The sequence below is a fragment of the Novosphingobium jiangmenense genome (assembly GCF_015694345.1).
Taxonomy (GTDB): domain Bacteria; phylum Pseudomonadota; class Alphaproteobacteria; order Sphingomonadales; family Sphingomonadaceae; genus Novosphingobium; species Novosphingobium jiangmenense.
Genome location: NZ_JADQDC010000005.1, coordinates 239676 through 287575 on the forward strand (window position 1 = coordinate 239676; position 47900 = coordinate 287575).

Sequence of the window (47900 nt, forward strand, 5' to 3'; positions counted from 1 at the left end):
CCGGCACCAGGCACAATCAACCTGTCGCCCCGCCGCGCACCCGCGCGGCAGACCCCGTTCGAAGAATTTTAGTGACACCGATGAGCAGTGATTCCCGCCCCCGGTCCGCATTGTCTATTGGGGTTGGCCCCCCGGACGCAAGCAGGCACACCGCAAAAAAACTGAAATAAATGCCCTTGACTCGCGCTAACCCGCAGACTTGCATCAAACTACTGAAAAATAAGCACTTTTACTTATGCATTCGCCACAGTGATGCGAATCGCGAAGATTCCGTGACTTGCTGCGACTGCACAATGTAACAATGCGGAAGAGCGCGATCAGTAAACGCCACAAATGAAAATGGCCGGCGAAATCATCGCCGACCATGTTCTTTTTTTGTGCCGTTTCGGTGGGATCGTTCGCTGTCTGGCAGCGAATCGATCAGGCCGAATCAGAGCGCGGCGACGCGCTTCGACAGGCGCGACATCTTGCGCGCAACGGTGTTCTTGTGGAGCACGCCACGGGCAACGCCACGAGCCAGTTCAGGCTGGGCTTCCTTCAGCGCCGCAGCAGCAGCCGTCTTGTCGCCACCGGCCAGCGCGGTCTCGACCTTCTTGACGAAGGTGCGGATGCGCGAAAGGCGGTTGCCGTTGATTTCGGCGCGACGTTCATTGCGACGGATACGCTTGCGGGCTTGCGGCGTGTTGGCCATGGTCTTCCTGTTTCTCGTGCCTTGGCGGGCGCCAGGAGCGACCGCGTGAATCTCATCCAGTGACGGAAAGTCCCGTCGGAAAGCGCGCCCCTTAACCGTGGACGCCCGAATCGTCAACAGATTCGGCGCAACTCCACCCTCAAGCCGTCACGCGGCTTCGGGATCGGCCAGGCCTGCCATTGCGGCTCGGCTCCCGGAGCCATCCGCACCTCGAATCGCGTCAGGATGTGGTTGGCCAGCAGCTTGACCTGCATGTAGGCAAAATGGAGTCCCAGGCACATGTGCGCGCCGCCGCCGAACGGCACCCAGGCGTACTTGTGCCGCGCCGCCACCTTGTCAGCCGTGAAGCGCATCGGATCGAACACTTCGGGCTGCTCCCAGTGCGCCGGATCGGCATGGACCGCCGCCGGGCTGATCCCGATCGGCGTGCCGGCCGGAATGTCGTAGCCGCCGAAGCGGAAGTCGCGCAGCGCCCGGCGTGGCATGTTCGGCACCAGAGGCATGAAGCGCAGCGCCTCCTTGAAGGCCATCTCGGTCAGTTCCATCCGCCCGAGATCCTCGTAGGCGAGCGGCAGCCCGTCTCCGCCGGTCACCGCACGCGCCTCGGCCCGCAGCCGATCCTGCCAGCCGGGATTCTTGGCCAGCTGCCAGAACAGCACCGTGGCCGAGGAAGTGATCGTATCGTGCGCCGCCATCATCAGGAAGATCATGTGGTCGACCACCACGTCCTCCGGCAGCAGCGAGCCGTCGTCGCGCGTGGCGAGCGCAAACTGGCTGAACATGTCCTGCCCGGGATTGGCCCGCCGCTCCCGCACCAGCTTGCCGAAGTATTCGACCATCAGCCGCCGCCCGGCCACGCCCTTGCCCATCTTGGTGAACGGGAGCGGCTTGCGCACCACGCCGACCGAGGCCTGCACCATGTCGACAAAGGCCTTGTTCAGCCGGTCCGCCTCGGCCCCCAGCGGCAGGCCCAGAAAGCTCGACGCCGCCGTATCCAGCGTCAGCGCCTTGATCGCGTCATAGAAGCGCATGGAGCCACCCCAGCCGTCCATCGCCGAGGCAATGCCGGTGTTCAGAACCGAGCAGTATGCGCGCATGGGTTCGGGCTTGAACGCGATCGACAGAGCGCGCCGGTCCACCCGGTGCGCCTCGAAATCCATCAGCATCAGCCCGCGCGGGAACAGCAGGTTGAGCACCGGTCCCCAGCCCTGCTCGTTCGAGAACAGCTTGTCGCGATCGAACAGCACGAGTTCATTGGCATCCGCGCCGATCAGGTTGACCCCGCGCCGCCCGAAGCTGCGCGTCCGGAACACCGGACCATAAGTGTCGACCATGCGCTTCTGGAAGCCGAGCGGATCGGCCAGCTGCATCAGCGTCGTGCCGAGCACCGGCCAGCCGTCTTCGCCCGGAATATGGTCGAGCTTGTGATCGCCGCCGAGCCTTACCCAGTGCGGATTGCCCCGCTCGGTATGCAGGTCTGCCCTCGCTTCAGACGCAAGAGTGGCCATGTAATCTCCCGGCTCCATGATTTAACCGGGCAATTAACATGCCTGTCAGCAGTGGCCAAGAGCCTTGTTGCCCCAAGGCTAAATCCAGCCAGCTAGATCCAGCCTGCAAGTTCGCGCCGTGTCATTGCCTCCAGCAAGTCCATCCCCGCCTCCCCGGCATTGAGGCATTCGAGCGCCGCAAAGTGCGTGCCTCCCGCCGCCTCGAAGTCTTCCTTGCCCCGGATCGCCAGTTCCTCGAGCGTCTCGAGGCAGTCGGCCGAAAAGCCCGGCGCCGCGATCACCACGCGCCTGGTACCCTTCTCAGCCTCTACGGTCAGCACCGCGTCGGTCGCAGGCTCGAGCCACTTGGCCCGCCCGAAGCGCGACTGGAACGTCGTCACCAGCCGCAACCCCGGATGGCTCTGCGCAAAGCGCTCAGCCAGCAGGCGCGAGGTCTTCTGGCAGTGGCAGTGGTAGGGATCGCCAAGGTAGAGCGTGCGCTCGGGCATGCCGTGGTAGCTCAGCAGCAACAGCTCGGGATCGAAATCGAGCGCCTCCATCTGTCGCGTCATGTCGGCATGGAGCGCGCCGATATAGGCCGCATCGTCGTGATAGGGCGGCAACGTACGCAAGGCCGGCAGGCGGCGGCGCTGCTTGATCCAGTCCGCCATGGCATCGAGCGCCGAAGCCGTCGTCGCGCCCGAATAGTGCGGATAGAGCGGCGCCACCAGAATGCGCTCGCACCCTGCCGCCACCAGCGCATCGAGCTCCTTGGCCATCGACGGCGACTGGTAGCGCATGGCATGGCGCACGATCGCGGCATCGCCCAGCCGCTCTTGCAAGGCGCGGGCCTGCGCCTTGGTGATCGCGGCCAGCGGCGATCCGTCCTCGCTCCACACTTGGCTATAGGCATGAGCCGATTTCTTGGGCCGGGTGTTGAGGATGATCCCGCGCAGGATCGGCTGCCAGATCAGCCTGGGAATCTCCACCACGCGCGGGTCGGACAGGAACTCCTTCAGGTAGCGCTTGACCGAATCGACATCGGGCGCGTCGGGCGTGCCGAGGTTGACGACAAGCACGCCGACCTTGCCGGTAAGCACATTGGGGTGATCGGCAGGACGTTCCATTGCAATCCTTGGGGTGAGGCTCAAAGGCCTTCGGAAATCAGAGGCAGGCGGCGGAAGCGCACGCCCGTGGCGGAAAACAAGGCATTGGCAATGGCCGGAGCCACCGCGACCATGCCCAGTTCGCCGGGATCGAACGGGTCTTCGTTGCTGTCGGCAAAGGCAATATCAACCTTGGGGCAATCGGCAAGCAGGGGTAGCCCCAATTGCGAGAGTCTTCCTGCCAGCGGACGCCCCTTTGCATAGCCGCTCGCCCCGCCGACGGCATGGGCGAGACCGAACATCAGCCCGCCTTCGATCTGCTGCCGGGCAATATCCATGTTGATGATGCGGCCAATGTCGACATAGGCGCTCAGGCGATCCACCCGCACCACACCGGCCTCGCTGCGCGCCGTGGCGACGACCGCGATCAGGCCCTTGGCGCTTGCGCCGCCGCCACTCGCCAGCTCCATTTGGTGGCAGGCAATCCCTTGCCCGGAAGCCTCGATGCCGCCGCCCCATTGCGCGAGGCGCCCCGCCCCCTGCAGGCAGGCGATCAGCCGCGGCTCCCCCTCGAGCATGCCGACGCGGAACGACAGCGGCTCCTTGCCCGCAGCATGCGCGAGTTCATCGACGAAACTCTCGGTAAAGAACGCGGTGTAACCGTGCGCCTGCCCCCGGAATCGCGCGGTCGGCTGCCGCAGCGCCAGCGGCACCTGCTCCACCGCCTTCTCCGGAATGCGATAGAGCGGCATTGCCCCTTCGCAGGCCATCGGATCAATCTGGTCCTGCAGATCAAGCGCCTGCTTCACCCCCCAGCCATCAAGCACCCTCGCCCCCGACTCGATCGCAGTCGCCGGCACCGCCAGCCGCGCCCGCCAGCCCAGCACCCGCGTCTTGTCCGGGCTCAACGCCCCGTCCAGCTGCGCCGAAACCGGCGTCCTTGGAATGCCCGCCAGCGCTTCCTGCCAGCGCGAGTACGTCAGCTGCACCGGCTTGCCGATCACCTTGCATATCGCCGCCACTTCGCCTGCAATGCGCACGTCCAGCCGCGCATCGAAGCTGCCGCCTGCATGCATCGGATAGACGATAACGTCCCGCCGAGAGAGCCCCGCCGCCCGCGCCGCCGCCCGCCGCGCACGTTCCGGCGCCTGCGTCGCGATCCACAGCTCCAGCAAGCCCTGCCGCATCCGCGCCGTGGCACTGGCGGTTTCCAAGGGCGCGTGGAACGCCGGTTCGACATCGTAGCGTACAGTCAGCGAAGGCTTGGCCAGCAACGCGTCGGGATCTCCTTCGGCCAGCAGCCGCTCCGGCTCGCCCTTGGTCAGTGCCTTGTCGAGTGCGACCAGCACCTTCTCGGCATCGGCAATCGGCCCGTCAGCCTTGAAGCGCGGCTCCATCGCGCGCACTGCCTTGTCGGCACTGAACCAGTCGGTTGCGACCGCCGCCAGCCAGCGCTTGGCATGAACCACGCCGACCAGACCGCGCACCGCAGCAGCCGCCTGCTTGTCATAGCTCGACAGATAGCTCGCCCCTTGCGGCCCATGCGCAATCGCCGCGTAGACCATTCCCGGCAGCCGCACGTCGCCGGCAAAGCTGAAACTCCCATCGACCTTTGCGGGCAGATCGAGCCGGGGATGGTGCGGCGGTGCGCCCTCGGGAAACTGCCCCGGCTTCTCGCGCGGTGGCTCGGCCCGCAGCACCGGCACCGATGGCGGATCATAGTCCACCGCCGCATCGAGCAGTTCGGCAAACGACAGGCGCTTGGCTCCATGCGTGACGAAGCTGTCCTTCGTCTCGCACTCCTCCCAGCCGACGCCCCATTTGTCCGCTGCCGCCTGCGCCATCATCGCCCGCAGCGCCGCGCCCGCCTCGCGCAAGGGCGTCTCGAACGCGGCGAGTGCAGTCCCGTCGGCCGTCACCATCAGCGGTCCGCGCTCGGCATGGAGCCGCGCCAGCATCCCCTCCGCGTCCTCGCCCAGCGAGGCAAACGCCGGCATCCACAGCGGCGCCCACTTTGCCGAAAGCACGGGGTCAGCATAGGCCGGGCTGATCGGCGCGGCCTCCACGGCCACCTTGCGCCAATCCGCCCCCGCCTCGTCCGCCACGATCTGCGCGACCAGCGTGGTCACGCCCTGCCCCATCTCGCACAGCGGCACGGCGACGGTGAGAATGCAGTCTTTCCCGCCCTTGACCCGCCCCACCTTCAGGAAGGCATCGACGACATGCTCGCCTTTGCCCGCCTCGAGCGGGACCGGATAGCGGCGCGGGATCAGCGGGAAGGCGATGAGCAGCGCGCCGCCCACCCCCGCTCCCACCAGCATCCCTCGCCGCGTCAGGCGCATGGGGTTCAGCGCTTCCCGTCGAGCCAGGCGAGGACCGAGCGCGCTATCGACAGGAACGCCTCGGCCTGCGGGCTGTCGCCAGCCGCCGGAGGGTTGCCCGCATCGCTCTCGCGCCGGATCGCCATGTCGAGCGGCACGCGGCCCAGGAACGGCAGGCCCATCGTCTTCGCCGCAGCTTCCGCCCCGCCGACGCCGAACGGATCGCTCTCCTCGCCGCAATGCGGGCAAATGTAGCCCGCCATATTCTCGACCATGCCGATCACCGGCACCTTGCCCTGCTCGAACAGGCCGATGGCGCGGGTCGCGTCCATCAGCGCGAGGTCCTGCGGCGTCGAGACGATCACCGCGCCTGCCGGCTTGTGCTTCGAAAGCATGGTCAGCTGCACGTCACCGGTGCCCGGCGGCAGGTCGACGACAATGATCTCGGTATCGCCCCAGTGCGCATCGATCAGCTGGCCCAGCGCATTGCCGGCCATGGGGCCCCGCCACGCAATCGCCTGCCCCGGCTGCACCAGATGCCCCATCGAGAGCATCGGCACGCCCCAGGGTGACTGGATCGGATGGATCTTGTTGTCCTCGGCCTCGGGCTTGCGGCCTTCGGTCAGGAGCAGGCGCGGCTGCGATGGCCCGTAGATGTCGGCATCGACCAGCCCGACCTTGCGTCCCAGCCGGTGCATCGCCACCGCCAGATTGGCGGAAAGCGTCGACTTGCCGACGCCGCCCTTGCCCGAACCCACCGCGATGATCACGCGTGACTTGCGCTCCGCCGTCATGCCCAGCCGCAGGTCCGCAACCCCTGCCTTGCGCGCAGCATCGCGCACCGCCATCTCCAGCTTGTCGCGATCAAGCCGCTCCAGCCCGCCGACTTCGAGCATGACAGTGGCCGTCTCACCCGCCACCTTCATCGTCTGCAGGCGATCTCCTGCAACTTCCCCGAGCGCATTGCGCAGTCCCTGTTCGTCGATGCTCACGCCATTTCCCGTGTTCCGCTCCATGCCGGAGCCGTTTGTGCGGCCCTAGCAGATGAATTTTCGGGAATGGACACTGTTTTTCACGTTCAGGGTTCCTATAACCAAGGCATGACAGACTTGGGCGGAATGATCGCACGCTTTGGCCGGGAGACGGGCCTTTTCATGACAGGCAAGAAAAGCCCTTGGGGATCGGGCGGCGGGAACGACGCGCCTGCCGCTTCCGGAGACACTCCTGAAACGACACCACCGCCAGCCACTCCGGGCAACGAAGGCCCGCGCAATCCCTGGCTCCCGCCGCAATCGGGCGAAGGCCCGAAGGATGCCGGACGGCGCGGCCCGAACATCGAAGACATCTTCCGCAACCGCAAGGGCGGCGGCAACGGCGGCGGCGGCGGTCGCGGCCCAAACATTCCGCGCTTGCCACAGCGCCCCGACGGCAAGTCGTGGGCACCGGTCGCGGTCGGCCTCGTCGTGCTGGCATGGCTCGGCACCTCGATGGTTCACCTGATCGCCCCGCAAGAAAAGGGCGTGGTCACCACCTTCGGCTCCTATTCGCGCACCTTGGACAGCGGCACCGCTGTCACGCTCCCCTGGCCGATCCAGACGGTCAAGGTCGAGGATGTGACCTCGATCCGCCGCGAATCGATCCCCGAGGGCGATGGCGAGAAGCTGATGCTCACCGCCGACCAGAACCTGGTCGACCTCACCTACCTGGTCCGCTGGAACATCAAGGACCTCAAGCTCTACATGTTCCAGCTCGCCGACCCTGACCAGACCGTGCGAGAAGTGGCCGAGGCTGCGATGCGCCAGTCGATCGCCGAGGTGAACCTCAACGATGCGATGGGTTCGGGTCGCCAGCAGATCGAACAGAACGTGCGCGATCGCATGCAGAAAGTGCTCGATGCCTATCGCTCGGGCGTGCTGATCCAGGGCGTCGATATCAAGAAGACCGATCCACCGGCCAAGGTCGTCGATGCCTTCAAGGAAGTGCTCGCCGCCCAGCAGGACGCGCAGAGCGCGATCAACCGCGCGCAGGCACAGGCCCAGCAGCTCACTGCCGGTGCCCAGGGCGAGGCCGCCGCTTTCGACAAGGTCTACGAACAGTACAAGCTCGCGCCCGAAGTGACACGTCGCCGCATGTACTACGAAACCATGGAACGCGTGCTCAACAAGACCGACAAGGTGATCCTCGAATCGCCCAACACCCAGGCCTACCTGCCGCTGCCCGAAATGAAGCGTACGCAGAAGCCAGTGGAAGGGGGCCAGTAAGATGAGCGCGATCGAAACCTTCTGGCACGAACGCAAGGCCGCCATCATTGCCGCTGGCGTGGCCGTGCTCGCCGCCGCCAGCTGCCTCACCGTCGTCGATGAAACCACGCAGGCGGTGATCATCCGGCTCGGCCAGCCCAACCGCGTCGTCAACCGCTTCGAACCCAAGACCGATTTCGGCCAGACCGGGGCGGGCATCGTCCTGCGCATCCCGTTCATGGAAAAGGTGATCGAAGTCGACAAGCGCATCCTCGATCTCGACATGGAGCGCCAGCAGGTCCTTTCGGCCGACCAGCGCCGCCTTGAGGTTGACGCCTTCGCCCGCTTCCGCATCATCGATCCGGTGCGCATGGTGCAGACCGCGGGCACGACTGAGCGTGTTGCCGAACAGCTCCAGCCGATCCTCAACTCCGCGCTGCGTCAGGAACTGGGCAAGCGCACTTTCGCCTCGCTGCTCACGGCGGACCGGGGCCGCGCGATGGAGCAGATTCGCGAGGGTCTGGACCGCGAAGCGCGCGAATATGGCGCGCAAGTGATCGACGTCCGCATCAAGCGTGCCGATCTTCCTGAAGGCTCGCCACTGGATTCGGCGTTCACCCGCATGGCCACCGCGCGCCAGCAGGAGGCCGCGACGATCCGCGCGCAGGGCCAGAAGCAGGCCCAGATCATCAGCGCCACGGCACAGGCCGAAGCATCGCGCACCTATGCCGACGCCTTCAACAAGGATCCGGATTTCTACGATTTCTACCGGGCCATGCGCAGCTACGATGCCGTGTTCAGCCGGGATGACCCGCAATCGAGCACCTCGATCGTGCTTTCGCCCGACAATGAATACCTCCGCCAGTTCAAGGGAAAGTAAGCGCGTTCCTTAACGCTGCGGAACATCGTCATTCAAAGTCCGTTCATCGCAAGGCGCGTGAATCGGCTTTGGCACAAGTCAGCCGCGCCGCCCCCGGCGCATGATAGACAAAGAGGACCAGGCCACGTGCGATACGCTTATGGTGTGACTTCGGCGCTGCTGCTCGCAGGCAGCGCACTGACCCTGGTGACAGGCTTCCCCGCAGGCGCTCAGGTCGCCCAGAACGACCAGTCCGAGATGCGCAGCGTCGTCCCGCGCGCGGGCGCCCCGTCGAGCTTTGCCGACCTTACGCAGCAGCTTCAGCCGGCGGTGGTCAACATCTCCACCCGCCAGCGCGTGAAGGTGCAGACCAACAACCCGTTCGCCGGAACGCCCTTCGGCGATCTCTTCGGCGGCGGTCAGGGCGGCGGCAGCCCGCAGACGCGCGAGGCGCAGTCGCTGGGCTCGGGCTTCATCATCTCGGCCGATGGCTACGTGGTCACCAACAACCACGTCATCACCGCCGACGGCCAGGGCGAAGTCGAATCGATCACCGTCACCACCCCCGATGGCACCGAATACCCGGCCAAGCTGATCGGCAAGGATGCCGCCTCGGACCTCGCCGTGCTCAAGATCAGCCGCCCCACCGCCTTCCCGTTCGTCAAGTTCGGCGATTCGCGAAAGGCCCGCGTGGGTGACTGGGTCATCGCCATCGGCAACCCCTTCGGCCTCGGCGGCACCGTCACGCAGGGCATCATCTCGGCGGTCTATCGCAACACCGGTTCGGGCTCGGCCTATGACCGCTACCTGCAGACCGACGCTTCGATCAACCGGGGCAACTCGGGCGGCCCGATGTTCGACATGGCCGGCAACGTGATCGGCATCAACAACGCCATCTTCTCGCCCACCGGCGGTTCGGTCGGCATCGGTTTCGCCATCCCTGCCGAAATCGCCGCCCCGATCGTCGACAAGCTGCGCGCTGGCCAGGCGATCGAACGCGGCTACCTCGGCGTGCGCATCCAGCCGCTGTCGGAAGACCTTGCCGCCTCGCTCGGCCTGCCGAAGAATCGCGGCGAATTCATCCAGGCGGTCGAGCCCAATCAGGCCGCAGCCAAGGCCGGGATGCAGGCGGGCGACGTCGTGGTGAAGGTCGATGGCAAGGACGTCACGCCTGACCAGACGCTGTCATTCATCGTCGCCAACACCACGCCGGGCAAGCGCATCCCTATCGAACTGATCCGCAACGGCCAGCGCCTTACCGTGCAGACGGTCGTCGGCAAGCGTCCGAGTGAGGAAGAGCTTGCCCAGCAGAGCTTCGACCCCGAAGCGCAGGACGACAGCCCGTTCGGCGGCAATGGCCAGCAGCAACAGCAGCAGAGCGCCAGCGTCCTGCAGAACTCGCTCGGCATTGCCGCGATCCCGCTCACCCCGCAGATCGCCCGCCAGCTTGGCGCGGGCGAGGATGCCAAGGGCGTGGTCATCACGGCGGTCGATGCCTCCTCCGATGCCGGCGCCAAGGGCCTGCAGCGCGGCGACATCGTGCTTTCGGCGAACTACGTGAACGTCGGCAGCATCGCTGATCTCGAACGCATCGTGCGCCAGGCCAAGACCGAAGGCCGCGAGGCCGTGCTCCTGCGCATCCAGCGCCGTGGCCAGCCCCCTCTCTACGCCCCGGTCCGCATCCGCTGATCAAGGCCAAGTGCTGAAACAGAAAGGGCCGCTCCAGCGATGGAGCGGCCCTTTTGTTAGGCGTTGTGTATGGCTTCATGCCCACCCCCAGCCCCTCCCGCCTGCGGGAGGGGGGCAAAGCGCCGTATTAAGCCCTCCCGCAAGCGGGAGGGCCGCGAGACTTGGCCTTTCGCAGAAAGGCTTAGTCGCAGCGGGGTGGGCTTCCTGCGCCCGCAGCCAAAGCCTCAATAATTTGCCGGCGGATCGCTGGCCGGAAAGCTCTCGTCCGAGGCCTGATCGACCTTGTCCCAACGCTTGGGATCGGACCGCATGCCCTCGGTCCCGGCCGAGCGCACCTGGGCGAAATTGCCGCCCGGCTCCTCGCCATGCGCAAAAGCGGCGGGCGTCTGCTCGCCCTTGTTCTTCTGCGCCACGCGCCAGATCGCGTATCCCGCCGCTCCTGCGACGGCCCATTGCAGCAGGCTCATTGCACGTCTCCTGATCGCGGAGCGGCCCACAGCCGCTCTTCTCGATCAGGCAAACGCCCGAAGCGCTGAAAAGGTTCAGGGATTCGGGAAAGGTCGCGGTGAATTGGTCGGACGCGGACGCGGTCCTGCCGCAGCCGGATCGGCACTGCGCCTTCCCGTGGCCCGATTGAGGAAGTCGTCGTTCGCGGCCTGCGGCACCTCCGGCGGCACGCCTTCGGGCGGCGCGTTGGGATCGACGCCCTGCGCACCATCGCCCTGCTGCTTGCGCGAGGGATCGACCAGATTGCCCTGTTCGTCGACGTAGAAGTAATCGTCCGGATTGCCCTGCATCGCCTCGTCGTCAGGCTCGAGCTGCCACTGCGGCAGCTTCAGTTCGGTATCGAACTGCTCGACCGGGCGCTTGCGCGTGGCGACCTTCATGTAAGCGGCAAAGGCCCGCGCCGGGGCCGAACCGCCCTGCAGGCCGGGAACCGCCCTGGCATCGTCACGGCCCATCCACACGCCGGTGGTGATCCCGCTCGAGAAGCCAAGGAACCAGCCATCCTTGTTGGACGAGGTCGTGCCGGTCTTGCCTGCAACCGGACGTCCGATCTGCGCGGCGCGACCCGTGCCGATGTTGACGGCGGTCTGCATCAGATCGGTCATCGCCGCCGCGACATAGGGCGGCACCAGTTGCTGCGAAGTCTCGGGCCGATGCTTGTAGAGCACCTCGCCGTCAGTCGTCGTCACCTTGCGGATGCCGTAGGGCGTTACCGACATGCCCTTGGCCTGCACCGAGGCAAAAGCGCGAACCATGTCGATCACCCGCGCCTCGGACGATCCCAGCACCATCGAGGGCAGCGTGTTGATCGGCGTGGTGATGCCAAAGCGCCGCGCCATGTTCGCCACGGTGCCAAAGCCCACCTCGTTGCCAAGCTGCGCCGCCACTGTGTTCTTCGAATAGGCAAAGGCCGTGCGCAGGTCGATCTCGCCGGCATAGCGGTTGCCGTCATTGCGCGGCGTCCAGCCATCGATCGTCACCGGCTCGTCAACCACGCGGTCATCCGGCGTGTACCCGGCTTCGAGCGCCGAGAGATAGACGAACAGCTTCCACGCCGAACCGGGCTGGCGCACGGCGTTCACCGCGCGGTTGTAGTTCGAGGTCACGTAGTCCGTGCCGCCGACCATCGCCAGCACTGCGCCATCGCGGTCAAGCGAGACCAGCGCGCCTTGCGCGCCCTTGGGTGCAAAGCCCGCCACCGCGCTGGTCGCGGCCTTCTGCGCGATCGGATCGAGCGTGGTCCACACTTCGATCGGCTTGTCGTTCTCAGGGAGAATCAGGTCGAGCTGCGGCAGCGCCCAATCGGTGAAATAGCGCGCGGAGTTCTGGCCCGAAGCGTCGGTGACCATCTTCACCGCCTTCAGGTCCACCGCCTGCGCTTCCTGCGCGGTCAGCACGCCTGCGTTCTGCATGGTCTGCAGCACCACGCCCGCGCGGCCCACGGCAGCATCGGCATCGGCGGTCGGCGAATAGCGCGAGGGCGCCTTGACCAGTCCTGCAATGATCGCCGCCTCGGGCAGGGTTATCTCCTCGCCCGAATGGCCGAAGAACTTCCGCGCCGCGCTGTCGATGCCATAGGCGCCGCCGCCGAAGTAGACCTTGTTGAGGTACAGTTCGAGGATCTGGTCCTTCGAGAATTTCTGTTCCAGCGCCAGCGCCAGCACCCATTCGCGCGCCTTGCGGCCGAAAGTCTTGGTATTGTTGAGGAAGATGTTGCGGGCGAGCTGCTGGGTGATCGTCGAACCGCCCTGCTTCCACGTTCCGCTTTCCACGCGCACCATCAGCGAACGGACAATGCCGATCGGATCGACGCCCCAGTGGCTGCGATAGCGCCGGTCCTCGACCGAGACCATCGCGTCCTTCATCGGCTGCGGAATGCGCTCGTAGGGAATCCACTTGCCGTAGCTCGGCCCGAGCGTGACGATCTCCGATCCGTCCGCCGCGCGCACCACGATCATCTGCCCGCTCTGGCTCGACTTCAATTCGCCATAGCCGGGCAGCGAACGCGCCGTGACAGCCACCGCCACGATCAGCGCGATGGCCCCAAGCAGGGCAAAGCCCGCGCCCCAGGCAGCAATCCGCCGGACCCAGCGGCCCAGCGTCGATCGTCTCTCGGGTTGCGGCTCGGACCGGCCGCCCTCGGGGCGGCGGGGAATGTCCCGTCTGGCCATCAGTCTTGTACCGCTTCCCTCATTCTTCACCGCTGGCGGGCGGTCGTTCAGCCGACCGGCCTGACAGCGATTGTCGTGGCGCCACACTCACGTGCGCCGTCCATAGGGCAATCGCAACGCCGGGTTAACTGCAAATCGGCGAACGCTGCTTGCAGGCGCATGAACGACGCGCGGGCGAGTGCGGTTCCGCTCAATCCCTGGGCGTGAAATCGAGCGAGGCGCTATTCATGCAGTAGCGCAGGCCGGTGGGGTTCGGACCATCGGGAAAGACGTGGCCGAGATGCCCGTCGCAGCGGGCGCAGCGCACTTCGGTGCGGACCATGCCGTGCGAACGGTCGACGATCTCCTCGACCGCCTCGGCTTCGACCGGAGCGTAAAAGCTCGGCCAGCCCGAGCCGCTGTCGTACTTGGTGTCCGAGGTGAACAGCGGGGCGCCACAGCCCGCGCAGTGGTACTCGCCGCTTGCCTTGTTCTTCTCGTAAGCGCCTGTAAACGCACGCTCCGTGCCGCCCTGGCGGAGGATCTGGTACTGCTCGGGCGAAAGCCGCTCGCGCCACTCGGCGTCGGTCAGGTTCATCTTGTCTGGCATCGGGGGATCTCCTTTGGCGCCAATATGGGGAGGCCCTGCGCCGCGCTCAATAGTGCGATTTTTCCTGCGGTTTGGCGAGTTCGTAGCAGTGGGCGATGTCGTACTTGTCGACCCCGCCCTTGCCGTCCGCCGCCTCCACCGCCATCGCCTCGCGCGCTTCGGAGAGCGTCCTGTCGGCATCGTCGCCGCTGCTGCCTGCGGCGATGAGCGCCTCGCGCTCGCGTGAAGAAAGCACCGATTCCAATGTCTTGAGGTCCTGCGCCGAAGCGCTCATGCCTTCGCGGGCATGGACTTCGGCGTAGGCCAGGCCAAGGATCGCCGCGCATTGCTTGAGTGTCGGCGTGACCAGCGGCGGGACAGTGGCGTCGAGCCGCGCCACGCAGGGTTTCGCAAGCGCTGCCAGAGCCTTGTCGGGATCGGGCGCGGTCTGCAGCGCCTGCACTTCGCGCCCGATCAGGTCGCGCACCTGCTCGCGCGAAAGTGCCCCTTCCTTCATAGCCCGCTCGCCCGAATCGGCAAAGAACGTCCTGCCGCGCACTGCCAACTGTGGCCATCCTTCGAGCGCATCACCGTCGGATTGTTCAAGCGCAACAATGGCAAAGGCCGCGCTACAGCGCAGATCGTCGCGCGTCTGCGCGGTCAGTTTCGGCGCGGACTGGGCCGGGGTCTGGGCCTGTGCCGGCGCAAATCCAACTGTCAGGGGCAGAAGGGCAACTCTGGCGAGCAGAGCGGCAACTCTAAGGGGCAAACGCATGGCAGGAGCATAGCGAAAAAAGGGGCCGCGAACAGACGTGCTGTTCACGGCCCATTTGACCTTCACGGTCAGGGATTGCACGCCCGGCAGGGTATCGTTCCGGGAGCGCGCTGGAGAGTGGTGCTGGACTTATCCGGCCGCTGCCTCGTTGCAGCGGGCAAGGTCCTCGGCCGCGAGATCGCCCTGCGGGGTGGCGAAGCGGGCGACGGGGCCGACCTTCTGGGCAAGGCGGGCGCAGACGATCACCGGGCGCGAGGTATCGCGCGGGGCGGAGCATTCGGCGCCCTCGCACTTCCACAGGACGCCCTTCTGGATGACCTTCTGCGTGCCGTCCATCGGGCGGGTCAGCGTGGCAGAGTAGAAGGAGCCGCCGGTGTTGGCGCGGGCAGTGTTGGCGGTGACCGCGAAGCTGAGCGTCGTGCCGACGAGAGCGAGCACGGCCGGGAGGAGCTGGCGCAGGGCGCCGGTGGAGTTTGCTGAGATCATCGTTCTTCCCCTGAAACAACCTTATCGGGCCACGGAAATTGCGGGGTTCTGGAGAGGATGCTATTTCCGTTGCGAATCGCTACCTATCAGGATAGGTTTCAGGTTGCAACTAGAAACTTAAACAGGTACTGCAGATGGGCTATGCAGAGGACGACATGGAAAAACTGCGCGAACCTTTGGGCGAGATTGCCCAGTGCGGCCTGCCCTGCGCCCTTGAAGCGATGGGCGAGCGCTGGTCCTTCATGATCCTGCGCGCGGCCTTCAACGGCGTGCGCCACTTCGAGGATTTTCTCGAAGCCCTGGGCATCGCGCGCAACATCCTGTCCAACCGCCTGTCCCGGCTGGTCGAGGCCGGCATCCTCAAGCGCGAACATTGCGCCGATGACCGCCGCCGCATCGAATACCGCCTGACGCCCAAGGGCCTGGACCTGCTCCCCGCCATGCTGGCGCTGCGCCAATGGGGCGAAAAGTGGGAGCTGGGCGTGCCGGCAAACCCCGTGCTCTGCGATGCGCGCGACGGGCAACCCATTGCACCGATCGGCATCATTGCGCACGATGGCCGCAGACTGGCTCCGGACGATCTCACCTGGCGCGATCGCGCCGAACTCGAAGCTTCGGACAAGCCCGCCAGTCTTCGCGAAGTCGGCTGAGCGCCCGCCAGGAAAAAGGGACCGCCGACAAGCGACGGTCCCTCGAGTTTGACCCGGTGGGGGACTGGATCCGCCGGGGTTGCAAGCTGCCGGGATCAGCGGACAGCAAGATCGGTCTTGGCCTTCTTCGCAGCGGCGAGGGCTGCCTCCTTGATGCCGGACTTCGCCTTACGGGCATCGGCATAGGACTTGGCAAAGCACTGGCGCGCCGCTTCCCACTCGGCCGTCGGGAGATCGGGCTGGCTCAGGCCGCACACATCCTTGGCGGCCTTGCGCAGGCGGGCGTTGAGCTGGGCGTCACCTTCCTTGGTGGAAAGATCGAGATCGGTGTAGCCAACGATGCGCGTGCCGGCGAAGGCAGGCTGGCTGGCGGAAAGGGCGAGGCCGAGGAGGCCGGCGGAGAACAGGGTCTTGGCGAACATGGCAACTTCCTTCGACACGGGAGCCGGGAGGGACCGGCTTTGTGGGGCTTTTCAGCGGCGTGTCGGGCAAGTCCCGTTCACCGCATGCATTTTCGCTACGCCCCGGGCCCAAGGAAATCTTGCGCGGCTCGACCAGCTTTCCGCTACGTCCGACAAGTGCTTGGCCCGTCCGACGAAATGCAATTGCCGCTCCACGAACTGCAGGTGTGACAATTCGAAGGCGATTCTCTAAGTCTCGCCTGTCCATGGCGATTCTGATCACCTTCCTCCTCGGCATCGGCAACTTCGCGCTGCACCGCGCCGTGATGGATAGCGGACACCCGCTGCTCGGCCGCATGCCGTGGCTGGTCACCAGCTTCGGCGGACGCTTCACGATGCTGGTGGAGTTCCTGCTGCTGGTGGCGGCGCTGATGTTCGCATCCGAAGGCGTCGTCGGCGGACCGATCGCCTATGTCATCTACTCGGTGCTCAACAGCTTCTCGGCCTGGCTGATCCTGACCGACCAGGTGTGAAGGAACCGCCGCGCCCGCCGCAGGTTCTGCGAGGGATGACGCACCTCCCCCTCTGGCTCGTGACGAACGCCGCAAGTGGCAGCAACAGCGATGCAGCAGTCGAGGACCTCGTCGCGTCGCTCTCGGCCAGCGGCTGCGCCCCGGCACGGATCATCCGTTTCCCCGACGAGCAACTGCCCACGCGAGAAGCCCTCGAAGCCGAGGAGGTGGCGACTCTGGCGGTCTTTACCGGCGACGGGACGATCAACGCTGCAGCCTCGGCGCTCGAAGGCTGGGCCGGGGCGCTGCTGGTCCTGCCCGGCGGCACGCAGAACCTGCTGTCGAAATCGCTGCATGGCGATGTGCCGGCCGAGGAGATCATCGGCAAGCTGGCCAGTGCACGGCGCATCCGCCGCAATGCGCTGCGGACCACGCAAGGCGTTGCCCTCGTCGAGCTGCTTGCAGGACCCGGCGCGATGTGGGCGGACGTGCGCGAGAGCGTGCGCGATCTTGACCTTGCGACCATTGCCGAGACATTCACGACGGCGCTGCGCGAAACCCGCGAGGGCCCCGGCGTGCGGCTCGCCGAACCAGCAGCAGGAGGCAAGCCGGAGGGCCATCGCGCGATCCGCATGGCGCCGACCGATGCCGATTGCATGGAAGCCGACGGCTACGACTTTGCCGACTGGGGCGAGTTCGCTGCGCAAGGCTTTGCGATGCTGGTCAAGCGCGATTTCCGGCAGGGTCCGCATGACGAGCTGGGCCGCTTCCCCTCAGCCGTGATCGAGAGCGACAGCGCCATTGCCCTGATGATCGACGGCGAACGGCGGAAGGGCGATCGGCGTGAGACCGTAGTCTGCGAACAGTTCGCGCTCGACTTTCTGTCCACCTGCGTGCCCGCCTCTTGACCGCCGACCGCCCAGCGACGATCACCCCCGCCCAATGACCCGCCTGTTCCACATCAGCGACATCCATTTCGGCCTTGAAGATCGCCGCGCGCTCGACTGGGTGGCGCAGTGCATCGCGCGCGAGAAGCCCGATGCTGTGGCGATTACCGGCGATCTGACCATGCGGGCGCGGCACCGCGAATTCACCGCCGCCTGTCACTGGATCAAGGCGCTGGACGTGCCGGTAACGGTAGAAGTGGGCAATCACGACCTGCCCTATTTCAACCTGATCGAGCGCTTCGTCGATCCCTACCGCCGCTTCCGTTCGATCGAGGGCGTGCTGGAGCGCGAGCTGCCGATCCCCGGTGCGAAAATCGTGCCGCTCAAGACGACTGCGCGTGCGCAGCTTCGCCTCAACTGGTCGAAAGGCACGGTCGGCAAGGCGGCCCTCGCGCAGACTCTGGCTGCGATCGACGCCCTGCCCCAAGGCACGCGCGCCATTGTCGCCTGCCATCATCCGCTGGTGGAAGCCGGCACGCGGGGCAAGGCGCTGACGCGGGGCGGCAACCATGCCCTCGCCGAGCTGGCCAGCCGCAACGTCCTCGCCGTGCTTTCAGGCCATGTCCACGATGCCTTCGACCTGATCCATCCGACGCCCAATGGGCCGGTGCGGATGATCGGCGCGGGCACGCTCAGCCAGCGCGTGCGCTCGACCCCGCCCAGCTTCAACGAACTGACGCTGGACGGCGATCACATTACCGTGCGCGTACGCAACCTCGAACACGTCCCCACGCGCGATATGCTGATCGACGACGTGCCGGAGAACGCGCTGCCGCCGAGGACCGAGGGCGAGCCGGTGGCGCCGGTCGCCGCCGTCCCGGCGGTTGATCCCCCAATTCACTGAACGACTTCACTGGGCGACGGCGACGATCTCCAGCGCGGGCGCACCGGCCGCGATCTCGAGCAGGCGATCGATGTTGGGATGGGCCCCGGGCCGCGCTCTGGCATCGGGGGTGTGTTCGGCGAACACGTCCAGCGCGTGAGCAGCGGCGGCTGCGTCGAGCTTGCCGAAGCAGAGTTCGAGGTAGTTGTAGACCTTGAGCGAGCCTTGCTTGCCGGGTTCGTTGGGGATCGTTGCCACAACCGCGCCCGAAGCATCGCGCAGATCGATGCGGGCAATGCCGTCAATCGCCGGAAGCAGGGCCAGGTTGTCCTTGAACGAGGCGGTCGGCGTGATCGGGGTCATCATTGCCGAAGTCATTTCAAGCCCACTCCCATGTTGTCGATCAATCGCGCCGCGCCGATGCGGGCGGCGACGAGCAGGCGGGCGCTTTGCCCGGTGAAGGTCTCGATGGCTTCAAGCGTCGCGGCATCGCGCAAGTCGGCATAATCGACGCTGGTGAATCCAGCCGAGAGAATGTCCGCATTCAAGGTGGCGAGGGATTGCGCCACGTCGGCACCGCCCTGAATCGCGGCAATCGCCCGGCGCATGGCGGCGGAGAGACCGGCGGCCTGTGCGCGCTCCTCTCCGGTCAGGTACTGGTTGCGGCTGCTCATGGCGAGGCCGCTCGCCTCGCGCACGGTCTCGACGCCGATGATGTTGGCGACCTGCGGCTGGGTCAGATCGAGATCGCGCGCCATGCGGCGGATGATGGCAAGTTGCTGCCAGTCCTTCTCGCCGAACAGGGCGTAATCCGGGCGGACCTGGTTGAACAGCTTGCACACCACGGTGGCGACGCCATCGAAGTGGCCGGGGCGCGCCGCACCGCAGGCAACGTCGCCGAGGCCGGAGACCGAGATGTTGGTGGCGTAGCCTTCAGGATACATCTGGTCGACCGTCGGCGCCCAGAGCACAGCGACGCCTTCCGCATCGAGCAGCGCGGCGTCGGCGGCAAGGCGGCGGGGGTAGGCGTCGAGATCTTCGTTCGGGCCGAACTGGCGCGGATTGACGAAGATCGATGCAACCACATGGTCCGCATGGCGGTGCGCCTGCCGCACCAGGGTAAGGTGGCCTTCGTGCAGCGCGCCCATGGTGGGGACGAACGCGACCGTTTTTCCCCTGATTTTGAGCGCGTCGACCGCCTTGCGCAGGTCTTCCAGCCGGTTGATCGTTTGCACCTTGGCAACCACTCCACTAAGTCTGACCGGACGGGCGATACGGGCGGCGAACGCCTCCCGCAAGCCCGCGCATCAACAGCCAGAGAGTACCCGAACCTTGTCGAATGGCACCCATCGCATTGTATTCGCCAACGAAAAGGGCGGCACCGGCAAGTCCACCACGGCGGTCCACGTGGCCGTGGCGCTGGCCTATCAGGGCGCGCGGGTTGCGACGATCGACCTCGATCACCGCCAGCGCACGATGCACCGCTATTTCGAGAACCGCGCCGAGACGATGAAGCGGCGCGAGATCAGCCTGCCGAGCGCCAGCTTCGGGGTCTATCCGCACGACAGTGCCGAAGGTCTCGACGACCTGACCGCACAGCTTTCGCAGAACCACGATTTCATCGTCTTCGATACGCCGGGCCGCGACGATCCGCTCGCCCGCCATGTCGCCACCCAGGCCGATACGCTGGTCACGCCGCTCAACGACAGCTTCGTCGACTTCGACCTGATCGGGCAGGTGGACGCCGAGACGTTCAAGGTGCGCCGCCTGTCGTTCTATGCCGAACTGATCTGGGAAGCGCGCAAGAAGCGGGCGATGGCGACGATCAAGGATGCGCGCCGCGAGATGGACTGGGTCGTGGTGCGCAACCGCACCGGCTATACCGAAGCGCGCAACCAGCGCCGCATCGACCAGGCGCTGACCGAACTGTCCAAGCGCGTCGGCTTCCGCGTGGCGAGCGGCCTTTCCGAACGCGTGATCTATCGCGAGCTGTTCCCGAGCGGGCTGACCCTGCTCGACAAGGGGCATCTGGGCGAACTGGGCACCAGCCACCTTGTCGCGCGGCAGGAACTGCGCACGCTGGTGGCGGGGCTGAACCTTCCGGTGCCCGCAAAGGCAGAGGCCGAACTGCCGCTGGACAACGTCGCCTGATGGTCAAGCTGCTCACGCTCGCGGTCCTCGCCAGCCTTGCCTGCAAGCTGCTGGCAGGGCGCTGGCCGTGGGAACTGTTGCAGGGGGACCCGCGCGCCGCGAACGAGAGCCGGGCGCGCAACCTCCTCGGTATCGGACCGCAGGCGGGCTATGACGAGGTGATCGAGGCGCATCGGCGGCTGATCCAGAAGGTCCACCCCGACCGGGGCGGCAGCAACGAGGCAGTGCACGAGGCCAATGCCGCGCGCGACCTGCTGCTGGCGCGACTGGCCGACCGGCGCGGGGCCTGATCGGCTCAAACCGTGACGGGGCACCGCTTTCACCCCTCGATCCTGCGCGAATACGACATTCGCGGCGTCTTCGGCGAGACCCTCAGCACGGACGACGCGCGCGCGGTCGGGCGCAGCTTCGGCAGCGTGGTGCGCGCTCGGGGGGGAAGCCGCGTGGCGGTGGGGTGCGACGGGCGTCTCAGTACGCCGGTGCTGGAACACGCGCTGGTCGAGGGGCTGACGGCCAGTGGCGTCGATGTCGTGCGGATCGGTCTGGGGCCGAGTCCGATGCTCTATTTTGCAGCGACGCCGGGTTCGGGCGCCTTAGCCCCAGAGGTGCAGGGCGGCGTTCAGGTAACCGGCAGCCACAATCCCGCCAACCACAATGGCTTCAAGATGGTACTTGAAGGCGCCCCGTTCTTCGGGAGCGACATAGTCGATCTCGGGCGGATCGCCGAGGAAGGCGCGTGGGCTTCCGGCATGGGGCGCATCGAGGACGCCGACGTTGCCACCGCTTACGTCGATTGCCTGATCGGCGCGCTGGAAGGAATCGACCTGTCCGCGCTGGACAGCCTCGCGATCGGCTGGGACGCGGGCAACGGCGCTGCCGGCCCCCTGATCGAGGCTTTGACCGCCCGGCTGCCCGGGCGCCATGTCCTTCTTCATGCGAGCGTGGACGGCCATTTTCCCAACCATCATCCTGATCCGACTGTGGAATCCAATCTCTCCGATCTTCGCCGCGCTGTCGCGGAAGGAAGCCTCGACTTCGGATTGGCATTTGACGGAGATGGAGACAGAATCGGCGCGGTGGACGGCAAGGGCCGGGTGCTGTGGGCCGACCAGCTACTGGCGATCTTTGCCGAGGAGGTGCTCCGCGAATGGCCGAAATCCACGGTTATTGCCGATGTGAAGGCCAGTTCGACGCTGTTCGCGCGGATCGCGGAGCTGGGCGGCAAGCCGCTGATGTGGAAGACGGGGCACTCGCCGATAAAGTCCAAAATGAAAGAGACACATGCCCCGCTCGCCGGAGAAATGAGCGGGCACATATTCTTTGCGGACAGATATTTCGGTTTTGACGATGCGCTTTATGCTGCCGTCCGGCTGATCGGGGCGACCGTGCGGCTGGGCAAGTCGGTCACGCAGCTGCGCGATGAGATGCCCGAGATGGTGGCGACGCCGGAGTTCCGCTTCGCCGTGCCGCGCGAGCGCAAGGTGGCAGCGGTGGAGGAAGTGCTCGCCGCTTTGCGCACAGACGGCAGCACGGTCAACGATACCGACGGCGTGCGCGTGGATACGCCGGACGGCTGGTGGCTGCTGCGCCCGTCGAACACCGAGGACGTGCTGGTGGTGCGGGCCGAGGCCGCTGACGAAGGCGGGCTCGCCCGGCTCATGGCCGAAGTCGACGCCCGCCTTGCCGCCGTGGGAATCAGACGTCCGGACTGATCGACCGGTCGCCGTTGCCCCAGCCGAGGGTGCCGCCCTGCCCTTCGAGGCCCGATCCGGCCTTCACGCGCAGGTTGTTCTGGACATGCTTCACGCCGCTGATGTCCTCGACGAGGTCTTCGGCACGGCGCTTCTCGTCGCGGTTCGTAACCGTACCCGCGAGCGTGACTTCGCCCTCGGTGACCATGACCGAGATCTGGCGGGCATCGATATGGTGATCGTAGGTCAGCCGGTCGTTGGCGTCTTCGCGGATGCGCTCGTCGGAGCGGGTGTAGTCGCCCGGCCCCTTGCCGCGATGGCTTTCGCGTTGGCCTGCGCGCTCACGGTCATCGCGATCGTCACCGAACCAGCCGCGCACTTCGTCAACCGCGCGATCGAAGAAGCCGCGCGGATCGCGGTCGGCATAGGCACCGCGACCGCTGTAGCCGTAGGATGACGGGTAACCGCCGCTGCTGCCGGTGCCATAGGCGCCATAGCCGGTCGGCCCGCTCCAGGCGCGGCGACCTTCGCCATAATCCTCGGCAGTGAAGTAATCGGCGGTGTTGGCGGCATTGCCGCTGGCGGTATCGCGCCAGCGCGGGCGGCCCCCGGAAGCGTTGGGCGTCGCCTGCTGCTGCCCGGTGTAGTAGCGATCGCCGACTTCCCAATCGTGGGTGCGCCGGTCACCGCGCATGTCCCGATCCATCCAGCCGGTCGGCGGATCGCCCAGCGGGGTCGCGGCACCGGTCGAGCCGGAGCGGCCCCACTGGCTGCGGTCACGGCCGCTGCGGCCCCAATCACCGCGATCATACCGGTCGCGATCAAACTCCGGGGCAAACTCGCCCGAATAGTCGTGGGTGTCACGTCGCTCCTGGTCCTGCCAGCGGTCGCGCGCGTTCCAATCCATGCGTTGGCCCATGGCTCTTCTCCATTTCAGTGGTTGTCCTGCGGGAGAAACGGGTGGAACGCGGCGGCGCCCCCTCGGCCCGGCGCGGCGCGCGCCCATCCTGTCGCGCCCGCGCTTTGCGCTTGCCAAGCCAGCAGGCGCTGTCGCATCACGCCCTCTGATACTTGCGGGAAGACGAATGCTCATCGGGATTGATCTGGGGACCACCAACAGCGCGGTGGCCCTGTGGCAGGCGGACGACAACGGCGGCGGCGCGGCGCAACTGGTGCCCAATGCACTGGGCGCGCTGCTGACGCCTTCGGCGGTCTCGGTCCTGCCCGATGGCACGACGCTGGTAGGCGCTGCCGCGCTCGAACGGATGGCGATGAAGGACGGGGCAACCGCGACCAGCTTCAAGCGCTTCATGGGCACCGACCGCAAGGTCAGGCTGGGCAAGAAGGAGTTTTCCGCCGAAGACCTCTCGGCGCTCGTGCTCATGGCCCTGCGCGACGACGTGACCGCCTTTACCGGCACCCGTCCGACCGAGGCTGTGATCACCGTGCCCGCCTATTTCAACGACCGCCAGCGCAAGGCGACACGGCGCGCGGGCGAACTGGCAGGGCTGACGGTGCGCCGCCTGATCAACGAGCCCACCGCCGCGGCGCTCGCTTTCGGCCTGCAGGACAAGGCCGAGCGCGAGCCGTTTCTGGTGTTCGACCTTGGCGGAGGCACCTTCGACGTCTCGATCGTCGAGATGTTCGAAGGCATCGTCGAAGTCCGCGCCTCGGCGGGGGACAACCGGCTGGGGGGTGACGACTTCAACACCGCGCTGGCGACGGCGGTGCGCGGGCGGCTCGATCCTGACGGCCTGCTGAGCAAGCTGGACGAACCGCGCGCGCAGGCGCTGCTGCTGCAGGCTGCGGAACGCGCCAAGCGCGCCTTGAGCGACGGGCAGGAAGCCGAATTCGCGGTGACGGTAGAAGACCGGCGGCTTTCGACCACGATCACTACCAGCGAGTTCGAAGCGCAGGCCGAGGGCCTGATCCGCCGCTTGCGCGATCCGGTGGTGCGCGCGCTGCGGGACAGCCAGATCGATGCGGCGTCCTTGAGCGAAGTGGTGCTCGTCGGCGGGGCGACGCGGATGCCGGTGGTGCGCAAGGCGATCACCCGCCTGTTCGGGCGCTTTCCAAACTCCTCGGTCCATCCCGATCATGCCGTCGCGCTCGGCGCTGCGATTCAGGGCGGGCTGATCGCGCGTGATGGCGGGCTTGAGGAGATCCGCATCACCGATGTCTGCCCGTTCACGCTGGGCATCGAGACCGCCGAACATTCGGCGCGCGGGACGATCCAGCAGGGGCTGTTCTCGCCGATCATCGAGCGCAACACGCCTGTGCCGGTCAGCCGCTCGGGCGTCTACAGCACGATGGGCGACAACCAGAAGCAGATCGAGGTCAAGATCTACCAGGGCGAGGCGCGCGAGGTTTCGGGCAACGTTCATCTGGGGCAGATCAAGGTGCCGGTCCCGGCGCGGCCTGCGGGCGAAGTCTCGATCGACGTGCGCTTCTCGTATGACAGTTCGGGCCTGCTCGAGGTCGATGTGGAAGTGCCGCTGACCGGGGCCAAGCACAACCTTGTCATCATCGACGAGGAAGATCGCAAGGCGGCGAACGATCTCGATGCACGGCGCAAGGCACTGGCAGCATTGAAGCACCACCCGCGCGAGGAAGCGGGCAACCAGGCGCTGCTGGCCCGGGCCGAGCGTTGCTATGAGGAGTTCCTCGGCGACGTGCGCGCGCATGTTGGCGACCGCACCCGCATGTTCGTGGCCGCGCTCGACAGCCAGGACCCCCGCCGCATTGCCGATGCAGGCGCCGAGCTGAACCAGCTGCTCGACATGCTCGAAGCGAACCCGCCGCTTTGACACCGACTCAGGCCTGGAAAGTCCTCGGGATTGCCAAGACGCCCGACGTGACGGCGATCCGGCGCGCCTATGCCGAGCGGCTGAAGGCGATGGACGTCGACAAGGACGTCGATGGCTATGCCCGACTGCGCGAGGCGCGCGATGCGGCCCTGCGCTGGGCAAGGATGCAGGCCGCGCCGCCTGCCGCGGAAGAGTTGGATCCGTTCGCTGGCGTGACGCCGCTCGAGCAAGCGGAAGAGGCCGCTCCTGCCGCCGCCGAACAGTCCAACTGGCTCTACGCCGCGCCTGCCGTGAAGGGGGAAGCCGACCCGAGCCTGACTCGCAAGCTTGGCGAATCCGCACCGAAGCTCGACGTGACGCCGGGTTTCGTTGCGGCGCAAGCGCCAGCGGAGCAGGCCATCGCGGTCAAGCGCGATCCGTTCGAGCGCCCGGTCTTGCTGGGGCTGGAACCGACTTCGGACGCGGTGATGCCGGCCTGGGCGCACGAACAGGCGCTCTATCGCCTGCTGCTCCCCGAAACCGCCGACGACGAAGACACGCTGCCCCCGCTCGAAGGCTGGGAAGAGGCCATGGCGCTGGGCCACCTCAAGGCCGTGCTGCGCAATGCCGAAAGCGTCAGCGTCACCGCGTTCGACGAGATCGACAACTGGCTGGCAGGCATCCTCGCCCGCAGTTGGCCGCGCTCGGCCCCGCTGCTCGAACCGGCAGCCAAGGTGTTCGGCTGGGAAAGCGAGCGCGGACAGGTTTCGGAACGGCCTTCGATCGCCTTCCTCAACGCCCGCCTCCGTGGGTTGCGCTTCCGCGAGAAGGTGCAGGACCCCAAGCATCCGCTGCACAAGGCGTGGATCGAACTGACCACGCCCGCTCAGCAAGGCAGCCGCAGGGGCTGGTTCGTCAAGCGCGCACAGGTGGAGCAGTTGCTCGATGGCGTGCGCAAGAACTTCCCCGAAGTGGAGCACTACTTCGACCCATGGCGGGTGGCGCTGTGGGAGAAGAATGCCAGCGCCAATGTCGGGCAAGGATGGTTCAGCAACGGGCGGCTGATCGCCTTTGCGGTGATCCTGGCCATCCAGGTCCTGCGCGTGGCCTTCAGCAGCAACGACAGTTCGACCGCGCCGCCCCCGGTGCCCGAAATCTCGGTAACCCAAAGCGCGCAGGAGAAGGAGATCATCTCCCGGGCGGTCTCTACCGTGTTCGGGCCGGAGATCACCTTCGACGGCCTGCAATCGCTCCAGCCCGATCTCGCCGCGCTGTTCAGCGCCAATCGCACCATCGCCCGCACCGACGGCAGCAGCGATCTGGCCTATGTCTCCAAGGTGCAGGATCTTGTGCGCGAGCGGATGTACGCAACCGCGCTGGTCGAAAAGGGCGATCTGCTGGCAGACGTGCAACGGATCAGGGCCGACCTGCTGCGCGCCGCGCGCAAGACCGGGCCGGACGCGTGCATGGCCTTCCTGCGCACGCGTCGGATGGCGCCTGAGGTGACCGTGCCGCCTGCCGTGCTGCTGCGCGAGCGCGATCTGGCGGTGAAGATGCTCGATGCGCGGCAATTGGGGCCGCCGCAGCGGGTCGCTCCGGGGACGGCGAGCGTACCGGGCGAACTGATCGGCAAGGTCATCAGCGAAACCGGCATTCCCGACAAGCGCGTGCGGCAGGCGATGGGCGGCAAGGGCTCGGACGCCGATCAATGCGCGGTCACCATCGGCCTGATCGACGCGGCGCTCGGCTGGAAGGTGGCCAAGGAGCGCGAGGCGATCCTTTCGGTTCTGTGAGGTGTTTCCTATCTAGGAGGCGATGACGCTTCCCCCCTCCATCTTGGCGCCCTCCATAACCGACTGGTTCGAAAAGCGCGGCTGGCGGGTGCGGCGGCACCAGAGCGAGATGCTGGGCGCCGCGCGCGCAGGTGACCATGCGCTGCTGGTCGCCGATACCGGCGCGGGCAAGACGCTGGCAGGTTTCCTGCCGACATTGCAAGATTTTGCGGGTGACGATCCTCCCGGCGACGGACTGCACACGCTCTACGTCTCGCCATTGAAGGCGCTGGCGCATGACGTGCAGCGCAATCTGCTGACGCCCATCGAGGAGATCGGCCTGCCGATCCGGGTGGAAACCCGCAGCGGGGATACCCCGTCGGACCGCAAGGCGCGGCAGCGCGCCAAGCCGCCGCACGTGTTGCTGACCACGCCCGAATCGCTTTCGCTGCTGCTGAGCTATCCGGAAGCGGCGACGATGTTTGCGGGGCTGAGGCGCGTGATCGTGGACGAGGTACACGCCTTTGCCACCGGCAAGCGCGGCGATCTGCTGGCGCTGTCGCTGGCGCGGTTGCAGGCCATTGCACCCGATATGCGCCGCGCGGCGCTTTCGGCGACGGTGGCCGATCCGCAGGACTTCTGCGCATGGCTCGCACCCGATGGCGATGCTGCTTCGGTGCGTCTGGTCGAAGGCGAGGCAGGGGCCAAGCCCGAGCTTTCGATCATGAACCCCGAGGACGAGCGCGTGCCGTGGGGCGGGCATGCGGCGGCTTGGGCCGTGCCGCAGCTCTACGACGAGATAAAGCGCAACCAGACCACGCTGATCTTCACCAACACGCGGTTTCTGGCCGAATACATCTTCCAGCTGCTGTGGGACATCAACGACGATCACCTGCCCATCGGCATCCACCACGGCTCGCTGTCCAAGGAGGCGCGGCGCAAGGTGGAAGGGGCGATGGCGCGCGGCGAATTGCGGGCGCTGGTCTGCACCGCCAGCCTCGATCTCGGCGTGGACTGGGGCGATGTCGATCTGGTGGTGCAGATGGGCGCGCCCAAGGGTTCGTCGCGCCTGCTGCAGCGCATCGGGCGCGCCAACCACCGCCTCGATTGCCCCAGCCGCGCCCTGCTCGCGCCGGGCAACCGCTTCGAATTCCTCGAAGCCTTCGCCGCGCAGGAAGCGGTTCACGAAGGCCGCCGCGATGGCGAGGACTTCCGCCCCGGCGGGCTCGACGTGCTGGCGCAGCATGTCATGGCTTGTGCCTGCGCCGGGCCGTTCGATGAAGCGGCGCTGCTGGCCCAAGTGCAATCAGCCCATCCCTATCGCTGGGTCGACGAGGCGCAGTGGCAGCGCGTGCTCGAATTCGTCGCGACCGGGGGCTACGCCCTGCGCGCCTATGACCGCTTCAAGCGCATCGTGCGCGACAAGCACGGCACTTGGCGGCTGACTCACCCCGAGCATGCAGCGCGGCATCGGCTCAACGCCGGGATCATTGTCGACGCCGAGATGCTCGACGTGCGTTTTCGCAACGGGCGTTCACTCGGCAAGGTGGAGGAGAGCTTCGGCGCCACGCTGTCGCCCGGCGACACGATCCGCTTTGCCGGGATGGACCTTGAAGTCGAAGGCGTGCGCGATCTCGAACTGATCGTGCGCGCGGCGAAGAAGCCGGGGCAGATCCCGAGCTACATGGGCGCGCGCCTGCCGCTGACGACCCACCTTTCGGACCGCGTGCGCGCCTTGATGGTCGACCGGGCAGGCTGGTCGCGCTTCCCTGATGACGTGCGCGAATGGCTGGAGATGCAGGACTGGCGCAGCCGGCTTCCGGGCCCCGGCATGCTGCTGGCCGAGAGCTTTCCGCATCAGAACAAGCACTACACGGCCTACTACACCTTCGAGGGGTGGAACGCGAACCAGTCGCTCGGCATGCTGATCACCCGGCGCATGAACGAGCTGGGGCTGGCACCGCTGGGGTTCGTCGCCAACGACTATTCGCTGGCGGTGTGGGGCGCAAAGCCGGTGCTGGACCCGGCGCCGCTGCTTTCACCCGATATCCTTGCGCACGAATTCGTCGAATGGGTGCAGGAATCGCACCTCCTGCGCCGCGCCTTCCGCGAGGTGGCGGTGATCTCCGGGCTGGTCGAGCGGCAGCATCCGGGCAAGCGCAAGTCGGGCAAGCAGGTCACCTTCTCGACCGACCTGATCTACGACGTGCTGCGCAAGTACGAACCGGACCACCTGCTGATTCAGGCGGCCTGGGCCGATGCGCGTGCGCGGATGACCGATGTCGGACGCCTCGGCGATCTGCTTGACCGCGCGCAGGGGCAACTTGTCCATGTCGAGCTCGACCGCGTCAGCCCACTCGCGGTGCCGGTGCTGGTAATGATCGGCCGCGAAACCACGCCGGCGGGTGCGGCGGACGATGAACTGCTGGTGGAGGCGGAGAGCCTTGCTGCGGCGGCGATGCGGGCGGACTGAGGCTGCGCCTCGGCTACCAGCCTGCCTATGCCCAGACGCAGACCTCGGCCCGCCGCTGGAGCGGAAGCCGTCTCGAACGCGTCAGCGAGACGCCTTCAGCCCAAAGCCGCCGCCCATTCTGCTTCCTTGAACCCGACCAGCAGCCCGCCGGGATGCTCCACAATCGGGCGCTTGATGACAGACGTGTGTTCGGCAAGCACCGCAGGAGCATCGTCGCCGCCGAGCGCTGCTTTCTGGGCGTCATCAAGCTTGCGGTAGGTGGTCCCGGCCTTGTTCACGACCTTGTCCAGCCCCGCCTTGGCAATCCAGCCCGCAATCCGCGCCGGGTCCGCCCCCTGCTTCTTGTAGTCGTGGAAGGTATGGGCAATGCCCTGCGTGTCCAGCCAGGTCCTTGCCTTCTTGACGGTGTCGCAATTGGGGATGCCGTAGACGGTGATGCTCATGTGTCCTGCCTGTCGAAGCGGTGTACGCGCGTTGGTGTGCCGGCGAAGAGGGTGTAGTTCTCGTAGTAATCGGCGCGGCCTTTGCCCTGCATCTCTGCGTGGTGGGCGACGCGCCGCCAGGCGAGGGCGGCTTCCTCGTCAACCCATTCCGACAAGGCGATGACTTCCCCATCATCGGCGGTGTAGCTCTTGAAACCGAGGTAGCCGGGTTGTTGCGCCGCGAGGACTTCCATCGCCTCGGCATCGGCCGAGTAGGCGGCGGCATCGATGTCGGCGCGCTTGCGATTGCGGAAGACGACGAGGAACATGTCGCAGCGATAGCGCGCTGAGCGGTGCGCCGAAAGGTGGACTTTTCCGCGCATCCCCGGCAAAGGCGTGGCCCATGAGCCTGAACAGCTTCGGTCACCTCTTCCGTTTCACCACCTGGGGCGAAAGCCACGGGCCCGCGATTGGCGCGGTGGTCGACGGCTGCCCTCCCGGCCTTGCCTTGAGCGAGGCGCAGATCCAGCCCTTCCTCGATGCGCGCCGACCCGGCCAGTCGCGCTTCACCACGCAGCGGCAGGAGCCGGATCAGGTTCGCATCCTCTCGGGCGTATTCGAAGGCAAGACCACCGGTACGCCCATCAGCCTGATGATCGAGAACGTCGACCAGCGCTCCAAGGACTATGGCGACGTGGCCAAGGCCTACCGTCCCGGCCATGCCGACTATGCCTATGACGCGAAGTACGGCTTCCGCGACTACCGCGGCGGCGGACGTTCTTCGGCTCGCGAGACGGCGTCGCGCGTGGCGGCAGGCGCCGTGGCGCGGCTGGTGATCCCCGAGGTCAAGATCCTTGCCTGGGTCAGCGAGATCGGTGGCGACAGGATCGACATGGATCATTTCGACGCTGCCGAGATCGGCCGCAACCCGTTCTTCTGCCCGGATTCATGGGCGGCAGCGCGCTGGGAGAAGCTGGTCGACGACGCGCGCAAGTCGGGCTCGTCGCTCGGCGCCGTGGCCGAATGCGTGGCGACCGGGGTTCCGGCGGGCTGGGGCGCGCCACTCTATGCCAAGCTCGATGCCGAACTGGCCCATGCGATGATGGGCATCAATGCGGTCAAGGGCGTGGAGATCGGCGACGGTTTCGCAGCCGCGCGCAATACCGGCGAGGGCAATGCCGATCCGATGCGGCCCGGACAGGGTGCGCCCGAATTCCTCGCGAACCACGCTGGCGGAATTGCCGGCGGCATCTCGACCGGCCAGCCGGTGACGGTGCGGGTGGCGTTCAAGCCGACCTCCTCGATCCTCACGCCGATGCCGACGATCACGCGGGAAGGTGAGGCAACCGAATTGCTCACCAAGGGCCGCCACGATCCGTGCGTCGGCATTCGCGGGGTGCCGGTGGTCGAGGCGATGATGGCGCTGGTTCTGGCTGACCAGAAGCTGCTGCACCGCGGGCAAGTCGGCTAAAACCGCCCGGTGTTAAAAGGTCAGGGGCGGTTGAGCCGTCCGTGAAAGGTCGTTAGTCTCCCCTGCAACAAAATTGCGGGAGCACGTTTCTTGGCCAGGCGCCTTACCCTCTACATCGTGATCGGCATGGTGCTCGGCATTCTCGCAGGGTACGTGCTCAACACCAGCTACCCGAAGGGCGATGCAACGCTGGCGCAGATCGCCGACACGCTGAAGCTGCTGCCCGACATCTTCCTTCATCTTATCAAGATGATCATCGCGCCGCTGATTCTGGCGACGCTGGTGACCGGCATTGCCGGGATGGGCGACAGCGCAGCGCTCGGCCGGATTGGCGGGCGGGCGCTGGCATGGTTCATCACCGCGAGCCTGATCTCGATCGGACTTGGCCTGCTGCTGGTCAACCTGTTCAAGCCGGGCGTGGGCCTCGAGTTCACCGCCGCCGGGCCGGTGGGCGATCTGGCGACAGCGGACTTCACCCTGCGCCATTTCGTGCTCGAGATCTTCCCGACCAGCGCTCTGGACGCCATGGCAAAGAACAACGTGCTGCAGATCCTTGTGTTCTCGCTGTTCGCGGGCGTGGCGCTTTCGGCGATTGGCGAGACCGGCGCGCCGATCGTGCGCGGGTGCGAGGCGCTGGCGCATCTGATGCTGCAGATCACCGACTACGTGATGCGCATGGCGCCGCTGGCGGTGTTCGGGGCGCTCGCCTCGGTGATCGCCACGAAGGGCCTCGGCATCGTCGTGACCTATGGCGTGTTCGTTTCGGAGTTCTACTTCGGCCTGCTGCTGCTGTGGGTGATCCTGCTGACGCTGGGGGGGATTTTCCTCAAGGGCCGGGTGATCACGCTGGCGCGCTATATCCGCGAGCCGATCCTGCTGGCGTTCTCCACCGCGAGTTCGGAAAGCGCGCTGCCCAAGCTGTTCGAACAGCTTGACCGCTTCGGCGTGCCGCGCCGCATTTCGGGCTTCGTGCTGCCGCTGGGCTACAGCTTCAACCTCGACGGGTCGATGATGTACACCAGCTTTGCGACGATGTTCATCGCACAGGCTTATGGCATCGAGCTGTCGATGGGGCAGCAGATCGCGATGTTGCTGACGCTCATGGTCACCTCGAAGGGCATCGCCGGGGTGCCGCGCGCGAGCCTGGTGGTGATCGCGGCGACGCTGACGCAGTTCGGCCTGCCGCTGGAGGGCATCGCGCTGCTGCTGGGGGTGGACACCTTCCTCGACATGGGCCGCACGGCGACCAACGTGGTCGGCAATGCGGTGGCGACTTCGGTCATCACCAAGTGGGAAGGCATGCTTCAGCCGCCGATGGACCCGGACGCCGAGCCGCCGCATGCGCCGGCGCATACGGCGGCTGATGGCCGGGCGGGGCTGAACCTCGATCTGTCCAACTACGAGAATTGATCCCTCACTTCGTCATTCCCGCGCAGGCGGGAATCCAGCGCGGTGAGGGCCATCGCCGTGGGGCGACATTTCTGGCTCGCTGGGACCCCCGCCTGCGCGGGGGTGACGAATTTGGAGAGTTGGAGGGCGGGCCGTCAGGCCCGCGCTACTTCTCGAGTTCCACCGGAGTGAACTCGCCAAGTCCGCAAGCGCCCCGGTTGATCGGACCGGGGCCGCCGTTGTTGACGATCACCGTGATGATGTCGACGTTGCACAGCTGGCTCAGCGACGTGCCATAGGCAAAGGCGCGCTCGAAGCCGAGGCTGAAGCAGCGGTTGGGCAGGGTGTTGCGATACCACTGGTTTCCGTTCGTCCGGAAATCGATGGTCCAGTCGTCGCGCACCTGGCTTTCGCGGATGTTCTGGATCGGAATGCAGTTGACCGGCTTGCCGACGACCTTGGCCTTGGGGATGTCGTCGCGGTGGCCGTCATTGCCACCCTTGGCGTTTGCGGTGCACCCGGCCACGGCCAGTGCGAGGCCTGCGATCAGAAACGGAGTCATGCGCTTCATGCCTTGCTCTCCTTCCTTGCCTTGCGACTTGTCGGAGCCTTTGCCTTCTTCGCTTGCGGCGGCTTGGCCCCTTTCTCGAGAACCTTGCCCTTGAACGCGCAAAGATCAACCACCCCGCAGTGCCAGCATTCGGGCGTCCGCGCCTTGCACACGTAGCGTCCGTGCAGGATCAGCCAGTGGTGCGCGCCAACGCGGAACGGCTGGGGAACCTTCTTCTCCAGCCCCTTCTCAACGGCGAGCGGCGTCTTTCCCTTCGCGAGCCCGGTGCGGTTGCCCACGCGAAAGATATGCGTGTCGACCGCAAAGGTTTCCGCGCCGAACGCGCAGTTCATCACCACGTTGGCAGTCTTGCGGCCGACGCCGGGCAGTTCGGTGAGGAGATCGCGGTCTGCCGGAACCTCGCCGCCGTATTTCTCGACCAGGATCTCGGCCATGGCCATGACGTTCCTGGCCTTGGAATTGAACAGGCCGATGGTCTTGATGTGCTCCTTCAGGCCCTCTTCGCCGAGGTCGAGCATGTCCTGCGGCGTCTTCACCAAGGCGAAGAGCTTGCGCGTCGCCTTGTTGACGCCGACGTCGGTGGCCTGGGCGGACAGGGTCACCGCGACCAGCAGCTGGTAGACGTTGCCGTACTCCAGCTCCGTTTCGGGGGCGGGGTTGGCTTCGGCGAGGCGGCGGAAGAACTCGAAGATGTCCGCCTTTTTCACGTCAGAGACCCAGCACTTCGGGCATGGTGTAGCGGCCCGGGGCCTTGCCGATCACCCATTCGGCCGCGCGGATCGCGCCCCTGGCGAAGATGCCCCGGTTCTCGGCGAGGTGGGAGAAGGTCAGGCGTTCGTTGTCTGCGAGGAAGTGGACCGAGTGATCGCCCGCGACCGAGCCGCCGCGAAGCGCCGCAAAGCCGATCGTCCCGGCCTTGCGCGCTCCGGTGATGCCATCGCGCCCGCGCACGGCTTCGTCTGCCAGGTGGACGCCGCGGCCCCGTGCTGCGGCTTCGCCAAGGAGCAGGGCAGTGCCCGAAGGCGCATCGACCTTCATGCGGTGGTGGGTCTCCACGATCTCGATGTCCCAGTCCTCGCCGAGGCGCTGTGCGGCTTCCTGCACGAGATGGGCAAGGAGAGTGACGCCCAATGACGTGTTGCCGGTCTGCAGGACGGGGATGCTTACCGCCGCCGAATCGATCAGCCAGTGGTGGCGTTCCTCGAGGCCGGTGGTGCCGATGACGATGGGCACGCCCGCATGGATCGCCGCGTCGAGATTGAATTCGAGCGCGCCGGGAGCGGAGAAGTCGACCAGCACGTCGCTCGTCTGCGCGAGGGCGAGCGGATCGCCGCCCCCATTTTCAGGACGGTCGATGCCGCCCGCAAACTCATGCCCCGCCGCAGCCACTGCCGCCTGCAGCGCATTGCCCATTCGTCCAGCGCTGCCGATGATTCCGATTCTTGCCATTGCCTGTCCTTCACGTCGCGTGCTTCATGGTCGCGATGAGCAACCCACGCAATATCGTCATTCTCACCGGAGCGGGAATTTCCGCCGAAAGCGGCATCGATACCTTTCGCGGAGGCGGCGGGCTGTGGGAGCAGCACCGGGTGGAGGACGTGGCGACGCCCGAGGCCTTTGCGCGTGATCCCGATCTGGTCCTGCGCTTCTACGACATGCGCCGCGAGGCAATCCAGACCAAGGAGCCGAACGCCGCGCATCATGCGCTCGCGCGGCTGGACCGCGATTGGCCGAAGACGGCGGGCGGCGAAGTGCTGATCGTGACGCAGAACGTCGACGATCTGCACGAGCGCGGCGGGGCGCTGAACGTGCTGCACATGCATGGCGAGCATCTCAATGCGTGGTGCACGTACTGCGACCGGCGGCATCGCTGGACCGGGCCGCTGATCGACTGTCCGCCTTGCCCGTCCTGCGACATGCGTGCGTTGCGTCCGGACATCGTCTGGTTCGGCGAGGTGCCCTATCGGATGGACGAGATCTATCGTGCGGTATCGGAAGCGGACCTGTTCGTGTCGATCGGCACGTCGGGTGCGGTCTATCCGGCGGCGGGCCTTGTCCGCACTGCCCGCGACCTTGGCGTGCAGACGCTCGAACTCAATCTCGAGCGCAGCCAGGGCTCGGCGTGGTTTCATGAAACGCGGCTGGGGCCGGCGACGGAGATCGTCCCGGCGTGGGTTGAGGAACTTCTGGCAAGTTAAAGTGTTGCTGGCGTGAAAAGGGTGGTTTCGCGCCTGTCAAAGGATTGCGAATCATGTTACCTACATCAGTGTGAGCAACGTGGTCCCCCATCTCGTCCCGATCGCCGTAAAGCCCGATGACATTGATTTCATGGGGCACGTCAACAATGCCTCGTACCTCAAATGGGTGCAGGATGCCGTCATCGACCATTGGCGCGCGCTGGCCCCGGCCGAGGCGGTTGCAGCCCACCTGTGGGTCGCGCTCAAGCACGAGATCACCTACCGCCGCCCGACCTTCCTCGAAGACACCGTGATTGCCCACGTGATCCTCGAGAAAGTGCAGGGCGCGCGCGCATTTTACGAAACGATCATCAAGCGCGGCGAGGACGTGCTTGCCGAGGTCAAGTCGAGCTGGTGCTGCCTCGATGCCGAGACGCTCCGCCCGGCGCGGCTGGCTCGCGAGCTGGTCGAGAAGTTCCTGCCCTCTGCGGACTGACCGGGCCCTCGGCTCCCTGAAACCGCTCATGCTGAGCCTGTCGAAGCATCTTGCGCCGGACCATCCTTCGACAAGCTCAGGATGAGCGGGAGTGTGAGGTGAGTGTCAGCGCAGCTTGGCTATGGACAGGCCATCGTTCTTGGCGCGGGCCTTTACCGATTCCTCGCTGCGGGTGAGCGCCTTGGCGATGGCTTTCAGCGCCATGCCCTTCTTGGCGAGCGTGTGCAGCTTGCTGATCTCGTCGGCGGTCCACGGCTGCTTGTGGCGTTCGAAGCGTTCGGCCATGGCTCAGTCCTTCCGGGTGACGGTGGCGATGTAGTTGAGCGCCAGATCGTCCGAGAGGTGCAGGCCCTTCGACACGCTCCAGGCAATGCCCATCGGGTTGCCCATCTTCAGTCCCGCTGCATCGAGCAGGTCGTGCAGTTCGACCGGCGTGATGAAATCGTCCCAGTGATGCGTGCCCCTGGGCACCATGCCGATGGCTTCGGCGCCTTCGACCAGCAGCAGGCGTGAACGCGCGGTCCGGTTGGGGGTGGAGAGGATCATCAGACCGCCGGGGGCAAGCGCGGCTTCCAGCGCGGCGATGAAGGCGGCCTTGTCGGCAACGTGTTCGATCACTTCCATCGAGGTGACGAGGTCGTAGCCGGAAAGGCCGAGCTGGCCGACGTCGTCGCAGCGGTAGTCGATGGTCAGGCCAGAGCCTTCGGCGTGAAGGCGCGCGGCGGCGATGTTCTCCTCGGCTGCGTCCACTCCGCTCACTTCCGCGCCGAGGCGGGCTAGCGGTTCGCACAGCAGCCCTGCGCCGCAGCCGACATCGAGCGCCTTGCGTCCCGCCAGTGGCTTTGCTGTGCGCGAATCGCTGGCGAAGTGCGCATCTATGGCATCGCGGATGAAGCCCAGCCGCACGGGGTTGAGCTTGTGCAGCATGGCCGAGGAACCCTTGGGGTTCCACCACTCCGCCGCCAGCTTGCCGAAGTGGGCGGCTTCTTCGGCCCGGATCGTTTTCGGACCCATGGTATTCGCAGAGGTTGCATTGCTCATTTCACGTCCCTAAAGCGCCCGCGCTGCAAGGTCCACCGGCCTTGCGGGCAAGATTCTTACGCGCAAGACTTCAGGAGCAAGCCCTTGGCCCGCATCGTGATGAAATTCGGCGGCACGTCGATGGCCGGAACCGAGCGCATCCGCCGCGTGGCGCGCATCGTGCAGCGCCAGCAGGCTGCGGGGCACGAGGTTGCGGTGGTCGTCTCGGCCATGGCGGGGGAAACCGACCGCCTCGTCAACTTCTGCCGCGAGGCCAATCCGCTTTACGATCCGGCAGAATACGACGTGGTCGTGGCCAGCGGCGAGCAGGTGACTTCGGGCCTTCTGGCGATGCATCTGCAGGCGCTGGGCTGCAAGGCGCGTTCTTGGCTCGGCTGGCAGCTGCCGATCCACACCGACGACGCCCATTCCAAGGCGCGGATCGAGGGCATCGATGCGCAGGCGCTGCTTGCCTCGATGGGCTCGGGCGAGATCGCGGTGATCCCTGGCTTCCAGGGCCTTTCGGACAAGGGCCGCGTGACAACGCTCGGCCGTGGCGGTTCGGATACCTCGGCGGTGGCCGTGGCAGCCGCGGTCAAGGCCGATCGCTGCGACATCTACACCGACGTCGACGGGGTCTACACCACCGACCCGCGCATCGTCGCCAAGGCGCGCAAGCTGAAGAACGTCACTTACGAGGAAATGCTCGAACTGGCCTCGGTCGGCTCGAAGGTGCTGCAGACCCGTTCGGTCAGCCTTGCCATGAAGGAAGGCGTGCGCGTGCAGGTGCTGTCCTCGTTCATCGACGACGATGCGCCAGCCGCCGACACGATTCCGGGAACGATGATTGTCTCTGACGAAGAGCTCGAAGGACTTGATATGGAACGCCAGCTGATCACCGGCATCGCTGCCGACAAGAACGAGGCCAAGGTCACCCTGACCCGCATCGCCGACCGCCCCGGCGCCGTCGCCGCGATCTTCGGTCCGCTGGCTGCCGCCAACATCAACGTCGACATGATCATCCAGAACATCGCCAAGGACAAGGGCGAGACCGACGTGACCTTCACGGTGCCGATCTCCGACCTCGCCCGCACCCAGGCGCTGCTGGAAGAGCGCAAGGACACGATCGGCTACTACCGCATGCTGGCCAACAGCAAGGTCGCCAAGATCAGCGTCGTCGGCGTCGGCATGCGCAGCCACGCCGGCGTTGCCGCGACGATGTTCCGCTCGCTCGCCGATCGCGGCATCAACATCCAGGCGATCACCACCAGCGAGATCAAGGTCTCGGTGCTGATCGACGAGGACGAAACCGAACTCGCCGTGCGCGTGCTGCACACCGCTTACGAGATGGACGCAGAGTAAGCGGCCCTCAGCCGGTTGGCATAAAAAGCTCCGGTCGGTGACCGGAGCTTTTTTTGTGTGCCAAGTGAAACCCGATTTTTTCGAAAAAGCCCGACTGTTTCCAAATAATTTCATAATATCAAAAAGATACACCAAGAGACAGCTGAACGGACCTGATCTTGCCGAATATCTCCTGCCGTCACGCGGAGGGGTGCAGAAAGGATCAGTGCAATGAAAAAACTATCGATGCTGACTATTGCAGCCACGATCGCCTTGGCGTTCCCTGCTGTGGCGCAAGCGCAGACTGCCCCCGGAAAGCTTTCCGTCACGGTTATTGGCGGCGTTGATTTCCCGATCAACGGCGATGTTCATGGCGGAGCCACTGCAGGCGTGCCCGATCTTGGGCCGCTCAATCCTGATCTGGCGGGTGTTGATGCCGAACTGCGCATCGGTTCGCGCAGCTTCGATCAGATCTATGGCACCACGTGGAACATCGGCGCGGAGCTCGCCTACGGCATTCGTGAAAATGCCGAGCTGTTCGGGCAGTTCCGCTATCAGCAGGGCAATCAGGGCACGGTGCAGGTGGGCGGCGCCTTCGTTCCGGCGTTGAACACGACACTGCCCGTCAATGGCACGTTCGGTGATCTGAAATCCTATGCCATCGAACTGGGTTATCGCCAGTTCTTCGGCTCCGGCGCGCTCAAGCCCTATGTTGCCGGGCGGGTCGGCGCAGCCTTCACCGACTCGATCAATGCCACATTCGTGATCCCTGATGCCGACATCCGCATCGCCAATGTGCCCTTCTACAAATCAAGCACGTCGTTTGTGGCCGGTGGCGATATTGGCCTCAGCTACAGGCTTGGCAGCAATGTCGATCTGATCGGCGAAGTGGGTCTGCGCTACACCACCGGCCTGCGCGGTGATGACAGCGCGATTGGCGGGCTTGGCCTTTCCTCGATCAACGAAGTGGGTGACCGGCTGGATGTGCCAGTGCGGGCTGGGCTTAAGGTTCACTTCTGAACGGGCGACCATAACTTCCATCCCGGCCTCCGGCTTGCCTTGCAGCCGGGGGCGGGGACAGAAGTCAACCTAGCGTATCAGCAGGCCCCAGCCCGAGAGCAGCTGTTCGGCCTGCTCGCGTGAGATCACCGCGCCGCGGAAGACCCGCGCATCTTCCAGTTCGATCCCGCCGAGATCGCACCCGCGCAAATCGGCTCCGGCGAATTGCGCGCCATCGAGATTGGCCTCGCGCAAGCTGCACCCTTCGAGCACTGCGCCGCGGAAATCGGCCTTGGCAAGGTCGGCCTGCGCCATGTCGAGGCGCACCAGCTTTTCCTTGCGGAACGACAGGCCCGGCAGGCGCGCGCCGACCAGCAGAACTTCCTCGAAAGTGAAGCCCATGCCCTTGGCCAAGTGCAGGTCCGCGCCGGTCATGCGCGTCGAGACGAACCTGGCCGAGCCGATATTGGCGCGGCGCAGCGAGGCGTTGTTGAGATCGCAGCCCTGAACCTGCGCTTCCTCGAGATCCGCGCCGGTGAAGTTGGCGAAGGGAGCCTTGGTCGAGCGCCAGACGGAGCGGGCGAGGCGTGTGCCGGAAAGGTCGGCGTGCCGCATCGAGCAGCGCTCGAACGTCCAGCCGGAGAGGTCCAGCTTCGACAGGTCCGCCTCGTCGAGATCGCAACTCTCGAGATGGCGTGGGCCGGTGGTCAGCAGCTTGGTGATGTCGGCGCGGGCGAGGGTCTGGCCAGAGAGGATTTCCGTCATGCAGCGCGCTTAGGGCAAAGCATCGGCGCCGCAAATGGAAACCCCGCCCTCCGGCTCGATCCGGAGCCAAAGGGCGGGGTGCGACCCGGGCCAGTCAGGAGATTGAGACGACCGGTCCTCGGGGCTCGGTGGGTGAGGGGGAACCCACTTGATGAAGTCCTTCTACCGAATCCGAATTGATCGGTGAAACGGGTTAAATTGCCCAGAGTTATCGCTTTTGGTGATGATGCGCCAAAGTCCGGCCTTGTTGCCGCCCCAAACCCGCCCTAAAGCGCGCGCCGGACTTTCGGACGGGACCCTCCAGGCATGACTGCAACACCCAAGACCCCTGCTCCAAGAACGGCTGCCCTGATGCGCCGTGGCGCCGAGTTTCTCGGCACGGAATACGCGATCCTGTGCGGGGCGATGAGCTGGGTATCGGAGCGCAATCTCGTCTCGGCGATCAGCAATGCCGGCGGCTTCGGCGTGATCGCCTGCGGGGCGATGACGCCCGAACTGCTCGACAAGGAAATCGCCGCCACCAAGGCGCTGACGGACAAGCCTTTCGGCGTGAACCTGATCACCATGCACCCCGCGCTGTTCGATCTGATCGAGGTCTGCGCCAAGCACAAGGTCGGCCATGTCGTGCTTGCTGGCGGCATTCCGCCCAAGGGCAGCGTCGAGGCGATCAAGGCGTTCGGCGCCAAGGTTCTCGTCTTCGCGCCGACGCTGGCGCTGGCCAAGAAGCTGCTGCGCTCGGGCGCGGACGCGCTGGTGATCGAGGGTTCGGAAGCAGGCGGCCATATCGGCCCGGTCTCGACTTCCGTGCTGGCGCAGGAGTTCCTGCCCGCGCTGGCCGAGGATCACGTAGTGTTCGTGGCCGGCGGCATCGGGCGCGGCGAGATGATCGCCAGCTATCTGGAGATGGGCGCTTCGGGCGTGCAGCTCGGCACGCGCTTTGCCTGCGCGACCGAATCGATTGCGCATCCGGCGTTCAAGGCGGCGTTCTTCCGTGGCAACGCGCGCGATGCGGTAGCTTCGGTGCAGGTCGATCCGCGCCTGCCGGTGATCCCGGTGCGCGCGCTGAAGAACAAGGGCACCGAGGAGTTTACTGCCAAGCAGGTCGAAGTCGCCAAGCTGCTCGACGAGGGCAAGCTGGACATGGCCGCCGCCCAGCTCGAGATCGAGCACTTCTGGGCTGGCGCCCTGCGCCGCGCGGTGATCGACGGCGATGTCGAGCGCGGTTCCGTCATGGCCGGGCAGTCGGTCGGCATGGTGACCAAGGAGGAGCCTGTGGCCGAGATCATCGCCCAGCTCATGGCCGAGAGCGAGGAAGCGCTCTCGCGGCGCTGAGCCTATGGCTTCACACCGCGCCTCCTTCGGGATCGTCTTTGCGATCGTGCTGATCGACATGCTCGGCTTTGGCGTGGTGACGCCGGTGCTGCCAGGGCTGATCATGGAACTCAAGCACGTCGACGTGGCCACGGCAGCGGGCTACGCCGGCTGGCTGGGCGCGGGCTATGCGGCGATGCAGTTCGTGTTCGCGCCGGTGCTGGGCAACCTCTCGGACCGCTACGGCCGCCGCCCGGTGCTGCTGGCGGCGGTGCTGATGCTCGGGCTGGATTACCTGCTGCAGGCGATGGCGCCGAACTTCGGCTGGCTGATTGCGGGGCGGCTGATCGCGGGCGTGACCGGCGCGAGCTTCTCGCCTGCCTATGCCTACATCGCCGACGTGACGCCGCCGGAAAAGCGCGCGGCGAACTTCGGGCTGATGGGGCTGGCGTTCGGCATCGGCTTTGTCGTCGGCCCGGCGATGGGCGGGCTGCTCGGCTCGATCGACCCCCGTCTGCCGTTCTACACCGCAGCGGGCCTCGCGCTGGCCAACGCGGTGTTCGGGTTCTTCTTCCTCAGGGAATCGCTGCTCCCGGAAAACCGCCGCCCGTTCGACTGGCGGCGGGCCAATTCCATGGCCTCCCTGCGCGCATTGCGGGGACAGAGCCCGACGGTGCTGTGGTTTGTGGCGGCGCTGGGCACGTGGCAGCTGGCGCATATCGTCTACCCGGCGGCATGGTCCTATTTCGCCATCGCTGCCTATGGCTTCACGGTCGGGCAGGTCGGCGTGGCGCTGGCGCTCGTGGGTTTCAGCAGCGCATTGGTGCAGGGCGTGGGCCTGCGCCTGTTCCTGCCGATGCTGGGCGAGAAGCGGGCGGTGGTGCTGGGCGTTGCGGGCCTTTGCGCCTCGGCGGTGCTCTACACCCTCGCGCGCGAGCCTTGGCAGGTCTACGTGGCGATTGCCGTGGGCGCCTTGCAGGGCTTCGTGCAGTCACCGATCTCGGCGTTCAACAGCCGCGCAGTCGATGCGCGCAGCCAGGGCGAGTTGCAGGGCGCGGTGCAGTCGATCGGCTCGATCGCGGCGATCATCGGCCCGCCGATGTATACCCAGACGCTGGAGAAGTTCAGCGGTCCGAACGCGATCTATCACCTGCCGGGAATGCCCATCCTGCTGGCGGCGGCGATTTCGCTGGTGACGCTGGCGCTGTTCCTGAAGGGCGCGGCCCTCCTTGAAGGCAAAGCTCAGCTTTCCAGCTCGACGTCCCAGTAGAGCCAGTCGCGCCAGGTTTCGTGCAGGTAATTGGGCGGGAAGGCGCGGCCGCGTTCCTGCAACTGCCATGTCGTCGGCCGGATCGCGCGGTTCATCAGCCGCATGTGCGCCTGTTCGGGCGTGCGTCCACCCTTCCTGAGGTTGCACGGCGAACAGGCGGCGGCGACGTTTTCCCACGAGGTGCGCCCGCCAAGGCGGCGCGGCACGATGTGGTCGAAGGTCAGCAGGTCCGGGCTGCCGCAGTACTGGCACTGGAAGCGATCGCGCAGGAACAGGTTGAAGCGGGTGAAGGCAGGGTATTCGCTGGGGCGCACATATTGGCGCAACGCGATCACCGAGGGCAGCTTCATGCCGAAGCTGGCGCTGTGCACCTCGCGGTCATAGGTCTCGATGATGTCGACGCGTTCGAGGAACACCGCCTTGATCGCGGTCTGCCACGGCCACAGGCTGAGCGGGTAGTAGCTCAGCGGGGTGTAATCGGCGTTGAGGACGAGCGCCGGGCAGTTCGCCAGATGCCGGTCATTGTGCAAAACGTCGTTGAAGGCGGTGCTGTCACCGCTGTGGGGCCGAGCCGAAGCCGCCCGATCGATCAGCGCCTTATGGAGCACGTCCGGCCAGAATCTTCGAACATTTGCGCTTCCCTGCAGGCAAAGGCTTTTGCGCCTCCGCAGGGGCAGTCATGGCTTAGCCTCGTGACCGCAGTGTTACGCATGGCCACAAGAGACACCCGCGCGAGTCTGGCGTCAAGAGGGGGCGGCGCGTCCTTTCCACAGCCTCCCCCCCGCGCCCGCCGACTTATCCCGCCAGCGCCTTGACGAGGTCGGTCAGGTATTCGCGCGCCTTGTAGAGCGCCTGCACTTCGACGCGCTCGTTCAGCCCGTGGATGCCGTTGCCATCGGGATCAAGCCACACGCCGGGCACGCCATAGGTGGGAATGCCCTTGAGATAGACCGCATCGGTCGCCCCGGTCAGCATCGTCGGCAGCAGCGGCACGCCGGGATAGTGCCTGGCGACGAGCTTCTCGATCGGGCCGATGATGGCAGGGTTCATCGGCGGGACGACGGCCATGGGCTTGCCCAGAACCTTGGGTTGCAGCTTGAGCGAGGGGTCGGCGATCACTTTCTCGAGCATGGCCTGCGTTTCTGCCGTGGTGCGGCCGGGGAACATGCGGCAATTGATGTTCGCGGTCGCCCGCTGAGGCAGGGCGTTCTGCGCATGGCCTGCCTCGACCAGCGTGGCGACGCAGCTGGTATGCAGCATCGAATTGAGCATCTTGTCCTGCTGCAGCGCGGCCAGCGCGGCGCTGTCGGCCGGGTTGGCGACGATCGCCAGCATCGCCTTGCCCGCCACGCCGCCGCGCGCCATGCCGACCTTGGTAAAGAAGGCGCGCGTGGTATCGTTGAACTCCACCGGGAACTCGAAATCGCGGATCTTCAGCAGCGCCTGCGACAGATCGTAGATCGCGTTCTGACGCACCGGTTGCGAACTGTGCCCGCCGGGGTTCGTCGCCGTCAGGGTAAAGTCCTGATAGGCCTTTTCGCCCACCTGCAGCGTCTGCACTTCAAGCTTGCCGCCCTTCGAGATCGGCGTGCCGTTGGTGCGCCCGCCACCGCCCTCGTTCAGGGCGAATGCCGCGTCGATCAGGTCGGGTCGGTTCTTGGCCAGCCACTCTGCTCCGTTGAAGGCGCCCGAGGTTTCCTCGCCGCAGGTCAGCGCCAGCTTGATCGTGCGCTTGGGCTTGTAGCCTTGGCGGGCGAACCGCACGAAGATGTCTGTCCAGATCGCCGCCTGCGACTTGTCGTCCACCGTGCCGCGCCCGTAGAAATAGCCGTCTTCCTCGATCAGCTTGAACGGATCGCGGGTCCAGTCCTCGCGCTTGGCCTCGACCACGTCGATGTGGGCGATCAGCAGCATCGGCTTGAGGCTCTTCGCTGTGCCGGGAATCATCGCCACAAGGCCGCCGTCCTTGGGATGTTCGGGCGTTGCGAAAAGCACGATCTGGCTATCGGGCAGGCCTGCCGCCTTCAGCCGCGCAGCCATCTTCGCCGCAGCGTCGGTGCAGCTGCCGTTGTTGACCGTTGTGTTGGTCTCGATCAGCTCGCGATAGAGATCGCGGAACTCCGCCACGTCGGGCGCCAGCGGGGCATCTGCTGCATGGGCGGCGGTGGCGATCTGCGATGCTGCCAGCGCTGTGAGAAGCAATTTTTGCATGGTGCGTGTCCCCTGATCCGACCGCCCGGTCGCTGCACTTGACCGTCAATTCAGCAGAGTTCCAAGACCTTGAACAGGGGGCGAATTCCGGCTTGATCGGACACGGGCGATTATGTGCCCACTCCTGTGCAAAACAGGCCGGATTCGCTTGGGTTTTTGCCCTTTCGTGCCTATGTGCAAAGGATGTCCAGCACCAACGAAAACACACCCAACACCAACGCCTATGGCGCCGATTCCATCAAGGTCCTCAAAGGCCTCGATGCGGTGCGCAAGCGGCCCGGCATGTACATCGGCGATACCGACGATGGCTCGGGCCTGCACCACATGGTGTTCGAGGTTTCGGACAACGCGATCGACGAGGCGCTGGCCGGGCATTGCGATCTGGTGCTGATCGAACTGAACCCCGATGGTTCGGTCTCGGTCGAGGACAACGGGCGCGGCATCCCGACCGACATTCACCCGGAAGAGGGCGTTTCGGCGGCCGAGGTCATCATGACCCAGCTCCACGCCGGCGGCAAGTTCGAGAACACCTCGGACGACAACGCCTACAAGGTTTCCGGCGGCCTTCACGGTGTCGGTGTTTCGGTGGTGAACGCCCTGTCCGAATGGCTGGAGCTCACCATCTGGCGCGACGGCAAGGAGCACTGGATGAAGTTCGCGCACGGCGATGCCGTAGCGCCGCTCGAAGTGCGCGGGCCTGCGCCGGAAGGGAAGAAGGGCACGCGCGTGACCTTCCAGGCCAGCCACGAAACCTTCAAGAACGTGCTCGAGTTCGACTTCGACAAGCTCGAGCACCGCTATCGCGAGCTCGCCTTCCTCAACTCGGGCGTGCGCATCATGCTGCGCGATCGCCGGCACGAGGAAGTGAAGGAGCACGACCTGTTCTATGAGGGCGGCATCGCGGCCTTCGTGAAGTACCTCGACCGCAACAAGCAGCCGCTGATGCCGGAACCGGTGGCGATCTCGGCCAACCGCGATGGCATCGGCATCGATGTCGCGCTGGAATGGAACGACAGCTACTACGAGAACGTGCTGTGCTTCACCAACAACATCCCGCAGCGCGATGGCGGCACACATCTTGCCGCGTTCCGCGCCGCGCTGACGCGCACGCTGAACGGCTATGCCGAGCGGTCCGGCCTGCTCAAGAAGGAGAAGGTCAGCCTGACGGGCGACGACATGCGCGAGGGCCTTACCGCCATCGTTTCGGTCAAGCTGCCTGATCCGAAGTTCTCCTCGCAGACCAAGGACAAGCTGGTCTCCTCGGAAGTGCGCCAGCCGCTCGAAAGCCTGATGGCCGACAAGATGGTCGAATGGCTGGAAGAGAACCCCGGCCACGCCAAGGCCATCGTCCAGAAGGTGATCGACGCTGCCGCCGCGCGCGAAGCGGCCAAGCGCGCCCGCGAATTGACCCGCCGCAAGGGCGCGATGGACATCGCCTCGCTGCCGGGCAAGCTGGCCGACTGCCAGGAACGCGATCCGGCCAAGTGCGAACTGTTCCTGGTCGAGGGTGACTCGGCAGGTGGCTCGGCCAAGCAGGGGCGTGACCGCAAGACCCAGGCGATCCTGCCGCTCAAGGGCAAGATCCTCAATGTCGAGCGTGCGCGGTTTGATCGCATCATCGGCTCGAAGGAAGTCGGCACGCTGATCCAGGCGATGGGCACCGGCCTGCGCGATGAATTCAACCTCGAAAAGCTGCGCTATCACAAGATCGTGATCATGACCGACGCCGACGTCGACGGCGCGCATATCCGCACGCTGCTGCTGACCTTCTTCCACCGCCAGATGCCCGAGATCATCAAGGCCGGGCACCTCTTCATCGCCCAGCCGCCGCTCTACAAGGTCGCCAAGGGCCGCAGCGAAGTCTACCTGAAGGACAACGCGGCGATGGACCGCTACCTGGTCGAGGCGGGGCTTTCGGGCCGCGTGCTCGAAACGACGGGCGGTGCGCGCAGCGGGCCGGATCTGGAAGCACTGGTCGAACATGCCCTGCGCATGCGCAACCTGATGGGCTTCGTGCCGCGTCGCTACAATCCGTCGATCATCGAAGCGCTGGCCCTGTCCGGCGCGCTTGAGCCTGAGATGTCGGCAGAGCAGCGCGATGCGGCGCTGGCACGTGCGGCGGACTGGCTCAACCGGGGCGATACCGAGGCGCGCTGGAGCATCGTGGTGTCGGAAGAGGGCGGCTATCACGTCCAGCGCCTGTGGCGCGGGGTGACCGACCATCACATGATCGAAGCGGGCTTCCTCGTCAGCGCCGAAGCGCGCAAGCTGGCCAAGCTGGCAGCGGAGAACGCCGAGGTCTATGCCGGAATGGCGCGGCTGGTGCGCGCCACGGCTGCCGAGGCCGAGCCTGCGCCGGTCGCGGCCGAAGGTGACGATGAGGCTCCTGCCGCACCGGCCGCAAAGGTCAAGGACGCGATCACGCGGCCATCGGAACTGCTCGACGCGGTGTTTGCCGGTGGCCGCCGTGGCCTTTCGATCCAGCGCTACAAGGGCCTTGGCGAGATGAACGCCGAACAGCTGTGGGAAACCACGCTCGATCCGGACAACCGCTCGCTCCTGCAGGTCAAGGTCGAGGACGCCGACGTGACGGACGAGATCTTCACCCGCCTGATGGGCGACGTGGTCGAACCGCGCCGCGACTTCATTCAGGAAAATGCGCTCAACGTGGCGAATCTGGACGTTTGATAGAGGCGGCACCGGCCCGCTCCCCCGGCCCGGCCACCCATAGAATACACTGTCGGGTGGCCGGGCCGGGGGAGCGGGCCGGTGCCGCAACCAGAGGACTTTCGTGGCCTATACCGACGACATTCCGTGGGATCAGCCCGCCACGATGATCGACCTTGAGGGCCGCGCCCCGATCATCGGCACGATCCGCGACTGCGCGCTGCATTATGGCCTCTACAAGCCCCACGCCCGCGACAATGCGCGCGTGCTGCTGACCAAGCCGATCCACCGCGAGGGTCGGGCGACGCGGACGTGGCTGCTTGATCCCTCGGAGATTGCCGAACTGGCTGAGCGGCTGGCGCGCGAGACCAACTGACGAAGAAGCGGTTCCCCGGGTTGAGTCCGGGAGACGATTGTTTTTCAAACGAAGCTTTCTTCGTCGCCCCGGACTTGATCCGGGCGTGGATTCGCATCCGAAGTACATCGGGTTGAATGTTTCGGCTGGTGTTTTGAAGCCGTGGCATTTTCTGGGGCGTGTTGTTGTAGTTGGCGAGGATGCCGCCTTTTTGCCACGGCGCTCGCGGGTCGCAGAAGTAGGTGTTGATGCCGAGCTGGCTGGTCAGCTGGTGGTGGCGATAGAATTCTGCGCCGTAGCACATTGGGAACTGGTCTCTCGAAGAGCCG

47 protein-coding genes and 1 pseudogene are annotated in these 47900 nt (G+C 65.9%); 23 read left to right on the forward strand and 25 right to left on the reverse strand.

Annotated features, from left to right (window positions below):
• Positions 1–430: 430 nt before the first annotated feature.
• The 5 genes from rpsT to I2488_RS09865 all read right to left on the reverse strand — a co-directional run bounded on the left by rpsT (position 431) and on the right by I2488_RS09865 (position 6597).
• Complete coding sequence (gene rpsT / locus I2488_RS09845; RefSeq protein WP_039333732.1) at positions 431–691, reverse strand: 30S ribosomal protein S20; 261 nt, start codon at positions 689–691, stop codon at positions 431–433.
• A gap of 113 nt (positions 692–804) precedes the next feature.
• Positions 805–2199 carry a cytochrome P450 gene (locus I2488_RS09850; RefSeq protein WP_196275617.1) on the reverse strand — a complete coding sequence of 465 codons (1395 nt, stop codon included), beginning with the start codon at positions 2197–2199 and terminating at the stop codon, positions 805–807.
• A 92-nt stretch (positions 2200–2291) separates the two neighbouring features.
• On the reverse strand, positions 2292–3305 hold the full coding sequence (hemH, locus tag I2488_RS09855) for a ferrochelatase (RefSeq protein ID WP_196275618.1): 1014 nt from the start codon (positions 3303–3305) through the stop codon (positions 2292–2294).
• 20 nt (positions 3306–3325) lie between these two features.
• Positions 3326–5626 (reverse strand): xanthine dehydrogenase family protein molybdopterin-binding subunit, encoded by a 2301-nt coding sequence (locus I2488_RS09860; protein WP_196275619.1) that lies wholly within the window; start codon positions 5624–5626, stop codon positions 3326–3328.
• A gap of 5 nt (positions 5627–5631) precedes the next feature.
• A complete protein-coding gene (locus I2488_RS09865) occupies positions 5632–6597 on the reverse strand; it encodes an Mrp/NBP35 family ATP-binding protein (RefSeq protein ID WP_343071031.1) in 966 nt (321 codons plus the stop codon).
• Between the two features lie 162 nt (positions 6598–6759).
• Here I2488_RS09865 and hflK point away from each other — a divergent pair, with 162 nt between their 5' ends.
• The 3 genes from hflK to I2488_RS09880 all read left to right on the forward strand — a co-directional run bounded on the left by hflK (position 6760) and on the right by I2488_RS09880 (position 10393).
• Positions 6760–7866, forward strand: coding sequence for an FtsH protease activity modulator HflK (hflK, locus tag I2488_RS09870; protein ID WP_196275620.1), 1107 nt, complete (start codon positions 6760–6762; stop codon positions 7864–7866).
• A 1-nt stretch (position 7867) separates the two neighbouring features.
• Entirely contained in the window at positions 7868–8725 is an 858-nt protein-coding gene (gene hflC, locus I2488_RS09875) for a protease modulator HflC (protein WP_196275621.1), read from the forward strand.
• Positions 8726–8851: 126 nt separating this feature from the next.
• Positions 8852–10393 carry a Do family serine endopeptidase gene (locus I2488_RS09880; protein ID WP_196275622.1) on the forward strand — a complete coding sequence of 514 codons (1542 nt, stop codon included), beginning with the start codon at positions 8852–8854 and terminating at the stop codon, positions 10391–10393.
• Positions 10394–10617: 224 nt separating this feature from the next.
• Here I2488_RS09880 and I2488_RS09885 read toward each other — a convergent pair whose 3' ends face one another.
• The 5 genes from I2488_RS09885 to I2488_RS09905 all read right to left on the reverse strand — a co-directional run bounded on the left by I2488_RS09885 (position 10618) and on the right by I2488_RS09905 (position 14900).
• Complete coding sequence (locus I2488_RS09885; RefSeq protein ID WP_196275623.1) at positions 10618–10860, reverse strand: hypothetical protein; 243 nt, start codon at positions 10858–10860, stop codon at positions 10618–10620.
• Between the two features lie 75 nt (positions 10861–10935).
• Positions 10936–13071, reverse strand: a complete 2136-nt coding sequence (locus tag I2488_RS09890) for a transglycosylase domain-containing protein (RefSeq protein ID WP_196275624.1) — start codon at positions 13069–13071, stop codon at positions 10936–10938.
• 190 nt (positions 13072–13261) lie between these two features.
• Positions 13262–13660: a peptide-methionine (R)-S-oxide reductase MsrB gene (gene msrB, locus I2488_RS09895; protein ID WP_196275625.1), complete on the reverse strand. Its 399-nt coding sequence runs from the start codon at positions 13658–13660 to the stop codon at positions 13262–13264.
• A gap of 46 nt (positions 13661–13706) precedes the next feature.
• Entirely contained in the window at positions 13707–14414 is a 708-nt protein-coding gene (locus I2488_RS09900) for a hypothetical protein (RefSeq protein WP_196275626.1), read from the reverse strand.
• A gap of 129 nt (positions 14415–14543) precedes the next feature.
• Positions 14544–14900, reverse strand: coding sequence for a CC_3452 family protein (locus I2488_RS09905; protein ID WP_246465586.1), 357 nt, complete (start codon positions 14898–14900; stop codon positions 14544–14546).
• A 155-nt stretch (positions 14901–15055) separates the two neighbouring features.
• Between I2488_RS09905 and I2488_RS09910 the strand changes: the two genes are divergently transcribed.
• Positions 15056–15550 (forward strand): winged helix-turn-helix transcriptional regulator, encoded by a 495-nt coding sequence (locus I2488_RS09910; RefSeq protein ID WP_196275679.1) that lies wholly within the window; start codon positions 15056–15058, stop codon positions 15548–15550.
• 95 nt (positions 15551–15645) lie between these two features.
• Here I2488_RS09910 and I2488_RS09915 read toward each other — a convergent pair whose 3' ends face one another.
• Positions 15646–15972: a UrcA family protein gene (locus I2488_RS09915; protein WP_196275627.1), complete on the reverse strand. Its 327-nt coding sequence runs from the start codon at positions 15970–15972 to the stop codon at positions 15646–15648.
• A gap of 245 nt (positions 15973–16217) precedes the next feature.
• Here I2488_RS09915 and I2488_RS09920 point away from each other — a divergent pair, with 245 nt between their 5' ends.
• Genes I2488_RS09920 through I2488_RS09930 form a run of 3 tightly spaced genes read left to right on the forward strand, consistent with a single transcriptional unit; the run spans position 16218 to position 18254 of the window.
• A complete protein-coding gene (locus I2488_RS09920) occupies positions 16218–16484 on the forward strand; it encodes a hypothetical protein (protein ID WP_196275628.1) in 267 nt (88 codons plus the stop codon).
• Between the two features lie 35 nt (positions 16485–16519).
• Complete coding sequence (locus I2488_RS09925; protein ID WP_196275629.1) at positions 16520–17371, forward strand: diacylglycerol kinase family protein; 852 nt, start codon at positions 16520–16522, stop codon at positions 17369–17371.
• A gap of 34 nt (positions 17372–17405) precedes the next feature.
• Positions 17406–18254, forward strand: coding sequence for a metallophosphoesterase family protein (locus tag I2488_RS09930; RefSeq protein ID WP_196275630.1), 849 nt, complete (start codon positions 17406–17408; stop codon positions 18252–18254).
• A gap of 6 nt (positions 18255–18260) precedes the next feature.
• On the opposite strand, the gene I2488_RS09935 is transcribed toward I2488_RS09930, so the two are convergent.
• A complete protein-coding gene (locus I2488_RS09935; RefSeq protein WP_196275631.1) occupies positions 18261–18599 on the reverse strand; it encodes a DUF2322 family protein in 339 nt (112 codons plus the stop codon).
• 8 nt (positions 18600–18607) lie between these two features.
• A complete protein-coding gene (panC, locus tag I2488_RS09940) occupies positions 18608–19468 on the reverse strand; it encodes a pantoate--beta-alanine ligase (protein WP_196275632.1) in 861 nt (286 codons plus the stop codon).
• A gap of 97 nt (positions 19469–19565) precedes the next feature.
• On the opposite strand from panC, the gene I2488_RS09945 reads away from it, so the two are divergent.
• Genes I2488_RS09945 through pgmG form a run of 3 tightly spaced genes read left to right on the forward strand, consistent with a single transcriptional unit; the run spans position 19566 to position 22096 of the window.
• A complete protein-coding gene (locus I2488_RS09945) occupies positions 19566–20384 on the forward strand; it encodes a division plane positioning ATPase MipZ (protein ID WP_196275633.1) in 819 nt (272 codons plus the stop codon).
• A complete protein-coding gene (locus I2488_RS09950) occupies positions 20384–20674 on the forward strand; it encodes a J domain-containing protein (protein ID WP_196275634.1) in 291 nt (96 codons plus the stop codon). Before I2488_RS09945 ends, I2488_RS09950 begins: the two co-directional genes overlap by 1 nt.
• A 12-nt stretch (positions 20675–20686) precedes the next feature.
• Positions 20687–22096, forward strand: a complete 1410-nt coding sequence (gene pgmG / locus I2488_RS09955) for a phosphoglucomutase/phosphomannomutase PgmG (RefSeq protein WP_196275635.1) — start codon at positions 20687–20689, stop codon at positions 22094–22096.
• Here the strand turns inward: pgmG and I2488_RS09960 are convergent.
• Entirely contained in the window at positions 22080–22994 is a 915-nt protein-coding gene (locus I2488_RS09960; RefSeq protein ID WP_196275636.1) for a BON domain-containing protein, read from the reverse strand. The two genes, pgmG and I2488_RS09960, sit on opposite strands and share 17 nt — an antisense overlap.
• Before the next feature lie 166 nt (positions 22995–23160).
• Between I2488_RS09960 and I2488_RS09965 the strand changes: the two genes are divergently transcribed.
• From I2488_RS09965 to I2488_RS09975, 3 genes are read left to right on the forward strand one after another with little or no spacing between them, the layout of a single operon-like run.
• A complete protein-coding gene (locus I2488_RS09965) occupies positions 23161–24882 on the forward strand; it encodes an Hsp70 family protein (protein WP_196275637.1) in 1722 nt (573 codons plus the stop codon).
• A gap of 47 nt (positions 24883–24929) precedes the next feature.
• Positions 24930–26654, forward strand: coding sequence for a hypothetical protein (locus I2488_RS09970; RefSeq protein ID WP_196275638.1), 1725 nt, complete (start codon positions 24930–24932; stop codon positions 26652–26654).
• A gap of 22 nt (positions 26655–26676) precedes the next feature.
• Entirely contained in the window at positions 26677–29106 is a 2430-nt protein-coding gene (locus I2488_RS09975) for a ligase-associated DNA damage response DEXH box helicase (RefSeq protein ID WP_196275639.1), read from the forward strand.
• A 95-nt stretch (positions 29107–29201) separates the two neighbouring features.
• On the opposite strand, the gene I2488_RS09980 is transcribed toward I2488_RS09975, so the two are convergent.
• Both I2488_RS09980 and I2488_RS09985 read right to left on the reverse strand, forming a co-directional pair.
• Positions 29202–29549 carry an arsenate reductase gene (locus tag I2488_RS09980; protein ID WP_196275640.1) on the reverse strand — a complete coding sequence of 116 codons (348 nt, stop codon included), beginning with the start codon at positions 29547–29549 and terminating at the stop codon, positions 29202–29204.
• On the reverse strand, positions 29546–29857 hold the full coding sequence (locus tag I2488_RS09985) for an antibiotic biosynthesis monooxygenase family protein (protein ID WP_196275641.1): 312 nt from the start codon (positions 29855–29857) through the stop codon (positions 29546–29548). Before I2488_RS09985 ends, I2488_RS09980 begins: the two co-directional genes overlap by 4 nt.
• A 74-nt stretch (positions 29858–29931) precedes the next feature.
• On the opposite strand from I2488_RS09985, the gene aroC reads away from it, so the two are divergent.
• Positions 29932–30999, forward strand: coding sequence for a chorismate synthase (aroC, locus tag I2488_RS09990; protein WP_196275642.1), 1068 nt, complete (start codon positions 29932–29934; stop codon positions 30997–30999).
• 90 nt (positions 31000–31089) lie between these two features.
• On the forward strand, positions 31090–32409 hold the full coding sequence (locus I2488_RS09995; protein WP_196275643.1) for a dicarboxylate/amino acid:cation symporter: 1320 nt from the start codon (positions 31090–31092) through the stop codon (positions 32407–32409).
• Between the two features lie 145 nt (positions 32410–32554).
• Here I2488_RS09995 and I2488_RS10000 read toward each other — a convergent pair whose 3' ends face one another.
• From I2488_RS10000 to dapB, 3 genes are read right to left on the reverse strand one after another with little or no spacing between them, the layout of a single operon-like run.
• The gene (locus I2488_RS10000; RefSeq protein WP_196275644.1) at positions 32555–32959 is read right to left on the reverse strand and encodes a hypothetical protein; all 405 of its coding nucleotides are present in this window, start codon (positions 32957–32959) and stop codon (positions 32555–32557) included.
• Positions 32956–33666: an endonuclease III gene (gene nth / locus I2488_RS10005; protein ID WP_196275645.1), complete on the reverse strand. Its 711-nt coding sequence runs from the start codon at positions 33664–33666 to the stop codon at positions 32956–32958. The genes I2488_RS10000 and nth overlap by 4 nt, the downstream gene beginning before the upstream one ends.
• Position 33667: 1 nt before the next feature.
• Entirely contained in the window at positions 33668–34408 is a 741-nt protein-coding gene (gene dapB, locus I2488_RS10010) for a 4-hydroxy-tetrahydrodipicolinate reductase (protein ID WP_196275646.1), read from the reverse strand.
• Positions 34409–34443: 35 nt separating this feature from the next.
• Here dapB and I2488_RS10015 point away from each other — a divergent pair, with 35 nt between their 5' ends.
• Both I2488_RS10015 and I2488_RS10020 read left to right on the forward strand, forming a co-directional pair.
• Complete coding sequence (locus tag I2488_RS10015; protein ID WP_196275647.1) at positions 34444–35157, forward strand: NAD-dependent deacylase; 714 nt, start codon at positions 34444–34446, stop codon at positions 35155–35157.
• A gap of 70 nt (positions 35158–35227) precedes the next feature.
• Positions 35228–35632, forward strand: coding sequence for a thioesterase family protein (locus I2488_RS10020; RefSeq protein WP_196275648.1), 405 nt, complete (start codon positions 35228–35230; stop codon positions 35630–35632).
• Between the two features lie 105 nt (positions 35633–35737).
• Here I2488_RS10020 and I2488_RS10025 read toward each other — a convergent pair whose 3' ends face one another.
• Positions 35738–35917, reverse strand: coding sequence for a hypothetical protein (locus I2488_RS10025; RefSeq protein ID WP_196275649.1), 180 nt, complete (start codon positions 35915–35917; stop codon positions 35738–35740).
• Between the two features lie 3 nt (positions 35918–35920).
• On the reverse strand, positions 35921–36673 hold the full coding sequence (gene ubiG, locus I2488_RS10030) for a bifunctional 2-polyprenyl-6-hydroxyphenol methylase/3-demethylubiquinol 3-O-methyltransferase UbiG (protein ID WP_196275650.1): 753 nt from the start codon (positions 36671–36673) through the stop codon (positions 35921–35923).
• 84 nt (positions 36674–36757) lie between these two features.
• On the opposite strand from ubiG, the gene I2488_RS10035 reads away from it, so the two are divergent.
• Complete coding sequence (locus tag I2488_RS10035) at positions 36758–38014, forward strand: aspartate kinase (protein ID WP_425492391.1); 1257 nt, start codon at positions 36758–36760, stop codon at positions 38012–38014.
• Positions 38015–38239: 225 nt separating this feature from the next.
• Positions 38240–39013, forward strand: a complete 774-nt coding sequence (locus I2488_RS10040; RefSeq protein WP_214652310.1) for a hypothetical protein — start codon at positions 38240–38242, stop codon at positions 39011–39013.
• 69 nt (positions 39014–39082) lie between these two features.
• Here I2488_RS10040 and I2488_RS10045 read toward each other — a convergent pair whose 3' ends face one another.
• Complete coding sequence (locus tag I2488_RS10045) at positions 39083–39757, reverse strand: pentapeptide repeat-containing protein (RefSeq protein WP_196275652.1); 675 nt, start codon at positions 39755–39757, stop codon at positions 39083–39085.
• 306 nt (positions 39758–40063) lie between these two features.
• Here I2488_RS10045 and I2488_RS10050 point away from each other — a divergent pair, with 306 nt between their 5' ends.
• Entirely contained in the window at positions 40064–41089 is a 1026-nt protein-coding gene (locus I2488_RS10050) for an NAD(P)H-dependent flavin oxidoreductase (protein WP_196275653.1), read from the forward strand.
• Between the two features lie 4 nt (positions 41090–41093).
• Positions 41094–42338 (forward strand): TCR/Tet family MFS transporter, encoded by a 1245-nt coding sequence (locus I2488_RS10055; protein ID WP_196275654.1) that lies wholly within the window; start codon positions 41094–41096, stop codon positions 42336–42338.
• Here I2488_RS10055 and I2488_RS10060 read toward each other — a convergent pair.
• Complete coding sequence (locus I2488_RS10060) at positions 42311–42946, reverse strand: HNH endonuclease (RefSeq protein WP_425492392.1); 636 nt, start codon at positions 42944–42946, stop codon at positions 42311–42313. The two genes, I2488_RS10055 and I2488_RS10060, sit on opposite strands and share 28 nt — an antisense overlap.
• A 187-nt stretch (positions 42947–43133) precedes the next feature.
• Positions 43134–44549, reverse strand: a complete 1416-nt coding sequence (locus tag I2488_RS10065) for a M20/M25/M40 family metallo-hydrolase (protein WP_196275655.1) — start codon at positions 44547–44549, stop codon at positions 43134–43136.
• A gap of 183 nt (positions 44550–44732) precedes the next feature.
• Between I2488_RS10065 and gyrB the strand changes: the two genes are divergently transcribed.
• The gene (gyrB, locus tag I2488_RS10070) at positions 44733–47237 is read left to right on the forward strand and encodes a DNA topoisomerase (ATP-hydrolyzing) subunit B (RefSeq protein WP_196275656.1); all 2505 of its coding nucleotides are present in this window, start codon (positions 44733–44735) and stop codon (positions 47235–47237) included.
• A 145-nt stretch (positions 47238–47382) separates the two neighbouring features.
• The gene (locus tag I2488_RS10075) at positions 47383–47592 is read left to right on the forward strand and encodes a hypothetical protein (RefSeq protein ID WP_196275681.1); all 210 of its coding nucleotides are present in this window, start codon (positions 47383–47385) and stop codon (positions 47590–47592) included.
• A 66-nt stretch (positions 47593–47658) separates the two neighbouring features.
• Here I2488_RS10075 and I2488_RS19880 read toward each other — a convergent pair.
• Positions 47659–47900 (reverse strand): annotated as a pseudogene (locus I2488_RS19880) (IS30 family transposase); the annotation flags it as partial.

Coding starts and splice junctions, on each gene's coding strand:
- rpsT (WP_039333732.1), bottom strand. CDS start 691: ATGGCCAACACGCCGCAAGCCCGCAAGCGTATCCGTCGCAATGAACGT.
- I2488_RS09850 (WP_196275617.1), bottom strand. CDS start 2,199: ATGGCCACTCTTGCGTCTGAAGCGAGGGCAGACCTGCATACCGAGCGG.
- hemH (WP_196275618.1), bottom strand. CDS start 3,305: ATGGAACGTCCTGCCGATCACCCCAATGTGCTTACCGGCAAGGTCGGC.
- I2488_RS09860 (WP_196275619.1), bottom strand. CDS start 5,626: ATGCGCCTGACGCGGCGAGGGATGCTGGTGGGAGCGGGGGTGGGCGGC.
- hflK (WP_196275620.1), top strand. CDS start 6,760: ATGACAGGCAAGAAAAGCCCTTGGGGATCGGGCGGCGGGAACGACGCG.
- hflC (WP_196275621.1), top strand. CDS start 7,868: ATGAGCGCGATCGAAACCTTCTGGCACGAACGCAAGGCCGCCATCATT.
- I2488_RS09885 (WP_196275623.1), bottom strand. CDS start 10,860: ATGAGCCTGCTGCAATGGGCCGTCGCAGGAGCGGCGGGATACGCGATC.
- I2488_RS09890 (WP_196275624.1), bottom strand. CDS start 13,071: ATGGCCAGACGGGACATTCCCCGCCGCCCCGAGGGCGGCCGGTCCGAG.
- msrB (WP_196275625.1), bottom strand. CDS start 13,660: ATGCCAGACAAGATGAACCTGACCGACGCCGAGTGGCGCGAGCGGCTT.
- I2488_RS09900 (WP_196275626.1), bottom strand. CDS start 14,414: ATGCGTTTGCCCCTTAGAGTTGCCGCTCTGCTCGCCAGAGTTGCCCTT.
- I2488_RS09905 (WP_246465586.1), bottom strand. CDS start 14,900: ATGATCTCAGCAAACTCCACCGGCGCCCTGCGCCAGCTCCTCCCGGCC.
- I2488_RS09910 (WP_196275679.1), top strand. CDS start 15,056: ATGGAAAAACTGCGCGAACCTTTGGGCGAGATTGCCCAGTGCGGCCTG.
- I2488_RS09915 (WP_196275627.1), bottom strand. CDS start 15,972: ATGTTCGCCAAGACCCTGTTCTCCGCCGGCCTCCTCGGCCTCGCCCTT.
- I2488_RS09920 (WP_196275628.1), top strand. CDS start 16,218: ATGGCGATTCTGATCACCTTCCTCCTCGGCATCGGCAACTTCGCGCTG.
- I2488_RS09925 (WP_196275629.1), top strand. CDS start 16,520: ATGACGCACCTCCCCCTCTGGCTCGTGACGAACGCCGCAAGTGGCAGC.
- I2488_RS09930 (WP_196275630.1), top strand. CDS start 17,406: ATGACCCGCCTGTTCCACATCAGCGACATCCATTTCGGCCTTGAAGAT.
- I2488_RS09935 (WP_196275631.1), bottom strand. CDS start 18,599: ATGATGACCCCGATCACGCCGACCGCCTCGTTCAAGGACAACCTGGCC.
- I2488_RS09950 (WP_196275634.1), top strand. CDS start 20,384: ATGGTCAAGCTGCTCACGCTCGCGGTCCTCGCCAGCCTTGCCTGCAAG.
- I2488_RS09960 (WP_196275636.1), bottom strand. CDS start 22,994: ATGGGCCAACGCATGGATTGGAACGCGCGCGACCGCTGGCAGGACCAG.
- I2488_RS09965 (WP_196275637.1), top strand. CDS start 23,161: ATGCTCATCGGGATTGATCTGGGGACCACCAACAGCGCGGTGGCCCTG.
- I2488_RS09975 (WP_196275639.1), top strand. CDS start 26,677: ATGACGCTTCCCCCCTCCATCTTGGCGCCCTCCATAACCGACTGGTTC.
- I2488_RS09980 (WP_196275640.1), bottom strand. CDS start 29,549: ATGAGCATCACCGTCTACGGCATCCCCAATTGCGACACCGTCAAGAAG.
- I2488_RS09985 (WP_196275641.1), bottom strand. CDS start 29,857: ATGTTCCTCGTCGTCTTCCGCAATCGCAAGCGCGCCGACATCGATGCC.
- aroC (WP_196275642.1), top strand. CDS start 29,932: ATGAGCCTGAACAGCTTCGGTCACCTCTTCCGTTTCACCACCTGGGGC.
- I2488_RS10000 (WP_196275644.1), bottom strand. CDS start 32,959: ATGAAGCGCATGACTCCGTTTCTGATCGCAGGCCTCGCACTGGCCGTG.
- dapB (WP_196275646.1), bottom strand. CDS start 34,408: ATGGCAAGAATCGGAATCATCGGCAGCGCTGGACGAATGGGCAATGCG.
- I2488_RS10015 (WP_196275647.1), top strand. CDS start 34,444: ATGAGCAACCCACGCAATATCGTCATTCTCACCGGAGCGGGAATTTCC.
- I2488_RS10025 (WP_196275649.1), bottom strand. CDS start 35,917: ATGGCCGAACGCTTCGAACGCCACAAGCAGCCGTGGACCGCCGACGAG.
- ubiG (WP_196275650.1), bottom strand. CDS start 36,673: ATGAGCAATGCAACCTCTGCGAATACCATGGGTCCGAAAACGATCCGG.
- I2488_RS10040 (WP_214652310.1), top strand. CDS start 38,240: ATGCTGACTATTGCAGCCACGATCGCCTTGGCGTTCCCTGCTGTGGCG.
- I2488_RS10045 (WP_196275652.1), bottom strand. CDS start 39,757: ATGACGGAAATCCTCTCTGGCCAGACCCTCGCCCGCGCCGACATCACC.
- I2488_RS10050 (WP_196275653.1), top strand. CDS start 40,064: ATGACTGCAACACCCAAGACCCCTGCTCCAAGAACGGCTGCCCTGATG.
- I2488_RS10055 (WP_196275654.1), top strand. CDS start 41,094: ATGGCTTCACACCGCGCCTCCTTCGGGATCGTCTTTGCGATCGTGCTG.
- I2488_RS10065 (WP_196275655.1), bottom strand. CDS start 44,549: ATGCAAAAATTGCTTCTCACAGCGCTGGCAGCATCGCAGATCGCCACC.
- gyrB (WP_196275656.1), top strand. CDS start 44,733: ATGTCCAGCACCAACGAAAACACACCCAACACCAACGCCTATGGCGCC.
- I2488_RS10075 (WP_196275681.1), top strand. CDS start 47,383: ATGATCGACCTTGAGGGCCGCGCCCCGATCATCGGCACGATCCGCGAC.